The organism is uncultured Erythrobacter sp., from assembly GCF_947499705.1.
In the GTDB taxonomy this organism is placed as follows: Bacteria; Pseudomonadota; Alphaproteobacteria; order Sphingomonadales; family Sphingomonadaceae; genus Erythrobacter.
This window is the reverse complement of the sequence record NZ_CANMPJ010000002.1, coordinates 895,481-951,779: the sequence shown is the minus strand read 5'-3', so window position 1 is coordinate 951,779 and position 56,299 is coordinate 895,481. Positions and strand designations below refer to the sequence as shown.

48 protein-coding genes and 1 tRNA gene (1 of these 49 only partly in view) are annotated in these 56,299 nt (G+C 59.8%); 21 read left to right on the top strand and 28 right to left on the bottom strand.

What is annotated here, in order from left to right; translation table 11 throughout:
- The 6 genes from Q0837_RS17550 to Q0837_RS17525 form a co-directional block, all read right to left on the bottom strand.
- Nucleotides 1–2,189: filamentous hemagglutinin N-terminal domain-containing protein (locus tag Q0837_RS17550; protein ID WP_298471743.1), on the bottom strand; the 2,189-nt coding region annotated here is incomplete at its 3' end.
- 26 nt (nucleotides 2,190–2,215) lie between these two features.
- Nucleotides 2,216–3,967, bottom strand: coding sequence for a ShlB/FhaC/HecB family hemolysin secretion/activation protein (locus tag Q0837_RS17545; protein ID WP_298471740.1), 1,752 nt, complete (start codon nucleotides 3,965–3,967; stop codon nucleotides 2,216–2,218).
- 183 nt (nucleotides 3,968–4,150) lie between these two features.
- Nucleotides 4,151–4,717, bottom strand: coding sequence for a VOC family protein (locus Q0837_RS17540; RefSeq protein WP_298471737.1), 567 nt, complete (start codon nucleotides 4,715–4,717; stop codon nucleotides 4,151–4,153).
- Nucleotides 4,714–5,829: a 4-hydroxyphenylpyruvate dioxygenase gene (gene hppD / locus Q0837_RS17535; protein ID WP_298471735.1), complete on the bottom strand. Its 1,116-nt coding sequence runs from the start codon at nucleotides 5,827–5,829 to the stop codon at nucleotides 4,714–4,716. Before hppD ends, Q0837_RS17540 begins: the two co-directional genes overlap by 4 nt.
- A gap of 270 nt (nucleotides 5,830–6,099) precedes the next feature.
- Nucleotides 6,100–7,632 carry an acetyl-CoA acetyltransferase gene (locus Q0837_RS17530; protein WP_298471732.1) on the bottom strand — a complete coding sequence of 511 codons (1,533 nt, stop codon included), beginning with the start codon at nucleotides 7,630–7,632 and terminating at the stop codon, nucleotides 6,100–6,102.
- Nucleotides 7,625–8,893 (bottom strand): acetyl-CoA C-acetyltransferase, encoded by a 1,269-nt coding sequence (locus Q0837_RS17525; protein WP_298471729.1) that lies wholly within the window; start codon nucleotides 8,891–8,893, stop codon nucleotides 7,625–7,627. Before Q0837_RS17525 ends, Q0837_RS17530 begins: the two co-directional genes overlap by 8 nt.
- Before the next feature lie 115 nt (nucleotides 8,894–9,008).
- Here Q0837_RS17525 and Q0837_RS17520 point away from each other — a divergent pair, with 115 nt between their 5' ends.
- Nucleotides 9,009–9,785, top strand: coding sequence for a crotonase/enoyl-CoA hydratase family protein (locus tag Q0837_RS17520; protein WP_298471727.1), 777 nt, complete (start codon nucleotides 9,009–9,011; stop codon nucleotides 9,783–9,785).
- Nucleotide 9,786: 1 nt separating this feature from the next.
- Nucleotides 9,787–10,950, top strand: coding sequence for an acyl-CoA dehydrogenase family protein (locus tag Q0837_RS17515; RefSeq protein ID WP_298471725.1), 1,164 nt, complete (start codon nucleotides 9,787–9,789; stop codon nucleotides 10,948–10,950).
- A 321-nt stretch (nucleotides 10,951–11,271) separates the two neighbouring features.
- On the opposite strand, the gene Q0837_RS17510 is transcribed toward Q0837_RS17515, so the two are convergent.
- Both Q0837_RS17510 and Q0837_RS17505 read right to left on the bottom strand, forming a co-directional pair.
- Nucleotides 11,272–13,845: a TonB-dependent receptor gene (locus Q0837_RS17510; RefSeq protein WP_298471720.1), complete on the bottom strand. Its 2,574-nt coding sequence runs from the start codon at nucleotides 13,843–13,845 to the stop codon at nucleotides 11,272–11,274.
- Between the two features lie 194 nt (nucleotides 13,846–14,039).
- On the bottom strand, nucleotides 14,040–16,061 hold the full coding sequence (locus tag Q0837_RS17505; protein WP_298471718.1) for a TonB-dependent receptor: 2,022 nt from the start codon (nucleotides 16,059–16,061) through the stop codon (nucleotides 14,040–14,042).
- Nucleotides 16,062–16,176: 115 nt separating this feature from the next.
- On the opposite strand from Q0837_RS17505, the gene Q0837_RS17500 reads away from it, so the two are divergent.
- The 5 genes from Q0837_RS17500 to Q0837_RS17480 all read left to right on the top strand — a co-directional run bounded on the left by Q0837_RS17500 (nucleotide 16,177) and on the right by Q0837_RS17480 (nucleotide 22,695).
- Nucleotides 16,177–17,685 (top strand): NAD(P)/FAD-dependent oxidoreductase, encoded by a 1,509-nt coding sequence (locus Q0837_RS17500; protein ID WP_298471716.1) that lies wholly within the window; start codon nucleotides 16,177–16,179, stop codon nucleotides 17,683–17,685.
- A gap of 53 nt (nucleotides 17,686–17,738) precedes the next feature.
- On the top strand, nucleotides 17,739–18,500 hold the full coding sequence (locus Q0837_RS17495; protein WP_298471713.1) for a molybdopterin-binding protein: 762 nt from the start codon (nucleotides 17,739–17,741) through the stop codon (nucleotides 18,498–18,500).
- Between the two features lie 124 nt (nucleotides 18,501–18,624).
- Nucleotides 18,625–20,739 carry a GMC family oxidoreductase N-terminal domain-containing protein gene (locus Q0837_RS17490; RefSeq protein ID WP_298471710.1) on the top strand — a complete coding sequence of 705 codons (2,115 nt, stop codon included), beginning with the start codon at nucleotides 18,625–18,627 and terminating at the stop codon, nucleotides 20,737–20,739.
- Nucleotides 20,740–20,786: 47 nt separating this feature from the next.
- The gene (locus Q0837_RS17485; protein ID WP_298471708.1) at nucleotides 20,787–21,770 is read left to right on the top strand and encodes a hypothetical protein; all 984 of its coding nucleotides are present in this window, start codon (nucleotides 20,787–20,789) and stop codon (nucleotides 21,768–21,770) included.
- A gap of 10 nt (nucleotides 21,771–21,780) precedes the next feature.
- Nucleotides 21,781–22,695 (top strand): GNAT family N-acetyltransferase, encoded by a 915-nt coding sequence (locus Q0837_RS17480; RefSeq protein ID WP_298471706.1) that lies wholly within the window; start codon nucleotides 21,781–21,783, stop codon nucleotides 22,693–22,695.
- Here the strand turns inward: Q0837_RS17480 and Q0837_RS17475 are convergent.
- From Q0837_RS17475 to rplK, 4 genes are all read right to left on the bottom strand, one after another.
- Nucleotides 22,663–22,935 carry a hypothetical protein gene (locus Q0837_RS17475; protein ID WP_298471704.1) on the bottom strand — a complete coding sequence of 91 codons (273 nt, stop codon included), beginning with the start codon at nucleotides 22,933–22,935 and terminating at the stop codon, nucleotides 22,663–22,665. The two genes, Q0837_RS17480 and Q0837_RS17475, sit on opposite strands and share 33 nt — an antisense overlap.
- Before the next feature lie 188 nt (nucleotides 22,936–23,123).
- A complete protein-coding gene (locus Q0837_RS17470) occupies nucleotides 23,124–23,960 on the bottom strand; it encodes a hypothetical protein (RefSeq protein WP_298471702.1) in 837 nt (278 codons plus the stop codon).
- Between the two features lie 277 nt (nucleotides 23,961–24,237).
- Nucleotides 24,238–24,930, bottom strand: coding sequence for a 50S ribosomal protein L1 (gene rplA / locus Q0837_RS17465; RefSeq protein WP_298471699.1), 693 nt, complete (start codon nucleotides 24,928–24,930; stop codon nucleotides 24,238–24,240).
- A gap of 4 nt (nucleotides 24,931–24,934) precedes the next feature.
- Nucleotides 24,935–25,366: a 50S ribosomal protein L11 gene (gene rplK / locus Q0837_RS17460; RefSeq protein WP_298471697.1), complete on the bottom strand. Its 432-nt coding sequence runs from the start codon at nucleotides 25,364–25,366 to the stop codon at nucleotides 24,935–24,937.
- 217 nt (nucleotides 25,367–25,583) lie between these two features.
- Here rplK and Q0837_RS17455 point away from each other — a divergent pair, with 217 nt between their 5' ends.
- The 4 genes from Q0837_RS17455 (at nucleotide 25,584) to Q0837_RS17440 (ending at nucleotide 27,860) form a co-directional block, all read left to right on the top strand.
- Nucleotides 25,584–25,718 carry a hypothetical protein gene (locus tag Q0837_RS17455; protein ID WP_298471695.1) on the top strand — a complete coding sequence of 45 codons (135 nt, stop codon included), beginning with the start codon at nucleotides 25,584–25,586 and terminating at the stop codon, nucleotides 25,716–25,718.
- Between the two features lie 93 nt (nucleotides 25,719–25,811).
- Entirely contained in the window at nucleotides 25,812–26,276 is a 465-nt protein-coding gene (locus tag Q0837_RS17450) for an ABA4-like family protein (protein WP_298471692.1), read from the top strand.
- Nucleotides 26,273–27,103: a hypothetical protein gene (locus Q0837_RS17445; RefSeq protein ID WP_298471690.1), complete on the top strand. Its 831-nt coding sequence runs from the start codon at nucleotides 26,273–26,275 to the stop codon at nucleotides 27,101–27,103. The genes Q0837_RS17450 and Q0837_RS17445 overlap by 4 nt, the downstream gene beginning before the upstream one ends.
- Nucleotides 27,104–27,197: 94 nt before the next feature.
- Entirely contained in the window at nucleotides 27,198–27,860 is a 663-nt protein-coding gene (locus Q0837_RS17440) for a hypothetical protein (RefSeq protein ID WP_298471688.1), read from the top strand.
- Nucleotides 27,861–28,101: 241 nt separating this feature from the next.
- Here the strand turns inward: Q0837_RS17440 and nusG are convergent, their stop codons facing one another.
- Both nusG and secE read right to left on the bottom strand, forming a co-directional pair.
- Nucleotides 28,102–28,638 carry a transcription termination/antitermination protein NusG gene (gene nusG / locus Q0837_RS17430; protein ID WP_298471683.1) on the bottom strand — a complete coding sequence of 179 codons (537 nt, stop codon included), beginning with the start codon at nucleotides 28,636–28,638 and terminating at the stop codon, nucleotides 28,102–28,104.
- A gap of 40 nt (nucleotides 28,639–28,678) precedes the next feature.
- A complete protein-coding gene (gene secE / locus Q0837_RS17425; protein ID WP_298471680.1) occupies nucleotides 28,679–28,900 on the bottom strand; it encodes a preprotein translocase subunit SecE in 222 nt (73 codons plus the stop codon).
- A 295-nt stretch (nucleotides 28,901–29,195) separates the two neighbouring features.
- On the opposite strand from secE, the gene Q0837_RS17420 reads away from it, so the two are divergent.
- Complete coding sequence (locus Q0837_RS17420) at nucleotides 29,196–30,734, top strand: sodium:alanine symporter family protein (RefSeq protein ID WP_298471676.1); 1,539 nt, start codon at nucleotides 29,196–29,198, stop codon at nucleotides 30,732–30,734.
- Between the two features lie 52 nt (nucleotides 30,735–30,786).
- Here Q0837_RS17420 and Q0837_RS17415 read toward each other — a convergent pair whose 3' ends face one another.
- Nucleotides 30,787–30,936, bottom strand: a complete 150-nt coding sequence (locus Q0837_RS17415; protein ID WP_298471673.1) for a hypothetical protein — start codon at nucleotides 30,934–30,936, stop codon at nucleotides 30,787–30,789.
- 130 nt (nucleotides 30,937–31,066) lie between these two features.
- Nucleotides 31,067–31,216, bottom strand: coding sequence for a hypothetical protein (locus Q0837_RS17410; RefSeq protein WP_298471672.1), 150 nt, complete (start codon nucleotides 31,214–31,216; stop codon nucleotides 31,067–31,069).
- Between the two features lie 322 nt (nucleotides 31,217–31,538).
- Between Q0837_RS17410 and Q0837_RS17405 the strand changes: the two genes are divergently transcribed.
- On the top strand, nucleotides 31,539–32,012 hold the full coding sequence (locus Q0837_RS17405; protein ID WP_298471669.1) for a hypothetical protein: 474 nt from the start codon (nucleotides 31,539–31,541) through the stop codon (nucleotides 32,010–32,012).
- Nucleotides 32,013–32,039: 27 nt separating this feature from the next.
- Here the strand turns inward: Q0837_RS17405 and Q0837_RS17400 are convergent.
- Nucleotides 32,040–32,115: transfer RNA gene (locus Q0837_RS17400), tRNA-Trp, on the bottom strand.
- Between the two features lie 109 nt (nucleotides 32,116–32,224).
- Here Q0837_RS17400 and aat point away from each other — a divergent pair.
- Nucleotides 32,225–32,947 carry a leucyl/phenylalanyl-tRNA--protein transferase gene (aat, locus tag Q0837_RS17395; RefSeq protein WP_298471667.1) on the top strand — a complete coding sequence of 241 codons (723 nt, stop codon included), beginning with the start codon at nucleotides 32,225–32,227 and terminating at the stop codon, nucleotides 32,945–32,947.
- Here aat and Q0837_RS17390 read toward each other — a convergent pair.
- From Q0837_RS17390 to Q0837_RS17375, 4 genes are all read right to left on the bottom strand, one after another.
- On the bottom strand, nucleotides 32,896–33,399 hold the full coding sequence (locus Q0837_RS17390; protein WP_298471665.1) for a DUF2155 domain-containing protein: 504 nt from the start codon (nucleotides 33,397–33,399) through the stop codon (nucleotides 32,896–32,898). The genes aat and Q0837_RS17390 overlap by 52 nt on opposite strands.
- Nucleotides 33,400–33,407: 8 nt before the next feature.
- On the bottom strand, nucleotides 33,408–33,827 hold the full coding sequence (locus Q0837_RS17385; RefSeq protein WP_298471844.1) for an NADH:ubiquinone oxidoreductase subunit NDUFA12: 420 nt from the start codon (nucleotides 33,825–33,827) through the stop codon (nucleotides 33,408–33,410).
- Nucleotides 33,828–34,121: 294 nt separating this feature from the next.
- Nucleotides 34,122–34,634: a DUF192 domain-containing protein gene (locus Q0837_RS17380; RefSeq protein ID WP_298471663.1), complete on the bottom strand. Its 513-nt coding sequence runs from the start codon at nucleotides 34,632–34,634 to the stop codon at nucleotides 34,122–34,124.
- Entirely contained in the window at nucleotides 34,628–35,206 is a 579-nt protein-coding gene (locus Q0837_RS17375) for a RecX family transcriptional regulator (RefSeq protein ID WP_298471662.1), read from the bottom strand. The genes Q0837_RS17380 and Q0837_RS17375 overlap by 7 nt, the downstream gene beginning before the upstream one ends.
- A gap of 220 nt (nucleotides 35,207–35,426) precedes the next feature.
- On the opposite strand from Q0837_RS17375, the gene Q0837_RS17370 reads away from it, so the two are divergent.
- A complete protein-coding gene (locus tag Q0837_RS17370; protein ID WP_298471661.1) occupies nucleotides 35,427–37,160 on the top strand; it encodes a fatty acyl-AMP ligase in 1,734 nt (577 codons plus the stop codon).
- 7 nt (nucleotides 37,161–37,167) lie between these two features.
- Here the strand turns inward: Q0837_RS17370 and Q0837_RS17365 are convergent, their stop codons facing one another.
- Nucleotides 37,168–38,631 carry a TIGR00341 family protein gene (locus Q0837_RS17365; RefSeq protein WP_298471659.1) on the bottom strand — a complete coding sequence of 488 codons (1,464 nt, stop codon included), beginning with the start codon at nucleotides 38,629–38,631 and terminating at the stop codon, nucleotides 37,168–37,170.
- Nucleotides 38,632–38,921: 290 nt separating this feature from the next.
- On the opposite strand from Q0837_RS17365, the gene Q0837_RS17360 reads away from it, so the two are divergent.
- From Q0837_RS17360 to Q0837_RS17340, 5 genes are all read left to right on the top strand, one after another.
- Nucleotides 38,922–40,154 (top strand): toxic anion resistance protein, encoded by a 1,233-nt coding sequence (locus tag Q0837_RS17360; RefSeq protein WP_298471656.1) that lies wholly within the window; start codon nucleotides 38,922–38,924, stop codon nucleotides 40,152–40,154.
- A gap of 11 nt (nucleotides 40,155–40,165) precedes the next feature.
- Nucleotides 40,166–40,930 (top strand): hypothetical protein, encoded by a 765-nt coding sequence (locus tag Q0837_RS17355; protein ID WP_298471654.1) that lies wholly within the window; start codon nucleotides 40,166–40,168, stop codon nucleotides 40,928–40,930.
- An 11-nt stretch (nucleotides 40,931–40,941) separates the two neighbouring features.
- Complete coding sequence (locus Q0837_RS17350; RefSeq protein ID WP_298471651.1) at nucleotides 40,942–41,244, top strand: polyhydroxyalkanoic acid system family protein; 303 nt, start codon at nucleotides 40,942–40,944, stop codon at nucleotides 41,242–41,244.
- 173 nt (nucleotides 41,245–41,417) lie between these two features.
- On the top strand, nucleotides 41,418–42,017 hold the full coding sequence (locus Q0837_RS17345) for a biliverdin-producing heme oxygenase (RefSeq protein ID WP_298471649.1): 600 nt from the start codon (nucleotides 41,418–41,420) through the stop codon (nucleotides 42,015–42,017).
- Entirely contained in the window at nucleotides 42,017–44,572 is a 2,556-nt protein-coding gene (locus Q0837_RS17340; RefSeq protein WP_298471647.1) for an HWE histidine kinase domain-containing protein, read from the top strand. The genes Q0837_RS17345 and Q0837_RS17340 overlap by 1 nt, the downstream gene beginning before the upstream one ends.
- Nucleotides 44,573–44,590: 18 nt before the next feature.
- Here Q0837_RS17340 and Q0837_RS17335 read toward each other — a convergent pair whose 3' ends face one another.
- From Q0837_RS17335 to Q0837_RS17325, 3 genes are read right to left on the bottom strand one after another with little or no spacing between them, the layout of a single operon-like run.
- Nucleotides 44,591–45,397: a class I mannose-6-phosphate isomerase gene (locus Q0837_RS17335; protein WP_298471644.1), complete on the bottom strand. Its 807-nt coding sequence runs from the start codon at nucleotides 45,395–45,397 to the stop codon at nucleotides 44,591–44,593.
- A complete protein-coding gene (locus Q0837_RS17330) occupies nucleotides 45,394–46,437 on the bottom strand; it encodes a mannose-1-phosphate guanylyltransferase (protein WP_298471640.1) in 1,044 nt (347 codons plus the stop codon). Before Q0837_RS17330 ends, Q0837_RS17335 begins: the two co-directional genes overlap by 4 nt.
- Nucleotides 46,438–46,497: 60 nt before the next feature.
- Nucleotides 46,498–47,226 carry an energy transducer TonB gene (locus tag Q0837_RS17325; protein WP_298471637.1) on the bottom strand — a complete coding sequence of 243 codons (729 nt, stop codon included), beginning with the start codon at nucleotides 47,224–47,226 and terminating at the stop codon, nucleotides 46,498–46,500.
- A gap of 100 nt (nucleotides 47,227–47,326) precedes the next feature.
- Here Q0837_RS17325 and Q0837_RS17320 point away from each other — a divergent pair, with 100 nt between their 5' ends.
- The gene (locus Q0837_RS17320; protein ID WP_298471634.1) at nucleotides 47,327–50,284 is read left to right on the top strand and encodes an ATP-binding protein; all 2,958 of its coding nucleotides are present in this window, start codon (nucleotides 47,327–47,329) and stop codon (nucleotides 50,282–50,284) included.
- A gap of 98 nt (nucleotides 50,285–50,382) precedes the next feature.
- On the opposite strand, the gene Q0837_RS17315 is transcribed toward Q0837_RS17320, so the two are convergent.
- The 3 genes from Q0837_RS17315 to Q0837_RS17305 all read right to left on the bottom strand — a co-directional run.
- The gene (locus Q0837_RS17315; RefSeq protein ID WP_298471631.1) at nucleotides 50,383–53,814 is read right to left on the bottom strand and encodes a TonB-dependent receptor; all 3,432 of its coding nucleotides are present in this window, start codon (nucleotides 53,812–53,814) and stop codon (nucleotides 50,383–50,385) included.
- 242 nt (nucleotides 53,815–54,056) lie between these two features.
- Entirely contained in the window at nucleotides 54,057–54,998 is a 942-nt protein-coding gene (locus Q0837_RS17310) for a 2-oxoglutarate and iron-dependent oxygenase domain-containing protein (protein WP_298471628.1), read from the bottom strand.
- A gap of 38 nt (nucleotides 54,999–55,036) precedes the next feature.
- A protein-coding gene (locus Q0837_RS17305; protein WP_298471841.1) for a nucleoside transporter C-terminal domain-containing protein crosses the window boundary here: on the bottom strand, nucleotides 55,037–56,299 show its 3' portion. The gene runs 201 nt beyond the window's last position; only the last 1,263 of its 1,464 coding nucleotides appear in the window; its start codon lies off the right edge, out of view; its stop codon occupies nucleotides 55,037–55,039.

Below are 56,299 nucleotides of genomic sequence, written 5' to 3'. Positions count from 1 at the left end.
ATATCGAGCGCCGTCACCACTCCGGTCGTATCGATGTCGATCGCATCTGCACTGACATTGCCAGTGAAGGTTACCGCGCCTGGATCGGTCGTCCCGCCAATGGTCAGGTCACCCAGCGAGTTAATCGTGCTGGTCGTAACCAGACCGCTCGTGTCCAGATCGATATTGCCGTCGCTCGACAGCGCACCAAGATCAAGCGTCCCGCCGCCCGTGCTCTCAACATCGATAAACCCGTTCACCACACCAGGCTCGTTCGATGTGATCGACGTCGTCGTGATATTGCCGGTCGCGGTCAGGATCACTCCGCCGCCATTGTCCGCTTCCAGATTACCCGTCGTGATCGAGGCTGCATCGATGTTCAGATCACCATCGGTCGTGGTGATGTCCTGCGACACGAACGGGTTGGCCGAAGTAAACGTGAAGCTGCCAGCGGTGATGTCGTCATTGAGGTTCAGCGTGGTCGGCTGATTGGCCGCACCGATCACCAGCGCACCGCCGATATTGACCAGACCCAGCGTCAGCGTCCCGGTCGTATCAAGGTTGGCAGCGCCGTCGCCGGACACCGCGCCCAGATCAAGCGTGCCCCCGCCGGTGCTGTCCACATCGATCGCGCCGCCGGTTCCGAGGTTCTCGTTCGAGCTGATCGAAGTGGTCGTGATGTTGTTCGTCGCCGACAGGATCACATCGCCTTCGGTCGCAGTCACACCGCCTGCGCTGATCGAGTCCCCCGCCAGAATGTTGAGATCGCCATCGGTCGACTCGATATCGAGCGCCGTCACCACTCCGGTCGTATCGATGTCGATCGCATCTGCACTGACATTGCCAGTGAAGGTTACCGCGCCTGGATCGGTCGTCCCGCCAATGGTCAGGTCACCCAGCGAGTTAATCGTGCTGGTCGTAACCAGACCGCTCGTGTCCAGATCGATATTGCCGTCGCTCGACAGCGCACCAAGATCAAGCGTCCCGCCGCCCGTGCTCTCAGCATCGATAAACCCATTGACCAGGCCAGGCTCGTTCGATGTGATCGACGTCGTCGTGATGTTGCCAGCGGCTGTGAGTGTAGCTCCACCAGCACCGCTGGTCTCAAGAACGCCCGCCATTATGGTCGTCCCGGCATTGAGGTTCAGATCGCCGTCAGACGAAGTCAGATCGACGGAGCTGATTGCGCCGGTAGCGTCAATATCGAGGTCGCTGCCGGAGATGTTGGCAGTTGCAGTCAGATCTCCGTTGGAATTGAGAACGACTTCCCCAGTGCTCGAAAACTCTCCGCCAATCTCCACAGTCACAGACGAAGGTCCGGAAGCGAGCAAGGCGATCCCGGTATCGGTCGCCAGCGCCGTTGTGGCCGTTACGGTCGCGTCGATGTCGAGCAAGGCTCCGACCACACCGGCCGCCGTAAACATGGCGAATTCCGCTGAGGCGCCCTGGATCGATCCGTCGATGTTCTGGGCGGCTATCGTGGTGCCTGCATTGACGGTGTAGGTCAGCGGGCTTCCTGCCGTGAAGCTGACATCTACATCGCTTGCGGTGACGAAAATCGCACGGCCTGTGCCAGCATCGAAAGAACCCGTCAGGTCGAGCTGTTGACCAACGAACGCCAGCGAGCCATCGGTCACGAAGCTGGCATTGCCGAGAGCCTGAACCGCTGCGGTAGAAACGCCCGCAAAGTTCAGCGTGTCGGTGCCGTTCCCGAACAAGTCGGTGCCTTCGTAGAAATCGAAGACATCTTGGTTCGCGACGTCGACGGTTGACGCAAAGAACGACTGGGCGTTTATCGCGGTATCGTTGCCGAACAGAATGCCGTTCTGGTTTACGAGCCAGAAATTGATGCCAGCCGCATTCAGCGTGCCATCAATGTTGGATGGATTCGCGCCGATCACGCGGTTGAACAAGGTCGCTTCGGCAATCCCCAAGCCGCCGTCTATCGTGACGTTGACGGTATCGCCGGTGCCGATGTTGAAATCGGTCCATTCGGCGACGACGACGGCAGCTTCAATTTCGATATCGGTTTGGGTCGCGCTGGTATCGGTGACCGTAAGCTGGCCGGGATTGCCTGCGCTGTCGACTGCGGAGCTCAGATCACCGCTGGTGACCAACTGCGCATGCGCCACCCCGGGCATCGCAGCGACTGCCACCAGAGCGGTGGTCATCAGCATCCGGCTGCGAATTTTCCTGCTTGCGACTGCCATCTCGAAATCTCCTGCCGCGGGCCGGCTCAACGGAACAATGCTGGGAATTTGGTGGTAAGAGAGAACAGCACCCGGTCAGGTGGCCTCTCCGTGTCGGAGAACAACGCCCGATCGAGCGGCGATGCATATGTCACCTCGACGTTGATGCCGGACCCGAACGAATACCGCAGGCCAGCACCTGCGGACTTGAGCGTGCGCTTCGGATCGGGCGTACCGCGATCGAGGTTCTCAACCTGAACTATGTCGAAAAAGCCGAACAATTGCAGACGGTGGCGAGCCTGATCGAGTACCGTGGCACCGACCTCTGCCGATCCGCCCAATGCACGGTCGCCGCTGTTTGCACCGGGATCGTAGCCGCGACCAATACTGAGGTTACCGATCGCGTATTCATCAAAGTTGAGCAGCGGCTCATCAGTCCATTGCGCTTCGAAACGGCCGCGCAGATCGAAAATCGAACCTGGGAACCAGGTCGCGTCCACACCGCCGCGCAGCACAAACGCATCGGCATTGCCAAAGGGCCGAGAAGCCGTAATGCCGTCCGTCACAGCGGCGCCGAAACCATTCAGTGACGTCGCGCTGAATACATCGAGGCCCTGCCGCGCCTCGGCAAATGCACTGTAAAGAAATGACGTCGACCGATCGAGCCTGCGCTTCTGTCCGTCCACCTGCGCACGCAGAAATACTGTGCGGATCGAATCCTTGCTGAGCGTGACCGGAGTAACCTTGGTCTCTTGCTCGATATAGTCGAAGCCGAGCGTGATATCCGCTGCGGTCGAAGGCGTCCGGAGCAGTGGATAGGCGACTGAAAGGTTCGCCACCAAAGTATCGGTTTCAAGGTCAAGATTCTGAATCGTCGGGCGCGCGGATGCGAACACAACATCGACACCGACGCGGATATTGTCTGGCCCGATGCCGAATTCGTGGCCGCCTTGAACAATCCATTGTTCATCGAAGTCGGCGGTTGTCTGGCCAGCGACATAGGTGATGTCGGACAGGCCTGTAAGGCCATATGCCTCAAACCGGGCGAACCCTGTCTCGCGCCCAATGCTTTGAGCGTTGTAGTTGCGGACGTTAAAGAACGCGGCGTAACGCTCAAAATCGACCGAGAGATTGCCGATAACCTCGCCCGGTGCTTCGCCCGATGGCGCGAGCGCCAGCCTGACTTCAAGGCCGGGAATATCGTTGGCGTTGAGCAGAATTCGTTCGGCTTCGCGCTCGTTCAGCGGGTCAAGCTCACGCAGGGGCTCAATCGCTCTAGTCAGTGCATCGCGATAGGGACCAGGGTCACCTGAAATCCGAATTTCCGAAATATTGGCCGAAACCACGTCGAGGCGCAGAGCACCTGCCAGCTCTTGTTGGGGCACCTGAACCGTGGCGATCCAGCCATCCTGTCGCAGCGCCGTATTTGCCGCATCGCGAATGTCACAGATTACGGAAAGCGGGCGTTCGCCTGCCGGTGTTTCAACTCGTGCCAGCGATTGCGCGAGCTCAGGAGCGAGCACCCCGCCGCCAACATCCACAAACTCAACCGCGTTGAGCGTTGTGGTCAGATCGCTCTCATCGAATGGGCAATTGGCCCGCAGTCCAGCATCACGCTCAATCCGGACATTCGCCCGATCACTCGGGCGCTCCTCGGTATCGGGCAGCTCCAGCTCCTGACTGGTTTGGCCAGTCGATTGTGCAGCGGCTTGCGTACCACCTGCCAAAGCCATGGCTACCGCCAGGCTTGAAGCGCATACAGAAATATAGACACGCGGATTGGTCGCGACAGACGTCATCCAGCTCCCCCCGGAAACCTGTTGAACCTGCGGACTTGCTTAGCGACCTTGTCTCTTCAGGCAGGCGAAAGGGTTATGGAGGACCCCGGATAGAGTCAACCAAACATTAATCCTTGGAGCAAAAGGGCTTTTGTAGGTTTTCGACACTCCGCGAAGCAGGTGTCAGATAAGCCTAGGAATTGGCTAAGGAGCCTTTTCGTGCTCTTCGCGCGCAATTTCGTGCAGCCAATCGGCATGACGAGGTGCTTTCTTGGTCTGAGACCACTCCTCAAGCATCAAGGGCGCGACTCGGGCCAGTTCGGCATATTGTTCGTCAGTGCCGATGTCCGCCGCCAGCTCAACCCGGTGGCCGTTCGGATCGAAAAAGTAGATCGATTTGAATATGCCGTGATGTGTCGGTCCGAGCACGTCGATGCCCTGCGCCTCGACATGCGCCTTGGCCGCAAGCAGTGCTGCTTCGTTCGGCACGCGGAACGCGAGGTGCTGCACCCAAGCTGGTGTGTTCTCATCACGGCCCATATCAGGCTGATTGGGCAGCTCGAAAAATGCCAGAATGTTGCCGTTACCCGCATCCAGAAAGATGTGCATGTACGGGTCGTATTCGCCGGTTGATGGAACGTGATCCTCGGCAAAGGCGGTGGTGTAATCCATGCCCATCACGCGGCCATACCATTCGACCGTCTCTTTGGCGTCGCGGCAGCGATAGGCGACGTGATGGACGCCGCCCAATTTGACGGGATGCGCGCTCATTCGGCGGGCTCTTCGGCGACGTTCAGCACACCGCGCGCGACCTGATCGCGCTCGATGCTTTCGAACAGCGCCTTGAAGTTGCCTTCACCAAAGCCATCGTCGCCTTTGCGCTGAATGAATTCGAAGAACACCGGGCCGACCTGCGCTTCTGCGAAGATCTGCAACAGCAGGCGCGGTTCGCCGCCCTCGGTCGTGCCATCGAGCAGGATGCCACGCGTCTGGAGCGCGTTTGCATCTTCGCCGTGCTCCGGCAGGCGCTCGTCGAGCATCGAATAGTAGGTTTCAGGCGGTGCAGTCATAAACGGCACGCCGAATTCTTTCAGGCGATCCCAGCACGCAACCAGATCTTCGCAGATTAACGCGATGTGCTGAATGCCTTCACCGTTGAATTCGCGCAGGAACTCTTCGATCTGGCCTTTCCCGCCTTCGCCTTCTTCGTTGAGCGGTATGCGGATCTTTCCATCGGGCGCGGTCAGCGCTTTCGAGGTAAGGCCAGTATACTCGCCCTTGATGTCGAAGAACCGGATTTCCTGAAAGTTGAACAGGCTCTCATAATAGTCCGCCCAATACTTCATCCGCCCGGTATAGACGTTGTGCGTCAGGTGATCGATCGTGTGGAAGCCTGCGCCTTCGGGATAGGGATCAACGCCCGGCAGGTAGTCGAAATCGATGTCGTAGATGGTGAGGCTCTTATCCTCGGCCCCAGCATAGCGATCGACCAGATACAGGATTGCCCCGCCGATCCCGCGGATCGCGGGGATGCGCAGTTCCATCGGGCCAGGCTCATTGGCGACCGGCTCCGCGCCCTGCGCCATCAGATGATCATACGCCTTGGCTGCATCGCGGACGCGGAAAGCCATGCCGCATGCGCTCGGTCCGTGCTCGCGCGCAAAATACCAGGCCGCGCTGCGTGGTTCGTAATTGGCGATCAGGTTGATGCCGCCTTGCCGCCAAAGATGAACATCCTTGCTGCGATGTTTGGCGACGCGGGTGAAGCCCATCGCTTCGAACACGGGTTCGAGAATGCCCTTTTCCGGTGAGCAGAACTCGACAAATTCAAAGCCGTCCAGGCCTGCTGGATTTTCGAACAGATCGCCGGGATGCATCGTCATGGGATGGGGTCTCGCAGTGTTTCAATTTAGTTACGTTTGAAACTAAATACGCTTCTCATGCCGATTTGTCAAAGCTCGTTAGCGAGGGGCGGCAAAGTTGACACAATTGACACCGTGTCAGGCAGCGCTTCACCTCCTAAATGTCTGGTTCTTGGTAAAAAGCACACGCCACACCGAAGTTGACACTTGTCCAACATTACCCGCCCATACCGCGAAATATCAGCTCCGCTATGACACCGCCGGCGCCCTGTAGGAAAGCGCTCCGCAAGCTCAGCTTAGACGTCCAATGTTTCGACCGTTCTCGTCCTGGGTGATATTGAGCTGCACGCCGAAGGGGTCTCCGTTCTCGAATGCCCTCCGCGTAGCTTCGTGCGTAAGGTCGGCATTGCCGCACACCCGCTCACCGGCATCATTGCGCCCGAGGAACACCGCGACACTGCCTGTCTTGGCATTGTTGATCGTGTAGGTTTCGACCTTGGCGTGATCGAACGGGCCAATGGCTGCGGGCACGGCGTCGGTTGCATCCGGCAGCTTTTCGAACCGGTCATTCGCGGACCAATCCGCTGGCTCGGTCGAATAGATGCCGGTGGCGTATTTGCTCATCCAGCCGCCATTCGCGCCGACCAAGGCAAAGGCCCCGCGATCACCGCGAGCGCGCTGCACCGCTTCGCAGATTGCATGCGCCGAATAGTTGTTTCCCGCGCCACCAAAAAACGGCAGCCCGCCAGTCAATGTCAGTCCACGCGGGTCGTCGGCGGTTAGACCGAAATGGTCGATCTGGTTGAAAACGGGGACCGCAAAGCACGAATAGAAATCGATGTAGCGCATGTCTGCCATCGACTTGCCAGAACGCTCCAGCGCAGCCTCGACGCTGGCGATGGACGCGGGGTTCGCCGAGAGGTCGGGGCGCTGTGATAGCATCAGTTCTGTCGCGGCGGAGACAGCGTGGATATGCACCCACTTGTCCTCCGACACACCCAGATCGCGAGCCAAGCCAGCGCTGGCGACAATGATCGCGGCGGCCTGGTTCACCTGATCTCGCGCCACGGTCATGCGCGGATAGGGTTCGGCGACGATCCGATTGCGCTCAGTGACAGTGGCCAGTTGCTCCGCGCTGCGTTCGACTGGCGCGGCGGCATGCGGGTTGGCGGCAGCGACTTTGGTGAACGGTGCGAATAGCTCGCCGATGTAGCGGCGATATTCGTCCAGACCCTTGCCCAGCTTTGCTCGCCGCGCGTTTTCGGCCAGCGCATAGAGCGGGATCGCGCCGGTCGCGCCGTGGGCAAACAGAGCAGGCTCCATGAGTCCTTCGACCCCAAAGCCCTGATCTTCGAAGTCACCTTCGACCTCTTCCGACCAATCCGGTTTCTCGCCCTTGGCCGACAATGCCAGCACGGTCGAGATCGCCTCCGACCCGACAATCACCGCGCATTGGCTCTCACCCGCAGCGATGTTGCTGGCGAACTCGCCGACGAGTTGCTGGTTGGTCTGCCCACCTGTCGTCGTGAGGATCGCGCGCTCGGGGTTCGCTGCAACCCGCTTGGCAATCGCACGCGGGACATTGTTCGCTGCTCCGAAGGGCGGCTTGCGATCCGGACGCGACATTTCGAACGCGCGGATCGCTGCGAGCGTGTCTATCGCATCGGCGACATTCCCTTCGGCGGCGCTATCGGCGATGGCCTCTGACAACGCCCGGCCCGCGAGGTCCATATAGGACAACGCTTCATAGCCCGTCTGCCCGACCTTTTCCGAATACTGTCCTACGCCAATTATGACTGGCGTGTTGTCGGCTATCTCAGTCAACGAAACCGTCCACGCGCTCAACGATGATCGCCGGAGCCATGCCGCCCGCTGCGCACATCGTCACAAGCCCGGTTTTGAGGTCGCGGCGTTCAAGCTCATCTATGATCGTGCCGATCAGAATCGAGCCGGTCGCACCAATCGGGTGGCCAAGCGCGATCGAGCCGCCATTCACATTGACCTTGTCCCAATCAAGCTCGAGGTCGCGAACGAACTTGGCGGCGACCACGGCGAAGGCTTCGTTGATTTCGAACAGGTCGATATCGTCGAGGCTCATGTCGGCCTTTTCGAGCACCTTCTTCGCTGCCGGAACCGGCGCGTTGAGCATCAGCGTGGGATCATCGCCCATATTCGCTGTCGCGACGATCCGCGCGCGCGGCTTAAGGCCGTGCTTCTCTGCGTACGCCTTGCTGGTGACGAGCACCGCCGCCGCACCATCGACTACGCCGGAGCTGTTGCCCGCGTGGTGGAAGTGCTGAATATCGACATCAGGATATTTCTGATTGATCAAGCCGCGAAACGTCGTGCCATTCGCATCGAGCGGAACATCGGCGATCTTGGTGAAGGCAGGCTCCAGCTGAGCCAGACCTTCCAGCGTGGTTTGCGGACGCGGATATTCATCCTTGTCGAGGATCACATTGCCTTCGTCATCGACCACCGGGACAACCGACTTGTCAAAGCGCCCCTCGCCAATCGCCTCGGCAGCGCGCTGCTGCGAGCGATAGCCGACCTCGTCCAGCTCTTCCCGAGTGAACCCTTCGATGGTCGCAATCGCATCGCCGCAAATGCCCTGGTGCGATTGCGGGTGCACCTTTTGCAAGCGCTCATTGTAGCTGCCCATCATGGGCGGCTTGAGGCCTGCCTGCATCTTCTCTTTCGACATCGCGGCTGTCAGGCTCATCATCTCGGTTCCGCCCGCGACGATGCAGTCTTCCATGCCGCTCATCACCTGTGCCGCTGCGAGGTTCACCGAAGTGATTCCGCCGCCGCAGAATCGGTCGAGCGTCGTGCCGGATGAAGTAGTGTCATAGCCCGCGTCCAGAGCCGCCATCCGGCCAAGATCGCCCGCCTGCATTCCATCCTGAGTCGATACCGACCAGATCACATCGTCGACGGTTGCTGTGTCGATCCCGTTGCGCTCGGCAATGGTGCGGAGCACGGTCGCGGCCAGATGCTGCGGATGTTCGGCAGCCAGCGCGCCCTTGCCCTGCTTGCCAATGCCGCGCGGGGTGCGGACTGCGTCGATGATGTAGGCTTCGCCCATGGTGTTCTCTCCGGGTTGTTATCGCTCACTGGCGAAATTGCGGTTGACGTGTCCGTAAGCCGCCTTCACCACTCGCACAAGATTCAGTTGCTATTGAAAATGGGAGTGAGAGCCTGTGAGTGAAGAAGTCCAGACCCCTGAAGTCTTGACGAGTGTCGAGGACGGCGTGTTGATTGTGACCATCAACCGTCCCGAAGCCAAGAACGCCATGACGAAGGCAGCGTCCGAAGCCATCGCCGCCGCGATGGACCGCTTGGACGCGGAAGATGACCTGCGCGTTGGCATCCTTACCGGGGCAGGCGGGACGTTTTGCTCGGGCATGGACCTTAAAGGTTTCCTCCGCGGCGAAAGCCCCAGCGTCCCCGGACGCGGTTTTGGCGGCGTCGTACAGGCTCCTCCAGCCAAGCCGTTAATTGCGGCGGTTGAAGGCTACGCCCTCGCGGGCGGGCTTGAACTGATGATTGCCTGTGACCTGGTGGTCGCCAATGCCGGCTCGAAGTTCGGCATCCCGGAAGCGAAGCGCGGCCTTGTCGCCGCAGCCGGTGGCGTGATGATGCTGCCTGATCAGATCCCAGAGCGGATCGCGATGGAGCTGGCATTGACCGGTGAGTTCATTGGCGCAGAGCGTGCCTATGAGCTTGGAATGATCAATCAGGTGGTCGAAGGGCCCGCACTCGAAGGGGCTATGGCGCTTGCAGCCAAGATTGCTGCCAATGGCCCGCTCGCGGTCAAGGTTTCGAAGCAAGTGATGAAGGAATCCCGCGGCTGGGCGATGGAAGATCGCTACGACAACCAAGCCAAGCTGATCGCGCCGGTCTTCGTTTCCGAAGATGCCCGCGAAGGCGCTGCCGCTTTCGCAGAGAAGCGCGCACCCAATTGGAAGGGGAAGTAAGATGCCCGCCATCGACGTCCCGCAGCCCGAATTCATGGACGACGAGGAAATCTCGATCTTCGCGGATGCCGTGGGCAAGTTCTATCAGCAGCAGGCCCCCGAAAAGCGCGTCCAGAAATGGCGCGACGAGGGCCAGGTTGAGCGCGAGTTCTGGAACGAGGCGGGAGCAGCCGGTCTGCTCGGCGTATCCGTGCCAGAAGAATATGGCGGGCATGGCGGCGATTTCCGCCATGACATCGTGGTGATCGACCAACAGGCCAAGCATAATGTCGATGGCTTCGCCGCGAGCCTGCACAATACGATCATCCTGCCCTACCTCGTGCGTCACGGCACAGAAGAGCAAAAGAAGAAGTATCTGCCCAAGCTCGTCACCGGCGAGTTGGTCAGCGCGATTGCGATGACCGAGCCGGGTGTCGGCAGCGACCTCCAGTCGATCACCACGACGGCGCTCAAGGACGGCAACGGCTACCGCATCAACGGGGCGAAGACCTATATCTCCAACGGGCAGACCGCCGACTTCATCGTGGTGGTCGCCAAGACCGACCCGAATGAGCGCGCCAAAGGCATCTCGCTGATGCTGCTCGAAACCGAAGGCGCCGAAGGTTTTGAGCGCGGCAAGAAGCTCGACAAGATCGGACTAGATGCTGCCGACACCTCGGAGCTGTTCTTCGACAACGTGTTTGTGCCTGCAGAAAACGTACTCGGCGGTGTCGAGGGCAAAGGTTTCTACCAGCTGATGGGAGAGTTGGCACAGGAACGGCTCGTCATCGCCATGGGCGCAGCGACAGGCATCGAAAAGGCGCTGGAGACCACGATCGAATATGTGAAGAGCCGTAAGGCCTTCGGCCAGACGATCTGGGACTTCCAGAACACGCAGTTTGTGCTGGCCGACCTGAAAGCGCGCGGCACTGCAGCGCGTGTCTTCGTGAACGACTGCATCGGCAAGCTGCTCAAAGGCGAGCTCGATGTCGCTACAGCCGCGATGGCGAAATACTGGGTCACGGAGCTGCAAGGCGAAGTTGTCGACAAGTGCCTGCAGCTGCATGGCGGCGCAGGCTACATCAACGAATACCCGATCGCGAAAATGTACCGCGACAGCCGCATCACTCGAATATTCGGCGGCTCGAACGAAGTCATGAAGATGCTGATCGCGCGCTCGATGTAAAACATCGAGCGCTTCTCTTGCTTTGCGCAGCCCCATCCGGGGCTGCGTCCTCGGTGCTGTTGTTCGCTTCGCTCACGCACCTGCGGGCGCGAGGTCACGCTTGCGACCTTGGGGCCGTGCTGCCGCGATAAGTGAGCCAGCTAGCGCTGGATCGACGCCGCAAGCGTCGCAAGGCCACGCGGCCGCCCCGCAGCGGACGCAGCTCTGCTGCGTTTCTAGCGAGGACGCGCCCGCGGATGCGGGGGCGAAAAGCAGAAATGCGCAAACAAAAAGGCGGCCCTGTTTCCCGAGCCGCCCTTTTTTGTGTCTGAACTCTTCTGATCAGAACTTCGTACGAAGCGTTACACCATAGGTCGCTGGCTCCTGCGGGAAGGCTGAGCGAGACGAACCACGCAGCACGGTGTTGAATGTCACACCGCGGGTTACCTGGTCGGTGACATTCACGCCCCAGACTTCCAGCGTCCAGCTTTCGTCCTGAGCGCCGACACCGAAGCGCAGATTTACCTTGGTGTTGCTGTCCTGCACATCGAACGGCACCAGCGGCGCTGCATCGACGGCTGCCTGAATGCTGCCAGCGGCAGCAATCTGTGCCGCGCTCGGCACGGTCGTGGCCTGTGTCGAAGTACGACGATCGCTTTCGGCTCGAACCTGTCCCGAGAAGAACGCGCGGAGATAGTTTCCGAAGTCCTTGTCGTAGTTCACTCCGGCAATGGCCACAACGTCGGGCGCATTGGTCAGCGTGTTCCCGCAAAGCGATGTTACGTTCGCGTTGGCTATGCCTCCATCACAATCCTCTGGATAGCGAGCATCGGTGTAGGTCAGGCCCAGGTTAAAGGTCCAATCTGGCGAAGGCCGGATGACCGACTCAATCTCGACACCGGATGAAATCGCCTTGTTCACGTTAAACGTCGTGAACTGAGCGCCGGTAAATTCGAGCACCTGGAAGTTGCTGAATTCTTCAACGAAGCCAGCAACGTTTAGCGTCACTGCATCATCAAGGAATTGCGCTTTCACACCAACTTCGTACGCGTCCACTTCTTCCGACAGGAAGGTTGGATCAGCACCACCAGCATTCGCAGTAATGTCGAGGTTGATGCCGCCCGACTTATAGCCATGCGTAAAGCTGGCATAGGCGGTAACCGGTGCATTGAACTCATATGCGATCTTACCAGTGTAGATCAGTTCGCTATCGCTGAACGGCACGTTGAATTCACGTGGAAGCGGGAATGCGATCGCATCCGATCCGATTGCCGGTGCGGTGAATGCAAAGCACCCGGTTCCAAGCACGTTCCCAACGAGACCCGCGCCGACCGTGCCGGCAATCGTAGCCGTGTCGGACAGCAAAGTCAGGCATGTCGGATTGTTGCTGGCAAGCTGTTCAAACCCACCGGTTTTGCTCTCATCCGAATAGCGCAGCCCCAATGTGACACTAAGGCTGTCGGTAATGTCGAGCGTGTTGTGGGTGAAGATCGACCAGCTTTCGCTGCTTTGCGCATAACGATTGGTCGATGTCGTACCGTTCGGGCTGACACCGTTTCCGGGTGTGAGCGGATCATTGATCAGATCTGTGAGCAAAGTGAGCGGCGCTGGCCCAAGCAGTCCGCCGAAAAGCCCGCCAATCTGCAGATCATAATCTGCACCAAGCGAGAAATCTTGCTCTGAAGTGATCGATTCATCGGAATAGTAACCGCCGATGAGCCAGCTCAATGCGCCATCAAAGGCATCGCCCTGCAAGCGCAATTCGGCAGTGAATGTCTCGATATCCGTATCGAGCCGATCAACATCGAACACATCCAGGCCAGAGAAGCTGGAATCGTAATTCTCACTCGAGGAGAAGTCACGATAGGAACCGATGAAAATCAGATCGGCGTTATCGCTGATCGGAAATTCAAATTCACCGGTAACGCCCCATTGTTCTGCTTCCGCAAGCGGCAAGCGGCTCGCGGTTGCGACGCGGTTGTCAATTGCCCGCTGAGCAGACGTCACATCGAAAGGTGTGGTTGCGGGCAGCGGTGTTGCCATCCCAGCTCGAGCACCGCCACCCAAGGCAGCGACTGTACCTTCAAACCCTGTGTTGGCCAGAACTTCAATTGCGGCGCAGCACTGGTTTTCACTTTCAGAATAATCAAAGATCAAACGAGCCCGGACGCCGCCTTCGCTTTCATAGCCAAGCTGACCGCGAACAAGGAACTGATCGGTCGTGTTCGATTCGCCGATTAGAGTTCCGGTTCCATCAATCACGTCGACGGTGCCGTCGCGCTGACGATAGGCACCGGTGAGGCGCACAGCGAGCGTGTCTTCGACCAGCGGAGCGTTGATCGCACCCTGGACGTTGAACAGGTCAAAATTGCCGTATGTCGCGTTGGCGAAGCCGCCGAACTCGTTGAGGTCAGGGCGATTGGTGGTGATGTTCAGCGCACCAGCCGAGGTGTTGCGGCCAAACAGCGTCCCTTGTGGACCGCGCAGAACTTCAACCCGCTCAATATCGACGAACTCGCTCAGCGCGACGCCCGGACGTGATTGATAGGCCCCGTCAACAAAGATGCCGACCGCGCTTTCAAAGCCGATATTGTTCGATGTCGTACCGACACCACGGATCCGCAACACAACCGAGCCAGACGCGATCTGCGCGTTCGATGTCGAGAAGCTGGGAGACACTTGCGTAATATTCTGAACGTTGACCACGCCCTGCTTATCAAGCTGTTCTGGCGTCACAGCGGTAACTGCGATTGGAATGTCTTGGATGTTCTCCGCCCGGCGGGTTGCGGTAACAATAATCGTATTGTCATTGGCCTCAGGAGCTGCGCCCTCTTCGGTGTCCTGTGCCAATACCGGTGCCGTGAAAGAACTGCAGGCCATTAGGCCAGCAGCGTAAGCTGCAAGCTTGCGTGTCATAGATTTCCTCTCCACATGGTCGCCTGACCGTTTTCGGCCTTTTCAGCGACGATTGACCAAACCTATCAGGGCGCTCTGCCCTAACAAGAGTCACAGGCGGGTTCTTCCCGGAGAGTAGCAAAAATGCAACATGTTGTTGCATTGGGTAGTTTCAGTACGCGCAGGCTGGCTCCGCTCTAATTTTATTGCAGAATTCAGTATCCAAACCGCAGACCAACCCACACCGTTCGCGGAACACCGAGATCGGTTGCACCGCCCGAGTTGCGCGTCACAATGGCCTCGTCCAGCAGGTTTTCGCCGCGTACAATAAGCGACAGATCCTTTAGCAATGGCGCCTGCGCAAACAGATCGAGTGTTGTCGCAGCAGCAAGTCGGTCGGTTTCCTGATCGTCTTCGAACTGACCACCAACATGCCGAAGCGTCCCTGCCAGCCGCCAACCATCGGACGGCTGCCATGCCAGTGTCGCGGAGGCGGCAAATTCGGGCGTTTGCGGTGGACGGTTGCCATCAAGAGCGATTGAGGCACTCTCTCCCGCAATTGTCGCATCGGTATATGCCAGTGACGCATCCAGGCTGACTTTGCCGAACACCGCCGCGAGCGTGGCCTCGATCCCCTTGGCGTCTATCGCAGGCAGGTTCTGACGTTGGCGCAAGTTCGGTTGAAGCGTCACGTTGGCGATAGCGCTTTCGACCTCATTGTCGAAGGCTGTGACTGATAGCACGATCTCATTGATCGGCTGCCAATCAAGGCCGACTTCGAACCCCTTTAGCCGCTCATTCTCAAGCGCAGCATTGGCCTGCGTCACCACCGGGAACACCACGAACGGACGGTAGAGTTCATTCAGCGTCGGCAGCCGCAGTCCGGTGTAGGCCGATGCGCGCAGCTCCAGCCGCCGGGTCGCATAGAACAGCGCGCCCGCCCGCCAGCTTAGCGCCCAATCTGAGCGGTCGGGTGCGATTGTCTCGCTCACCAACAGTCCGTTTGCATCGACCGCGCGGAAGAAACCGTCTTCGATGCTTGTGTAGTCCGCGCGCAGACCTCCAGTCAGGAGGAGCGGACCGATTTGCCAATCATCTTCGATAAAGAGACCGAGATTGCTGTTGGTCCCGCCGGCTCGGCGACGCTCGCGCAGATTGCCAGTGAACGCGCTGAACGCTTCTTCCTGCAATTCGCCATCGGCCCGGCGATAATCGACGCCGATCCGCACTTCATGTGCTTCGGACAAGGGCGGACGGATCTCGATCTTGCCGCCGAGCCCGGTCGATGGCGTATTCCGCTGATCGAGGACCTGCACGAAGCGGGTCGAGCTGATCACGATGTTCGAGAAATTACGCGCCTGAACATAAGCGAGCGCTTCGAACTGCCAATCGCCGCGCCCGACGATCCGCAAGCTCGCATCCTGCCCTTCGCTGGTCGAATCCGCGCCATCGAAACGCAACGTGCGTGCATCTTCGAATACCTGCCCGCGCGCTTGCAGCTCGACCGTCTCGGTCAGGGGCGCAACCGCACGCAGGCCAACGGACCAGCTGTCGAATGCCGCGCGAGCGGTAGCAGGAACGCGCTGATCATCGGGCGTGGTGAAGAAGCCCTGCCCCCGGTCCCAGCGACCATTGACCACGGCAAATCCCGCTCCAAGACTGGTGGCGAGGCTGGCGCTGGCTTCGGTTTCTTCGCGATCATTGACCAGCAGGCTGGCCGATACCGGGCCAAGCGTGCGCGCGTCGGCGCTTTCCAGTTCGATAGTACCAGCCAGTGCACCTGACCCGAACGGTCCGGAGCCACCGCCGCGTGTTACGCGGATGTTTGAAAGTGTTTCAGGCGCGATCGATGAAAGCGGGATGTACCCAAAGAACGGATCACTGATTGGAACCCCATCCAGCAACACCAGCGCGCGGCTCGTTGCGTTGCCGCCCAGCGCGCGAAGCGTCACACCTTGTGCGCTAGGGTTCGAAGAACGACTGTCCGAGCGGCGAAATTGCTGAAAGCCAGCGACGTTTTCCAGAACGTCTTCGATCCTGCCGGACCCACTCGAGACAATCTGCTCGCGGTCAATCTCTGTAACCGCGTAAGCTCCGATCGAAAGCGCCTGCTCCAGACCTTCGCCTGTGACGACGATCTCGTCTTCTAGATCCTCCTCATTCTCATCCTGAGCGAGAAGCGGAAGCGGGGCAGTCAGAGCAAGGACGGAGCACGCGAAGCGGAGGCAAACTTTCATGGCCGCGCGCCTAACCGTTTCCACGCCAGAAGTCAGTTGCAAATTGCCATCAAGACTCGCTTTTGCGGCGCGCGTGTGTTTACATTGATGTCAACACGGGAAGAGAGAGACCCTGATGCTAGCGACCCCACCTGATTTTGACGTGCTGATAGTAGGCGCCGGTATCTCTGGCATCGGCATGGCCGCGCACATGGAAATGAAAGCGCCGCATCACTCCTACACCATCGTCGAGCGGCGCGAGAATATCGGCGGCACATGGGACCTGTTCCGCTATCCCGGCATCCGATCCGACAGCGACATGCACACGCTGGGCTTCGATTTCGAGCCGTGGAAGCATGAGAAGTCGATCGCCGATGGCCCCTCAATCCTCGAATATCTCGACCGCATCGCCGATGAGCGCGGCATTCGCGAACACATCCGGTTCGGCCAAAAGGTTCTGTCCGCTGACTTTCGCGAGGACGAAGCGCGCTGGCATGTCGAAATGGAGAGCGAAGATGGTTCACGCACGCGGTTGACTGCAAACTTCGTCTATCTCGGCTCAGGCTACTACGATTACGACGATCCCTACGATGCCGGGTTCGATTTTTCGGAGTTTGAAGGTCAGGTGGTGCACCCGCAATTCTGGCCCGAGGACATGGACTATACCGGCAAGAAGGTCGTGGTCATCGGATCAGGCGCGACAGCTGTAACGATCGTTCCGGCGATGTCGGAAAAGGTCGCGAAGATCACGATGCTCCAGCGCACGCCGACCTGGATGATCTCGCGCCCGGCGAAAGACAGGTTAGCCAATTTCCTGCGCAAGATCATGCCTGAAACGTGGGCTTATGCGATCACCCGGTTCAAAAATATCCGGATGCAGGACTTCACCTTCAAGGTGGCACGCGAGAAGCCGGAGAAGGCGAAAGAAAGCCTCTACAAGGGGCTCGAAAAAGCCCTTGGCCCTGACTTCGACAAGGCCGATTTCACGCCGCCCTACAATCCGTGGGAACAGCGGTTGTGCCTCGTCCCGGATTCGGATTTCTTCGAAGCCTTGAATGCAGGAAAAGCCGACGTTGTGACCGGCAATATCGATCGTTTTGAAGCTGGAGGAGTGCGTCTCAAATCGGGCGAGTTGCTCGAAGCCGACATCATCGTCACTGCCACCGGCCTGAAAATGTGCGTCGCCGGCAAGATTGCCGTCAGCATTGGCGGCGAACCGGTCGATTTCAGCCAGCGCTTCTATTACAAAGGCTGCATGTTCTCGAACCTGCCGAATTTTGCGGTGGTGTTTGGATATCTCAACGCCAGCTGGACGCTGCGCGCGGATATCAATTCGGACTATGTCTGCCGTGTACTCAACCATATGCGCGCGACCGGCACCGAGATTGCAACACCGGTGCTGACTGCTGACGCCGAAGCGGCGATCGAAGAGGATGATATCTACGATTTCTCGTCGGGCTATATCGAGCGGGCCAAAGCGATTCAGCCGAAGAATGCAGCTCAATTCCCGTGGCGGCTCAATCAGGAATACGTGGTCGATCGCAAGCAGATGAAGGCCGACCCGGTCAACGATGGCCTGCTGACCTTTACCCGCGCAGGAGCCAATGCCACACAAAGTGAGGAACAGCTCGAAGCGGCTGAGTAAATCGGCGCGGTTCGTTATGGTGTTCGCGGCGGGCTTGTTTTAAACCGCTCGCCATGACTTCTTCCGACAAAATCTGGACCGCAGGGCTCGTCATTATCGGCGATGAAATCCTGTCTGGCCGCACTCACGACAAGAACATCGCGCAAGTCGCGAGTTGGCTTCAGGTGCAGGGCATTCGCCTTGCCGAAGTGCGCGTGGTGCCTGACGTCGAGGAACGTATCGTCGAAGCGGTCAACGCTCTGCGCGCAGCGAATGACTACCTGTTCACCACAGGCGGGATTGGCCCAACGCATGACGACATCACTGTCGACGCGGTAGCTGCGGCGCTCGGTGTGCCGGTCATCATCCATCCCGAAGCGCGCGCGCTGCTTGAACGCTATTACGCCGACAAAGGCGGTCTGAACGAAGGCCGACTGCGGATGGCCCGCGTGCCTGAAGGCTCCGAATTGATCCCCAATCGTATGTCCGGCGCACCAGGCATTCGGCGCGGCAATGTGATCCTGATGGCGGGCGTCCCGCACATCACTGCTGGGATGCTGGATGCACTAACCGGCGAACTCGAAGGCGGCGTTCCGCTGCTGTCGGAAACCGTTGGCAGTTGGGTGCCGGAAAGCGAAGTGGCGAGCCTCCTGCGCGAAGTCGAAGAAGCCCATGACGATTGCCAGATAGGGTCGTATCCGTTCTTCCGCGAAGGGAAAGTTGGCGCCAACTTTGTAATCAGGTCAACCAAACAGGAAATCATCCAAAGCGCGGTCGACTCCCTGACCGATGGATTGGCCACCAGCGGCTATGATTTCACCCCTGGAGGCATCTGATTTCCGGGAGTTAACGCAACTAAACTGAAGATTGTCGTATCCTTACAAGATCAGGCACTAGTTTTCGTTTGCGAATATTTCAAACTGCGGCATCCTCTCCTGAATTGACTGGGGGAGTTGAGCTATGCCGACCACATCGTCTTCCACGCTCGCCGCACTTGCGCCGAGCAGCGTGCGCGCTCTGGGCGTCACAGCCGATGGCAACCCTGTAGTCCGAACAGAATTCGGCACTGACGGCGACCGAGCTGACTACATCATCACCGGCAGCGGAGCCGTCGCGCTCGAAGGCGAAGGTGTTGACCGCAGCCGCGCCAGCACTGTCACCGTCGATGAAGCCATGATCACCGTGATCGCCCAGCGCCGCGTCTCTTTCGAGCATGCCTATATCGAGGCTCTGTTCGGCGGTGCTCCTCCGGAAGGCACCGTTCAAGATGTCCTCGAACGCGCGATGCACTGGATATCGATCCTGCCGGATATCGCGCGGCGCGATGTGAAAACGGGATTGTTCTTCCTCGAGATATGGCTCGGCCGGAGCTTTTCAGAGCTTTCGATACCAGAGCGGCAGGCGCGCCTTACCGCGCGGATTGCGGAGGCTGACTTTGGCATCATTCGCGCCCTCAGTCGCCTGCGCACGATCTTCTACTCCGCCTATTACCAAGCCCCCACCAGCTGGAATAGCATCGGTTTCGTCCCGCCAGAATCGCGTGCCGGTAGCCCCACTCCTGTCGATGACGACGTGCTGAGGCCAGTCATCCTGAATGAAAACGAAGAGTGCGACTGGCTGGTGATCGGGTCGGGCGCTGGCGGGGCGGCTGCCGCCGCTGCCTTGGCGGCAAAGGGCGATGACGTCATCATTATCGAAAAGGGCGATTATTGGTCCACCGGTGAGATCCGTCACCGCGATGCAGAACAATATGCCGGAATGTATGTCGGCGGCGGGCTGATGACATCCAGCAACCGCGAAATCGCAATCCTTCAGGCAGAATGCGTCGGCGGATCGTCGTTGGTCAATAACGGCATCTGCTTCCGCCCCGATGGCGCGAACATCCATCCCGATGCCGAGGACGTGATCGAGCATTGGCGTGACAAATTCGGCGTGCAGATCGACCGGGCGAAACTTTCCGCCGCTTTCGACTTCCTTTGGGACAAGCTGGAAATCGCGGAGATTACCGAAGAGCAGGCTGGCCCCAACGCTGCGCATCTCGAAACAGCATGGAACGCTTTTCGCGCTGCCGGTCATGGGAAGGCTGGAGACGAACATGCGGTTTATCGGCGGTTCGAGAAGAACTATGGCACTGGGACACGGAAATGCTGGGGCTGCGGCTATTGCAATTCCGGCTGTCCGTACGGTCGCAAGAACACGGTTGTCGAAACCCTCCTAAAGCAGGCGCAGGAGGATGGCGCCCGGATCGCCGAGAACACCGCCGCGCGGCGGATCAATATCGGCGTCCATTTGCGGACAAAGCCGGTCAAATCGGTTCAGGCTCGCCAGAACGGCAACCCCATTCGCATTCGGCCGAAAAAGGGTGCGATCGTCGCCGCTGGAACAGGGGCTTCGTCGGCACTGCTCGAACGGCTCAACTTCGCGCATATCGGCGAACAGATTGCCTGCAATCTCGCTTGTCCGGTGATCGCCAAAATGCCGCACAAGGTCGACAGCTGGAATGCGGTGCAAATGGGTGCGTATGTCGATCGCGGCGATCACCTGATTGAAACATGGTTCCATCCACCATCCAGCTTTTCGGCATCGGTCGGGGGCTGGTTCGATGAATATGTCCGGCGGATGCAGTCCTATTCGAACCTCGTCTGCCTGGGCATCCTTTTGCCCGTCAGCGATATCGGCGAAGTGAAGCGCGGCGCGTTCAAGGTCGGGCTGAAGAACAAGCACTGCGAGCAATTGCGCCGCCATGTGGTCGATGTGGTGCGGATGCATTTCGCGGGCGGAGCGGAAGAGGTTTATTTGCCCACCTCGGACAACGTCACGGTCCGCCCCGGCGACGACATCGAAGCGTTGGTGGAGGAGCACTTAGACAAACCAAGCGATTTCATCGTCAGCACGTCGCACCCGCAGGGCGGCAATGTGATGGGCTCCCGGGTCGACCGCTCGGTCGTCGGCAGTGATTTGAAAGTGCACGGGACAGGCAATCTCTACGTCGCCGATGCCAGCATTTTCCCCTCGTCGATCCGCATCAACGCGCAGATGTTCACCATGGCAATGGCGCACGCGCGCTTCGCATAGACGTCCCAACCCGGCCTTAACCCTTCGCTGCTAACCATGCGGGCGCAATGACACGCGTCTACATCACCATCGACACCGAGTATTCTTCGGGTTTGGTTACCGGCCTCGGACCAGCGGACCGGGCGGAGAACTACGCCCGCTCGATCGCATGCCTGACACCCGATGGGCCGGCAGGCATCACGCACAAGTTGAACATGCTGAATGAGAGCGGCCAGAAGGCGGTGTTTTTCGTCGATCCGATGCCCGCGCTTGTATGGGGAGTGGCAGCGATCGAAGACGTGGTCGCACCCATTCTCGACGCCGGGCAGGATGTGCAACTGCACTGCCACACCGAATGGCTCGAAATCGCTGGGCGCGCCAACCCGTTGGAATCAGGCCGGACCGGGCGAAACATCGCCGATTTCCCGTTCGAAGAGCAATGCGAGCTGCTTGCGCTCGCCCGAAACTTCCTTGTCGCTGCCGGTGCGCCTCCTCCGGTTGCATTCCGGGCGGGTAACTATGGTGCCAATGACGATACTTTGCAGGCACTCGCGGCAATCGGGCTGCGCTACGACACCAGCCATTGCCCGGCAGTGCCCGAAGGCGCGAGCCAGATCAGCCTCGGTCCGGATGATCGCGATCCGATGCTGTATCAGGGCATGATCGAAGTTCCGGTCGGCACTATCGGCACGCTTGGCGGCGGCCAGCGCCACGCGCAAATCACTGCGCTCACACTCGCAGAAATGCAGGCTGCAATCCGCCATGCCCGTGACAATGATCGCCTGGCTTTCACGCTGGTCAGCCACTCTTTCGAGCTGATCAACCGGCGTAAGCTGGCGGTGAACAAGATTGTCCGCAGCCGCTTCGATGGTCTGTGCAAGAGCCTGCGTGACATGCCGGGCGTTGAGACGGCCAATTATCGCGACAACCCTCCACTGTTCGGTGGAACGCCCGGGCCGGGGACCAGCGAGCCGCTGCCCGCCTCCGCGTTCCGCACCGGAATGCGATATGCCGAACAGTTCGTGTCCAACACCCTTTACGGCGCGCTGTAGGATCGCTGGCGTGACCACCGCATCCTCCATCCCGATCGATTTCACGATCGGATCGCGCCGGTTGTTTTCCGTCCAGCGGCTGCTGAGTTCCTGGGCGTTCTCGCTCGAAGATGTGCTCGCGGATGAAGCGCGGCTCGCACCGCCAGAGCCAGGATCCGATGGCCTCCGCATTCTGTCGGCACCGAACCATGCCATCGCTGCAATCGCGTCCAAATTCCCCGACCATCTCATCGGGGGACGACAGGACTATCGCCGACACTATATCGATATGGCGGGAAGCTACGATGATTACCTCACGCAGTTCTCAGGCAAGACCCGTTCAACCCTGCGGCGCAAAGCCCGCAAACTCGCCAAGGAAGTGGGCGATGCATACCGTCTGACCGAGCACCGCACGCCTGCCGAGGTTGAAAGTTTCCTCGACGCCGCAATCCCACTGTCAGAGAAGACCTATCAGGCGCGCCTACTGGACGCTGGCCTGCCAGACACTCCTAAGGCTCGCACGGCAATGCTCGAAGCGGCTGAGGACGACCGGATGCGCGGATTTCTGTTGCACGCCTCCGATGGCCCGATCGCTTACTTGTCGCTGCCAATATCGGGCAACACACTGATCTATGCCCATCTCGGCTACGATCCCGCATGGTCACGGCTTTCGCCAGGCACCGTGCTGCAGATGGAAGCGCTCGAGCGGCTGTTTGCTGAGCAACGCTATCGCTATTTCGACTTCACCGAAGGCGAGGGAGCGCACAAGACCATGTTCGGCACCGATAGCGTCCTGTGCTCCAGCTTCGTCCTGCTCGAGCCAACCCTGGCCAATCGCGCATTGCTTGGAGCGCGTGCGGGTTTTGATACCATCGTCGGTCAGGCCAAAAACCTAGCCGAACGCTCAGGCGCACTAGCCCGCGTTCGGTCCGCCTTGCGCGCTTAGTTCCTTCACCCGCGCCTTGCGCCGATTGCGCGCCAGCCGTCCTAACCGATTGAACATGGCATCACGCTCGGATCGGGGAGCATCCGTATCCGACGCCAGCCACATACTGATCCAGAGATAGATCCCACCTGCCGCGAGCACTAACACGCTGGCAGCCAGGCCGAAACGCAGGTCATAATTGGCAATGAGAGCGACAACGCTGAGCGCAAAACCGATCACGAACCACTTGGGGTCGAACATGTGTTCTCCATCTGGATTTATCACGTGGGACAAGGGGTTATCCCGAAGGGGTGATAGGGCAAACATGAGAACTCCCGGCTGGATGACAAGGTTCCGAACAATCATGTGTCCGGCCACGTCATCTGTTCGTCGAGAGCAATGCGAAGGTTACCGCGGCGCGCTTTCACCTGCGCGGAAAACGGCAATTCTCACCCGCAACGGCGATAATCTTCGACCTTGCCGGAGCTTTGCTGAAGGCTCATCCGGTCTGAACTCAGACTCTTCACGGTGAGCACGACCGGTTGCGGATCGCGGACCTGCCGGGTGCTGCCTGCATCGCCCAGGACATAGGTCTCGCGCACCATGATTGCGATCCGATTTCCCAGCAGCCGCCAATCGCCATTCTGTTCGTATCCGGCGTAGCTGCCATCGGCGCCCAGCATCAGGACGGCATCCGTCGCGCAGCCATCCGCCGCTCCGACCCAGTTGCCCGCCACATTGGCTTTCGTCACTTCCAGTGTAACGATGATCGGTGGCGGGCCAGTTTCATCACCGGCACCAAGATCGCGGCTGACAAATTTCGACCCGTCCCAGCGCCATTCGCGCCGACACACTTTCGCAAATTCACAGCTGCCGCCTTGATAGGATATGCGGACAAGGGCGCGAGGCTGTACCGAGAGGATCTGCAGGGAGGCCTCGCGGTGGTTGAGGATCGGTTTGGGCCAATCGCCCGGATTGTATTGCGACGAGAGATAAATATCGACGCTGCAATTATGCATCCCGCAAAAGCCAGCACCGCCCGCGGCACCGACAGGTTTGGCGCAAGTCACTCTGGCCCAGTTGAACAGGACATCGGCCTGCCCATCGCCATCAAGATCGGCGACCCTTATCGCACCGGACGCCAGCGTCGCCTTGCTGCGACATGCCTCGTCCGCCTTGGTCTGAAGCGCCGCATCGCTGATCGGTCTGGGCTGCACCGATTGAGCAGAAGCGTGAGCGGAGATCATGACCGCGAATGAAGCGACTAGAGCTGTGATTGTGCGCACGGACTTCACCCCACATACTGACCGTTCGATGCCGCCAATCTAACAGCCCAGAATTGCAGCGTGCTGAACCGGCCTGAATCGCAAGAAGTAGACGCTGTACAAACAAAAGGGCCGGACGATTGCTCGTCCAGCCCCTCTTATGTGTTGTAGCTTGAAGTAGGAAAACGCTATTTCGGCCCGCAGGGCCGCAAGCCCGACTGGGAGTCCGCAGCGACGCGACCTTTAGGTCGTATGAGCGAGGAAGCGAGCACGCGGATGCGTGCTCGCCCCAAACAAATTACGCGCCTTCAACCTCTGCAGTGTCGATCTTCAGGCCTGGGCCCATGGTCGACGTGAGCGAGATCTTCTTCACATACTTGCCCTTGGCACCCGAAGGCTTGGCCTTCACGATCGCCTGGGTCAGCGCTTCAAAGTTCGCTTTGATGTCCTCGTCCTTGAACGACATCTTGCCGATACCGGTGTGGATGATGCCCATCTTCTCGACGCGGAATTCGACCTGGCCGCCTTTGGCGTCCTTTACGGCCTGCTCCACGTTCGGGGTGACGGTGCCCAGCTTCGGGTTCGGCATCAGGCCCTTCGGACCAAGCACTTTACCGAGACGGCCGACAACACCCATCATGTCCGGCGTGGCAATCACGCGGTCATAATCGAGGTTGCCTGCCTGCATGTCTTCCATCAGGTCTTCAGCGCCAACCTTGTCGGCTCCGGCTGCGGTCGCCTTCTCTGCATTGTCGCCCTTGGCGAACACAGCGACCTTCACGTTCTTGCCGGTGCCCGAAGGCAGCGAGACCATGCCGCGAACCATCTGGTCGGCGTGGCGCGGATCGACACCCAGGTTGATCGCAATTTCGACAGTCTCGTCGAACTTGCTCTTGTGCTCGCGCAGGGTCGCGATTGCTTCGTCCACGGAGTAGAACTTTTCGCGGTCGAGTTCAGCGACGGCTTTTTGCTTTTTCGTCAATTTTGCCATGGGTTCAGCCCTCCACCACTTCGAGGCCCATCGAACGGCAAGAGCCTTCGATGATTTTCATGGCCTGATCGATATCGTTCGCGTTGAGATCAGCCATCTTGGCTTCCGCGATTTCCTTCACCTGACTCTTCTTGATCGAGCCAGCGACAACCTTGCCCGGCTCTTTCGAACCCGACTTCAGCTTGGCAGCCTTCTTGATCATGTAAGAGGCCGGCGGGCTCTTGTAGGTGAAGGTGAACGACCGGTCGGCATAGACGGTGATCGTGGTTGGGATCGGGGCGTTCTTTTCAAGGTCCTGCGTCGCGGCGTTGAACGCCTTGCAGAATTCCATGATGTTGACGCCGCGCTGACCCAGCGCCGGGCCGATTGGCGGCGACGGGTTTGCAGTGCCCGCAGGCACCTGCAATTTGATATAGCCTTCGATTTTCTTGGCCATGTGGCCTTTCCTTTCGCACTGTCTCCTTCGCCTGCTCATCCACGAGTTGGTCGAAGGATCATGTTAAGCGGTCGAGCAGCTCGATTTCTCGCGCCTCCCGCATGGATTTCCCGTCGATGTGAAGGGAGCGGCGCAAATAGTCGCAAGTGAAACGAAGATCAACAGAAAGGTGTGACTACAGCGAAGTTGACACACCTGACACGGTGTCAGGCAGCGAATGGGGCCTGACACCCGCAGAAACAGGTCGATTTTCGCCGAAAAGGCGAAGTTGACACTTCTCCAACCCGAAACGCTCTTCAAACAGGGTGTGCAAGTCGCCATCGGGCCGCACTGGCAGATGATGGCCGAGTAGGAAAACCGTCTCCTCCCAGCAGGTGTGTTAGCTGCACTAGACACCCCCAGACGAGAGCCCTAAACCCTTGCAAGAGCTATCGAAGGGGCGAGAATGCCAACACCCGAGCAATATTTCGGCTGGGCAGGCCAGGCAGCGATGCTGGGCTGGCTGATCCTGATCTTTCTGCCCCGGCGCTGGCCGCTGCTGGTCGCGGTGCCGCGCTATGTCATCCCGTTCGGGCTCTCGTTGCTCTATTCGGGCCTCGCGATGTCGCACATACTGACAGTTGAAGGTGGCGGCTTCGGATCGTTTGCGGAGGTCAAGACGCTGCTGTCGAACGACTGGGCGCTGCTGGCCGGATGGATCCACTACCTCGCCTTCGACCTGTTCATCGGCGGCTGGATCGCGGTCCAGGCCGACAAGGTCGGCATCTCGCGTCTGGTGCAGGCCCCGATTCTGCTCGCGACTTTCATGGCCGGACCGCTTGGCCTCGCGCTGTTTCTGGCGATGCGGGTAGGCTACATCCGGATTGCCGCCAGCGCCGACGATCTACCAAGAATGGGAGCACCGGCATGAGCGTGTCTACCCAGCCGCAAAGGGTCTGGATGCCGTTCGCGGCGCAACTCGACAATGACCGCCTGACGCGCCTGTTGCTGACCTATGCGCTGTTCATGGGGGCGGCCTTCATTGTCTTCATTCCGGCATGGGTCATGGACACGCGGCTGCTCGACAGCGCCGCAATCTGGACCAAGCCGCAAAAGTTCAATCTGTCCTTTGTGGTACACTTCATCACGCTCGCGATCCTCGCTCAGCAAATCCCGCGCGAATCCCGCCGTGGTCCGGGTCTGATGACCTTCGCCTATCTCGCCGGGGTCGGGCTGGTGTTCGAGTTTGTCTATCTCAACACTCAGGCAGCGCGCGGCGTACGCTCGCATTTCAACAATGATGGCGTGTTCGAACAGGTCATGTATGCGCTCATGGGCCTCGGCGCGGTGCTGCTGATGACGATCGCGGTCGCGATTGCGGTGCAGGTATGGCGCAAGGCAGACCGGTCGCAGCGCGGATTGTGGCTGGGCACCATCGTCGGCTGCATCGGGGCCTTCATCACCACCGTCGTCTTCGGCTTCTACATGTCGGGCGAAGGACGCTATGTCGGCGCGCCGCTGACCGGTGGCGGCGAGGTCATCCCGTTCTTCGGCTGGAGCCGAGAATATGGCGACCTGCGCCCCGCCCACTTCGTCAGCATGCATATGTTGCAGACCATTCCGTTTGCGGGATGGATAGCCGACCGACTGCGCTGGAACGGGACAATTTTGGTAATTGTCACGGCACTCGCGCAGATCGCTCTGGCGACGCTCCTATTCATGCAGGCGAATGCCGGGCAGCCAATGTGGCCAGCCTAAGGGCGAAACCGATGCCTCGTTGTCTCCGTGCAGAGTCTTTTATTGTTAAGCAAATCAGCCTAATGGACATCAAAACGCCATCAGGGGGCAATCCATGATCCATATCGCCGTCCGCGTCCGCGAACTGGTTTCCAGCAATGTCGATACTCTGGTCAACAAGGCCGGAGAGCAGCACAAGATGCTGCGCCTGTTGCAAACGGAAATCGAAGAAGCGCTGATCGGCCTGCATGGGGATGTCGCAAAGAGCCGTCGCGAGCACGACCGCCAATCGCATGCCGAGCAACAGCTTTCAGTGACTGCGGAAGAGTGGACCGCCAAGGCCAAGATCGCCGTCGACCATGGCCGCGAAGACCTGGCCCGTGCAGCACTGCTGGCCCGCGAAAGCGAGCGCAAAAAGGTCTCTGCAATGCAAGGCCAGATCGGCGAGCTCGCCGATCAGATCGCAGAAATGGAATCGGCCATTGCCGAACTTGAGGAAAAGCGCACGCATGTCGGCGCGCGGATAGCGGACTTGCCGAAGCCGGAGGAGAAGTCCGGCAAAGCGGGCGATAGCCGCACGGCTCGCAAGATGGACCGCATCGATGCGCTTGATCGCCGCGCCGGTTTTGCAGGCACCGACACAGAAGACCTCGCCCCGGAAAGCATCGAAGCGGAAATCGCAGCGCTGCAACAAGGCAGCGCGATCGATGCAGAACTGGAAGCGATGAAAGCGCCTGCTCCAGCGCCCGCCAAACGGACGCGCAAGAAAGCGAAGTGAGGCTAGCCCAAGCGGCGACCCATCATTCGGAGTCGCTTTGGGTGAGCTCGTGGCGCGGGGTTTTCATCCCCTTGGTTCGGCTCGTCAGGTGGAACTGCCTGCACAACTCGCAGCGATAAGCGCGCAATTTGAACGGTGCCGCTTGAGCGGAAAGCTCCGCATCTTCACGGGTCGCAAAACGCTTCTTTTTTCGGCAAGTTCCGAGGCGTGTCTTCATTGACGCGCCGCCAGCCCGGCAGGCTTACTTGACCAGCTCGACCTGTTCGAATTCGAGCTCGACCGGTGTTGCGCGGCCAAAGATCGAAACGCTGACCTTGACCTTTGCCTTGTCGAAATCGAGTTCCTCGACCACGCCGTTGAAGCTTGCGAATGGACCGTCGAGCACTTTGACCTGATCGCCGATTTCGTAATCGACGCTGACCTGCTGCTTCGGTGCTGCCTTGGCTTCTTCGACTCCGCCGAAATAGCGCGCCGCTTCTTTTTCGCTGATCGGCTGCGGCTTGTTGCCTGAGCCGAGAAAGCCGGTGACCTTCGGGGTGTTCTTCACAAGGTGATACACGTCGTCGGTCATGTTGAGCTTGGCGAGAACATAGCCGGGCATGAACTTACGTTCGACCTGAACCTTTTTGCCGCGTTTGACCTCGGTCACGGTCTCGGTCGGAACTTCGACTTCTTCGACGCCTTCGGACAGGCCCAGACGCTCAGCCTCTGAGAGGATGGCTTCCTTGACCTTGTTTTCGAAGCCCGAATAGGCGTGGATGATGTACCAGCGAGCCATGGATTATCCCTGAAGAATCAATTGGGTGAAATGCTGCGGATCAGATCAGCGACAGCAGGAAATTGACGATCGCATTGAATGCGCTGTCGATCCCGAGAAAGAACAGCGACATCACAACCATCATGATGAAAACGAAAATCGCGGTGCGGATCGTCTCTTCACGTGTGGGCCAAACGACCTTGCTGGTCTCCGCGCGAACCTGGTTCACGAACTCGGGCAAAGATGTCTTGCGCTTCTTTTCTTCGGCCATGAGAGCAGCCATTTCCTTCAATGCGTAATTGCCTTCGCTTTCAGGTAGGGCTCTGCGCCGCCCCGGACAAGGTCCGGGAGGGGCTAAGATTGCTACCGATGTCGGAAGACGCGTGTGCCAATACGCTCGGTCCCGCGCGAATGCAAGCGTGGTTGGCGGTGTTTCTTGGCCGCTTGGGTTGCCGGGATGCATCACATGCGAGGCGCTTTCCCCAAAGGGGCTAGCCTTTGCAACGCTGCGCCATTAGCGTGCAGCCCTTGATTTGAGCCTAGACGGTAACAGGCAGCATTCAGGGGATTTCTCACACATGGCAGCCAATGAAGCGGGCGCGGTCAGCCTGATCGATCGCGTAACCAACATCTCGGATTTCATCTGGGGCGGAACCTGGAACGGCGAATTGGTGTCGTGGCTCTCGGTCGGCGGACAGCCGATTCCCCCGATGGTCATCATCCTGCTAGGCGCTGGCCTGTACATCATGTTCGGGCTGAAATTTTACCCGATCCGTCAGCTTGGCAGCGCTTTCAAAGGCCTGTTCGCCGGCCGCAAGGGCGAAGGCGACGGCGAGATTTCACCCTTTGCAGCGCTCTCAACCGCGCTTTCCGGTCAAGTCGGCACGGGTAATCTGGCCGGTGTCGCAACAGCGATCGCGCTGGGCGGACCGGGCGCGATTTTCTGGATGTGGATCACCGCCTTGATCGGCATGGCATTGGCCTTTGCCGAGGGTTCGCTGGCTATCCGATACCGCGAAAAGACTTCCGACGGCGTCTATCGTGGCGGTCCGATGAGCTACATCATGATGGGTCTTGGCCCGAAATGGACGTGGCTCGCGATCCTGTTCTGCATCGGCACCTTGTTCTCAGCGATGGTCACGGGCAATTCGATCCAGGCCAACGCGGTGGCGGACGGGCTCAACGAACTGTTCGGTATCGAGGAATGGCTCGGCGGGGCAATCGTAGCGGTTGCGGTGTTCGTAGTGATCATCGGCGGGATCAAGTCGATCGGTAGCGTGGCCGAGAAAGTCATTCCGTTCATGGCCGCCGCGTACATCGTCATGGCGGTCATCGCGCTGGCGCTGAACATTCAGGATATTCCGGCCACATTCGGCCTGATTTTCCATGGCGCGTTCAACCCGCAAGCAGCAACCGGTGGATTTGTCGGCGCAGCGATTGCCCTTGCAATCCGTGCCGGTGTGGCGCGCGGTCTGTTCTCCAACGAGAGCGGTCAGGGTTCGACACCGATCGCTCACGCGGTCGCGCAGACCAACGATCCGCAGCAGCAGGGCCGCATGGCGATGCTCGGCTGTTTCATCGACACGATCATTATCTGCACCATGACGGCGCTGGTGATCCTGACCGTACAAGGCGATTTCACCGGCAATGGTGAAGCGGTCGCCCATGCGTGGAATTCTGATCTTCAAGGGTTCGCGATGACCAGCGGCGCCTTTGCTGCAGCCTTCCCGTTCGAGATCGCTTCGATCCCGCTCGGTACGCTGATCGCCTCGACTGCGCTGATCCTGTTCGTGTTCACCACATTGCTGACATGGAGCTATTACGGCGAACGTGCGATCACCTTCATCTACGACCGCATCCCGGGTTCGACCCGCGGTGGTGAGAAGATCCTGCACTTCATCTGGCGCGTCCTATGGTGCGTGGTGATCTATGTCGGGTCGACGCAGGACCTGACACTGGTTTGGCGTCTAGGCGACATCTCCAACGCGGCGATGGCGCTGCCCAACCTTATCGCGTTGCTGCTGCTGTCGGGAGTGGTGTTCAAGCTGGCCCAGGGCGACAAGACCGCTGGCAAGACCTACGGCGCGGAAACGCCTGAAGAGCCGGTCGAATATTGATGGGAATGGGGCGCTCAAAAGACCAATAAAGAGCGCCCCTGCCCCCAAGAACTCAGAACCGCCCGAGAAGTTTCTCAAGCCAACTCGGCTCGTTCATCGAACGCACCGGGCCATAGGCAATCGCACGCAGATAGGGATCGCGAAACGGGCGTGGGCTGCTCCAGGCATCGGGTCCCGAAGTGCGGAAACTGTACTGGGTCATGATCATCCTCCTGCTTTGCGTCGATTGCTCGACTGAACGATGATGTGACACGGTCGGTCTGGCGCAAAGCTGACCGCAATCGTTAGGCTGCGTTCAGTTAAGGAGCTCGCAACCTGAACAATACCCTTTGCTATGTACGCCGGAACAGTCGTTGCATCAGGCTCGGCTCCTCCATCGGGCGGATCGGGCCATGCTTGTGCCGCCGCAAAATACCATCCTTGTAAGGCGTCTGGGATACGCCGATAATTTCGGCATTGGATCGACGAAACTGTCCGCTCATTCTTGGGATCTCCGGCAATACGCCGCGCGATTGGCGCTACGCTTCAGGCCTTGCGCTGATGCACCTGAGTTAATCGAGAATGTGCGACCCAGCGATTAGGTTTTTGTGCGGATGGACAATCCGATCACAAGGGAATTTGCCACATCCACCCGTGATCCGCGCTATCGCCAAGCCTTATTCGGTGACACAATCGAACTCGGCAGAAAGCTTAACGCCGACCAACCTGAACATTCAGTTTGGATGCGCATTTCCTGAACTACCCAGGAGAGCAAGGTCGCGCTGGTTGAAGCACTAAAGGGGGAATGGAACCATGCGAATTCCAATGATCAGATTTGCGGCAATTGCGTCCGCGTCACTCGCACTCGCGCTTGGATCGGCGGCGCCGAGGGCGCAAACATTCAGTGACAATGAAGGGAGCCTCAAATCGTGCAAAGCGGCGAATGTCGGCTTGCGCGATCTCGCGATAAACGCACAGGGCAGCGGCGTTCGCAGCTTTTACGAAGGCGCCGCGCTTGTGCTTCAGGTCGATCAGATCGAGCCCGCAGCAGCCTCCGCCGGGATCGTCGTGCTGCTGATCGACCCGCAAAGCGAGCTAGGCGACCGCAATTGCTATGCCGCGACCGGCTTCAATGGCCTTAATCTGGACAACGCAAAATCGTCCTACGCCCCTTCAACGGGAGTGACGCTGCGCATTCCCGCGATGAACTATGATGCCGAAACTGGCACCAGCAAACCCGGACGCGCATTGGTGCTGACGATCAACGCTGCCACCGGAACCGTCACGGCGACACGCTAGGCATTCGTAACCGGGTTTTGAGAGAAATGGCAGGGGCACAGAGACTCGAACTCTGGACCTTCGGTTTTGGAGACCGACGCTCTACCAACTGAGCTACGCCCCTGCAGGAGCCGCGCCCTTTATCCGAGCGTTGGCTGATAGGCAACACAGGATATCGCATCCGGTTTATGTCGTGGCTGGCGCGGCTATCTGGCGCTGCTATTGAGAAGGCCATGCATTCGCCGATCCGCGCCCCTATTCCGGTTGAGACATTGCTGCTCGCTTATCGCAGCGGGATATTCCCGATGGCCGATGCGCGCGAGGATACCGAGGTCTTCTGGGTCGAGCCGCGCGACCGTGCGATCATTCCGCTCGAAGGGCTGCATATCTCGAAGAGCCTGCGCAAAGCGATCAGGCAGGATCGGTTCATCGTCACCATCGATCAGGCGTTCGAACGGGTCATCCGCGCATGCTCTGAGCCGCGACCGGGGCATGAAGAAAGCTGGATCAGCGAACGGATCGTGGCGAGCTATCTGCAGTTGCACCAGAGCGGGCATGCGCATTCGGTGGAATGCTGGTTGGCGCCAGAGGACGGCACTGATGCGACGCCCAGCCTGGTGGGGGGGCTTTACGGCGTGTCCTTCGATCAGGTGTTCTGCGGCGAAAGCATGTTCAGCCAGGCCGACAACGCCAGCAAGGTCGCGCTTGCCTGGCTGGTGGCGATGATGCGGCAGGCTGATTTCAAGCTGCTCGACTGCCAGTTCATGACCGATCATCTGGCGTCGATGGGAGCGGTTGAGATGCCGCAAAAGGATTATCTCAAACTGGTGCGGCAGGCACGCGGAATGCCGCGCTCAACTTTGCGAGACGCCTTCGCTCACTTCTCCGATAACGAAGGCGAACCTCACTCGTCGCCAGGGAAGCTCATCGCGCAGTCTTTGACCCAAACGTCGTAGACGGGGTGCTCCACCACGTTGAGGCTGGGCGATTCCTTGAACAGCCAGCCGGAAAAGACGCGGGTGTGGTTGTTGTTGCCGCGCTCGCGGACATCGACCTGCACGAAGGCACCGGTTTCCTGCGGCATTTCCCACGGCGCAGTCCGCTCGCAAGCTGACAGGCGCACGATGACCGGGCCGACTTCGCGGGTTTCACCTGGGCTCATTTCGAGGTCTTCGCTGAGATTGTTGCGCTTGTTGAGCAGGCCGATCGTTGCGACGCGCTCTGCCATGGGCGTGGCTTCGCCAACTACGCCTTCGTCTGCGGCAGCCTCTTCGGGCGCATCCGTTTCTTCAGCCTCATTGGCAGCGGCCTCGGTCAGCGGAACTTCAACCGTTTGGGCTTCGTCCGGTTCGCTTTCGCAAGCTACCAGAGTTAGCAGCGCAGCGGCAGGCAAGATCAAGCGCAGCATATTCGCGCTCAGCCCTCGGGGGACCATGCCTCGTAATCGCCATCGGCGCGCGCACGTTGGCCGCCGCGCTCGATTGCGCCTTGCGGGCGGTACGCAGCCGCCGTGCCGGTCGCATTCGGCGTGTAGTCCGCTTCCCAGATCTTCGGCGGCGGCAAATGGCTTTCAGGAACATCATCACCCGAACCGTGCAGCCAGCCATGCCATTCGGCAGGCACGCGGCTCGAATCGTTGGCACCGGCATAGATCACCCAGCGCTTTTCATTCTGGATGTTGGAACCGGTGTTCACGCCGTCTTTTGCTTTGCGACGATAATATTTGTTGCCCTCGGCATCGGTGCCGACATGCTCACCGCCGGCGCGCGCGGCCCACCAATGCGTGCCAAGCGTCGCGCCATCCCACCAAGTGAAGATTTTTCCGAAGATTCCCATACGGACGCCGTTAGCCGAATTGGATGGGTGCGTGAAGATAGAGTCTTTGTTTTCCGCACGCCCATCCGGGCGCGCGATTTCCTCGCTCATGCGACCTGACGGTCGCGTCGCTGCGGGCGGGCAGTCGCCCTTGCGAGGCCTGAAGGCCTCGGACCATTCCAAGTGACAGCTCTGATCTCATCTGGGGTCGATGGCTTGGTGGCGGAGTACGGTTCGCGTAGCAAACCGCAAGGCCGACCGGCCGCCCGCAGGCCCGCTAAGGGCTGAGGAAATTGCGCGCCGGATGGCGCGCGATCATTCAGGCAAAACGTATTCCACCCGATCACCCGGAACGACACCCAGCTCTTCCATCAAGCCGCGCCGCACTTCGAACACAGCCGATGCCTGCCCGGCCGACGGCACGGATTCGAGCGAATAGGGCACGCCCTCTTCGATATTGCTGATCCGCCCGTCCACGCCGATGAAAACGATATCGAGCGCGACCGGGGTGTTTTTCATCCAGAAACTGCGCGCTTGCGGGGTAGATGATGGAAACAGCATCGCTTCATCGTCCCGCAACTCAGTGCGGAACATCAGGCCGCGGGCTTGCGCCTCAGGCGTGTTGGCAAGCTCGGTATTGAACACAATGCGCTTGTCGCCGCGCACGACCGCGACTTCGATGATCTGAAGCCCGGACGTCGGATGACGCTCAATCGCAGCCTCGCTAGCCGGAACACTTTCGGGAGCCTGCGCGAGCGCCGTATCCGTTTCTGTCGGCGAACACGCTGCCAACAGCGCCGCGCCCAACAATGCAAAAAGTCTCACCATGACCCGTCCCGTTTGTCCTCAGCTTCGTCTTCTTCGGCTTCAGCGAGCCATTCTTCAATGTCGCTTACTCTGTTTGCACCGAGAATGAACCGTGCATGCTCGAAATCATGGCCTGCGCGCAGCATTGCGGCAATCTGTTTCTCTTTTGCGGCGCGTTGGATCTCGGCGGCGGCGGCGGGATCGATCCTGTTACCAAACACTCCGAAACCGCGCTTTCTTGCCAGCAAGATCGCTGCGCGGCGGCTATCCGCTTCACCAGGAGCGTGGGCGCCGCGCACCTCCTCATCGACCCCGGCGGCCCAAAGCGCTTGTTCGACACGGCGTTTGCCATATCCGCGCGCTGTCAGATCGCGGCTGCGCGCTCTGGCGTAAGCATCGTCATCGACATAGCCGAGCTCGATCAACCGCGTGACCATCCCCGTCACATCCAGCTCGACCGCGCGGCCATCTTCGTTTTCCGCCACGCCGCGTTCGCGGATCTTTCGCGCCAGATAGCCTTCCAGCTTGGCGCCGGTCGTTGCGTACCGCGCAGCATAAGACAGGGCGAGATCACGCAATGCGGTCTCGTCCAACGGACGCCTTTTGCGAGCCTTGCGCCCGCGATCATCGCCGCCTTTTTTGCGTCGGGACGATGACAAATTGGTATCTCGTGAAACCATTTCGCCTTATTCGTGCCACAGTCCTTATCAAATGGGAAAAAATTCGGAGCGCAGCGGAATTGACTTCTGCTGTGTCGGGGACACGTTAGGGCGCGTAAGGCCGCGCCGCAAACTACGGGTATCGCGAAGAAATATGACCGACGCCGCAATGACGCCGACGCCGAACGATTGCGACCTACCTCGCATTCGTGCGCAATTTGCAACCTTCAATGAAGCGATCGACTACGCTGCTCGCAGCAAAAAAGGTCTCAATTTTCACGATATGCGTGGACAACTTTCGCGCGTCTATCCGTTCTCGGAGATGCGTGAAGATGCGTTGGTCACGGCTCGCCGCCTGATCGCGGCTGGGATCGGCAAAGAAGATCGCGTTGCCTTGATCGCCGAAACTGGCCCAGATTTCGCGGCCCTGTTTTGCGCCTGCGTCTATGTCGGTGCCTGGCCGGTGCCCTTGCCTTTGCCGACCACATTCGGCGGCAAGGAAAGTTTCATTGATCAGCTCGCCGTGCAATTGCAAAGCTCAGACCCGGCGATGCTGATCTATCCCGAAGAGATCGCCGAAATGGCCAGCGCCGCCGCCGCCAAGCAAGGCTGCAAGAGCGAAAGCTGGCAGGATTTCGAGCAGCGTGAGGCACCCGAATGCGAGCTGCCTGAGGCCGATCCGGAAGACATTTGCTACCTGCAGTATTCCAGCGGTTCGACCCGCTTCCCAACCGGGGTCGCCGTCACGCATAAGGCTTTGCTGCACAATCTCTATGGCCATTCCACCAGCATGCAGCTGGGTGAGAATGAGCGCTGCGTCAGCTGGCTGCCATGGTATCACGATATGGGTCTGGTCGGCTGTTTCCTGTCGCTCATCGCCAACCAGGTATCAGGCGACTATTTGAAACCCGATGCGTTTGCACGCCGACCGCTCGCATGGCTGGACATGATCAGCCGCAACGAGGGATCGACGCTCTCCTATTCACCGACCTTTGGCTACGACATCTGCGCACGCCGCATTTCCAGCCAGAGCAACGTCGCTGAGCGCTTCGACCTGTCGCGCTGGCGCGTCGCGGGCAACGGTGCAGACATGATCCGCCCGGACGTGATGCAAAGCTTCGTCAATGCATTCTCTGAAGCTGGCTTTCAGGCGAGCGCCTTCACGCCGTCCTATGGCCTCGCCGAAGCGGTGCTGGCCGTGACAGTCATGCCGCCAGGCGAAGGCATCCGCGTAGAATTGGTCGAGGAAGAGCGCTTGTCGGGGACACCCCGCGACCTATCGCGGCCCGCTCGCTATCGCGCCATCGTGAATTGCGGCAAGACGCTGCCGGATATGGAAGTCCAAATACGCGGTGAGGAAGGCCATTCGCGCGGAGATCATCAAATCGGCAAGGTCTGGTGCCGCGGGCCGAGCGTGATGCATTCTTATTTCCGCAACGAAGAAGCGACCAATGACTGTCTCGTTGATGGCTGGCTGGACACCGGAGACATGGGCTACACCGCCGATGGCTATCTGTTCATCGTAGGCCGGGCGAAGGACATGATCATCATCAACGGCAAGAACCATTGGCCGCAGGATATCGAATGGGCGGTTGAGCAGCTACCAGGCTTCAACCACGGCGATATCGCCGCCTTCGCGGTTGAAACCGACAATGGCGAAGAAGCGCCAGCAGTGCTCGTTCATTGCCGTGTCTCAGACCCGGTCGAGCGGGTGAAGCTGCGCGAGCAAATCTCGGACAAGGTCCGCTCGGTCACCGGGATGAGCTGCGTCGTCGAACTGGTCCCGCCGCGCACTCTTCCGCGCACCAGTTCGGGCAAGCTCAGCCGCGCCAAGGCGAAGAAGCTGTACCTGTCAGGCGAGATCGTTCCGCTAAAGCTGGCGGCCTAAGCCGGAATTATTCCGCTGGGGATGCCCATTCGGCGCGCATAGTCCCGGTACCCGGTTGAACGGTCACACTGACTCCGCGCATTCCCAGTATCTCGGCGGCCTGCGCGCATTCATCCGGATCGCCGATCAGTACGATTGGCAGGTCGATACGCTTCGATGCCCATTCGATAGTGCTCAGCGCGCGGGCGCCCGCGATGGTCGGGCCGTCTTCCTGAAACGGGATAGCTTGGGGCAGTTCGCCCACCGGCGGCAGCAGTTCGACGGTCCAATCCGGCTCGGTTGCTGCGATCCTTTGCTCAAGCCCGCGATAGGCCGCCAGACTGGCCCCTTCGAGCCGCTGCGCTCGAACCATTGCGCGGCGGCGCGTCCGATCGACAACAACGTCGGCTTCGGGCACGCCAGCGGCCAGCGCTAGACGTTGCGCCAGATCTTCGACCCGCGCATTCTCGGCCGCTTCCTCACTGGCACGAGCGGCGGATAGCTGAGCCTGCTGCGCTGCGCTCGCGCTGGTCCCGACCTGGAACTGCGTCAGCGTCAGTTCGATGTCCTGGCCCAGTCGCGATTCCAAAGCCCGCTCGATTTCCGCCTCCACTTCGGGGCGCGGTGTCGGCGTGTAAATCGACGCCGAGACGATGATCGGGTCGGACCGGAAATCCACGTCGAGCCGCGATATCTCCGAACCGTCGGTAAACGGTTCCTCAATTTCGGCCCGGATCACGCGCTGCGAGTTAGTCTGAAAAGCGATCTGCTGGAGCGAGAATGCCAACGGCACCGCGAGACCGATAAAGACTACGACCACGGCAAAGTTCTGCGCCTGCGTCTGGCGCGTGCTCAGCGTGGTCTTGAAGCCATATAGCCGCGCCATCGCCCACGCGGTCAGCGCGATGGTGATGAGGTTGGTGACATACAGCAGCAGCGCGCCGGAAAAGACCGTCCAATTCCACGTCGCGAGACCAAAGCCGACAACCGCGAGCGGCGGCATCAAGGCGGTCGCAATCGCCACGCCGACAATTGTGCCCTCGCGCCCCTTGATCATTGCGTAGGCACCGGCAAGCGCGGAGAACAAGGCCACAAACAAGTCGAACAGGTTGGGCTGAGTCCGCGCCGCGATCTCTGGCGTTATCGTCTGGATCGGCGACATGAAGACAAGCAGCGCCGTCAGCCCGACCGCCATCACCGTACCCCAGGCCAGACTGCGGGCGGATTGCTTGAGCCATTGGTAGTCGCCAATCGCCAGCGCGAATCCGAGCCCCATGATCGGGTCCATCAGCGGCGACAGGAGCATTGCGCCGATCACAACCGCTGGTGAAGACAGCAGCAGGCCGAGCACGGCAATGCCGCCGCTCATCGCGGTCATGAACAGATAGCGTTCCGACATCGCGCATTCGGCACGGCGTTTTTCGATCACCTGAGCTTGATCGACCGTCCCGACGACGTCTTGCCGCCACCATCTCTGAAGACTGAACAACACTCGGCGGAACGAAGATTGCGACCGCAAAACCTGCCCAGCTGACGCCTCTATGCCATCGCTATTGGGCGCGCCCTCATTGGACGCTGATGTATCGGACTGTTCGCTCACATCGGCGATCTACGCGGAATCGCGGGCAAAAAAAAGCGCATACGCAAATGATTGGACTGCCGGGCGTGAAACGGGCAATCTTGAATCTCGTGTTTTAGATCACTAATACAGTTAGAGCCAGTCAGGACCGCGAAGCGAGGCACGAGGCCAGTCGAGCGCGGATGAGGGAGCAGACGAACCGCATGAGCACCGAAACCACGCCCGAAACGAAAATCGCAACCGCCACCAAAACCGCGACCGATTTCGAGCTGACACCGCCCGATCCGGTGCCGGTTGTTGCGCCGGAAAAGGCTGCTGGTCTTGTTCCTGTCTCCACCGAAGAGAAAACCAAGCTCGATACCAAGGTCGATAGCTTTGTTGACGAGCTCGTAGCGCAAGATGCCAATTCGCCCGCCTTTGGCGAGAAAGTCGATCAGATTACCCGCATGGGTCAGGAGCAAATCCGCGCCGCTGCAGCGATGTCGAACCGCTTCCTTGATCGCCCGGTCCGCGCCATGGACAGCGACAGCAGCGTCGGCACCGATCTCGCAGAGCTTCGCCGCACGGTCGAGGACCTCGATCCGGGCCGCAAGAGCAAGCTGCTGACCCCGCGCAAGCTGTTCGGTATCATCCCGTTTGGCAACAAGCTGAAGAACTACTTCGACAGCTACACCTCCTCGCAGGGCCACATTCAGGCGATCCTCGAACGACTCGATTCCGGTAAGAAAGAGCTGCACCTCGATAACGCTGCGATCGACACCGAACGGCAGAAGCTGTGGGAGGCGATGGGCGAGCTGGAGCAGATGATCCACATCGCCAAGACGCTGGACGAGCGGCTTGAGCAGAAGGCGCTCGAACTCGACAGCTCCGATCCTGAGAAAGCCAAGGCGCTGCGCGAGAGCGCGCTGTTCTATGTCCGCCAGCGCACGCAGGACTTGCTGACCCAGATGGCAGTCAGCGTACAGGGCTATCTCGCGCTCGATCTGGTCAAGAAAAACAATGTCGAGCTGGTAAAAGGGGTCGACCGCGCCAGCACGACCACGGTTGGCGCGCTGCGCACCGCTGTGACGGTGGCACAGGCGATGACCAATCAGCGGTTGGTGCTGCAGCAGATCACTTCGCTCAATCAGACCACCAGCGACATCATCGATTCGACCAGTACGCTGCTGCGCGAGCAGACCGGCCAGATCCACGAACAGGCGGCCGCCTCCACGATCCCGCTGGAGACGCTGCAACGCGCATTCCAGAACATCTATGACACGATGGACGAGGTGGACGAGTTCAAGGTCCGCGCGCTCGACAGCATGAAGCAAACCGTCACAGTGCTCTCCAGCGAAGTCGAGAAGTCGAAAGGCTACATAGCCCGCGCGGAAGGTCAGGCCCAGGCGCAAGCGAAAGTCGCCTCCGAACCATCGCTTTTGGCGCTGGATAGGTGAGCCAAAAACAGATGACCGACACGACCAACCAATCCGATCAGATCCTGAGCGCGGCGGGCCAGTCGCTGCAGGTGCAGCGCAGTGGCGGTAGGCATCGTCCAGGTGAAAGCATCGGGCAGGGTTCAGCCGGCATCAAGACGAAAAACCTGCTCAAGAAGGTTCGCAACGTCGTGCTAGCGGTGTTCGCGATTTGGCTGGGCGCTGGCATTGCCGGAGCAATGTTCAGCGGGATCGGGTTTTGGGGCGTCATGGGTGTGGTTGTCGCCACGGCAATCGCAATCGCGGTGTTTTCGAGCTTCCCCAAGGTCAAGGTGCCCAAGCGCGCCGAGCTTACCCAAGGCAAGCCGCAGCAGATGGTTGCCCGCACCGAACTCTGGCTCGAAGCGCAGCGCCCGGCCCTGCCGCCGCCCGCAGCAAAGATCGTCGACGATCTGGGCGTGCAGCTTGATGCACTCGGGCTGCAATTGGAAACGGTCGACGCAAACCACCCGAGCGTGCGCGAAGTGCGCGAGCTAGTCGGCGAATATATCCCTGAGACGATCGAGAATTACCGCAAGATCCCCGAGCACCTTCGCAAGGAAGCGCATGCGGGCAAGAATGCCGATGAGCGCCTGACCGACAGCCTCGGCAAGCTGTCGGGCGAAATCGACCGCGTCACCCGCCGCATGGCCGAAGGCGCATTGGACGATCTGGCGATCAAGGACCGCTATCTCGAATACCGCTATGGCGGCGACGAACTGCTCGAAGAACTGAACCAGTCCGGGCGCAAGGACTGAGCGCCCGCCCGATGCGCGTTACCCTCCCTCACAAGCTTGGACGCGAAGAAGTGCGCCGCCGTATGCACGCACATGGTCACGAAATTGGCAGCTACTTCCCGCCCGGAATGGCGACAGTCGAAACCGATTGGCCCAATGAGGATCAGATGGACCTGCTGATCACCGCTGCAGGCCAGCGAATCGATGGCCGGATCGAAGTGTATGACGAGCAAGTCATCATCGATATGGACTTGCCTGCGATCCTCGGCTTCCTGCGTGGCACGCTGGAGCGGGCGGTACGCCGCCATGGCGGGAAATTGCTAGAAAAAGGCTAATACCAAGCAACATCAGGCCCCTCGCTGGAACGGGTGTAAATTCCTGCAAACTGGAGCAAACTTACGTGCCAATATCGAATTGTCCGTAAACCACGCGGTTTGCATAAGCGGTCCACATCTGTCATTTTAGTTGGACAGTCGATGTGTATAACACGGCTTACACTTGATGAGGAGTGCGGGCCATCGGCTATTCCGGCAAGACTGAAAATTTGCGCACCTCGCTTCGCGGGGCAACGGCTAGCGCGCATGACCTGCTCGACAGTTCAATGCGCGCGGCAAGCGGCTGGACCTCGCTGGACGATTACGCGCAGTTCCTGACACTGCAATACGCCGCCCGTGCTCCGGTCGAAAAATGGCTTGCCGACAACGCCCCGACCGACAGCGCCCCACCCCCGCAATGTCCCGCGATTGCCCGCGATCTCGCTGTGCTGGACCGGCCCCTTCCCGCCTCCTCCACCCCCTTCGAATTGCCCGACATCGCGCAAAGCGAAAGCCATACGCTCGGCGCCGCGTGGGTGCTCGCAGGCTCTTCGCTCGGTAATCTCTCGATTCTGAAAGAACTGCGCCGCGCTGGCCATGATGACTGGCCGCACGCCTTTCTCGGCGATGATGCGATGTTGAGCTATTGGCAGAGCCTGCGCCGCCGGATCGAGCGCCCGGCCGATATCGCCGAAGTCGAGGCAGCCAGCGAGGCAGCCACCGCAGTCTTCGACCACTTCCTGCGCTTTGCTCGGGGCACAGCCGAAAACAAGAATACCCCGGAATTGGCCTGATGAACGTACAATCGCGTAAACCCGACCTGAGCGAATGTGATCGCGAAGCGGTTCACCTGATCTCGGCCGTGCAGCCGATTGGCGCGCTGATCGCCGTCAATGGCGATTGGGCAATCGCACATCGGTCAGCGAACGTTGCGGAAATGCTCGGGCTAGAGAACAATCCGCCCACTGGAACGGCCTTGACCGATCTGTTTCAGCCTCGCGCGATCGACGATCTGCGTACGGCGCTGCAAAGGATCGACCGGGATGACGGTGTCGAGCGCCTATTCGGCCTTCGCCTGACGACCGGCGGCGAGCTGTTCGACTGCGCGATCCACCCCACAGGCGGCACGATCGTGATCGAATTCGAGCCACATGCTGAAAACGAATATGCCGATCATCTGAGCATGGTTGGTCCGGTCCTTTCCAAACTTGAGCCGATCCGCGAACTCCAGCCGCTTTGCGACACAGCTGCAACGCTAGTGCGCCAAATGCTCGGCTATGACCGGGTGATGGTCTACCGGTTCCATCCGGATGACAGCGGCGAAGTGGTCGCCGAGGATCGCCGCAAAGACCTCGAGCCCTATCTCGGCCTGCGGTATCCACGCGCCGACATTCCGCAACAAGCCCGCGAGCTGTTCCGCCGGAACAAGGTCCGTATCATCGGCGACATGTCGGCCGCATCTGTTCCAATCGAACCTGCGGTCTCATTAGATGGTGAGCCACTCGACCTGTCGATGAGCGTGCTGCGCGCGCATTCGGAAATGCACGTTCAATATATGAAAAACATGGGCGTCGACGCGTCGATGACGATTGCAATCGTGCGTCAGGACCGGCTGTGGGGCATGATCTCCTGTCACCATTATTCGCCTAAGGTTCCGCCATACTCACTGCGCACTGTGGCTGAGATGTTCAGCCAGTTGTTCTCGATGATGCTGGACCGTTTGCTGATCGACCGGTCGGAAAAACTCCGCAGCCGCGGACGGCACCTGCACGACCAATTGATGCAGCGCCTCGCCGGTGGCACTTCGCTGGTAGACGGTCTCCCGATGCTCGACGATCTGCTGCAGGACGTGATCCCGCACGACGGCGCAGGAGCCTTTATCAACGGCGACTATCGCTCGCGCGGGGATGGACCGACAAAAGAGCAGTTTCTGGAGTTGCTGCCGACATTGGGCGGCGCACCGATCAGCAACATCATCGCCAGCGACTCGTTGCAGGATCAACTCCCGGAAGCCGCAGTGTTCGCCACGACTGCACCGGGCGCGCTGATCATTCCCATTTCCCGGTCACCACGCGATTATCTGGTCCTGTGGCGCAAGCCGGTTGCGCAGATTGTGACATGGGCCGGAGACCCGACCAAGGCCGTGGCAGCGCCGGGCGAACGGCTTCAACCGCGTGGCAGCTTCGCCGCGTGGCAGGAAACCGTTCAGAATCGAAGCAAGGAATGGACCGAAGATGAGCTGCTGATCGCCGAAGGGTTGCGTGTAACCCTGCTAGAAGTGGTGCTGCGCATGACCGACGAGGTCGCGCGCGAACGACGGCGGGCGCAGGAACAGCAGGAACTGCTGATCGCTGAGCTCAACCACCGAGTTCGCAACATCCTTAACCTCATCCGCAGCCTTGTGGCGCAATCGCAGCACGGTGCGGTGAATGTAGAGGGCTTCGCCTCGATCATCGGCGGGCGGATCGCGGCTCTCGCTTCGGCGCATGACAATATCACGCGCGAGAACTGGGCACCGGCGCCGCTCAGTTCCTTGTTCGAAACTGAGCTGGCGGCCTATATCAGCGAGAAGAAGGACCGCTTTGAGCTCGATGGCGAAGAGGTCCTCGTCAAACCCGAAGCCTACACCGTTCTGGCGCTGGTGGTGCACGAGCTTGTCACCAATTCGGCCAAATATGGCAGTCTGTGCGATCGCCACGGATCGCTTTCGGTCGAACTTGAGCGCAATCGTGACGGCGACTTGCAGATCAAATGGCGCGAGCGCGGAGGTCCACCGGTAAAGCCGCCGCAGCGGCGCGGGTTTGGATCGACAATAATCGAACGCTCGATCCCCTACGAATTGAAAGGCGAGGCAGACCTGCGGTTCAAGCTGACCGGGCTTGAGGCCGATTTTGTTGTCCCGGATCGCTATATCGTGCCCGTCGCATCGAACGATGACCTGAAGAAGTTCGGCTCGAGAGCGGATTCCGAGAAGGGTGGTGCAGATGCCGCGAAAGAATCGCACTACATCCCGCCGCATGTGCTGGTCGTCGAAGACAGCATGATCATCGCGCTCGACACAGAAGAGAACCTGAAGCGGCTGGGTGTTCCAGCCGTCACAGTTGCGAGCAGCGTGGCATCGGCGCTCGACGCGATTGAAAAGCGGGTCCCTGACTTCGCTATTATCGACTTCAATCTCGGCGATGAATCCAGCGAACCCGTTGCCAAGAGGCTCCGCGATCATGGTGTCCCGTTTGTCCTGGCTACCGGATATGCGGAACTGGGCAATCAGGTCGAGGAACTGGGCGCGCAGAGCCTGCTGCGAAAACCCTACGGTCGCAGTGAAATCGAAGAATTGCTGGCCGGTTGAAGCGCCGCAACGCTCGCTTCAGTTGGACCGGGTCAGCAGGGTGACTTCAGCGGCCCCAAAATCGAGCGCATTGAGCGCGGCTGCATAGAGGCACTCGCCTGCTGCAGCCCTTGCCGATCCATCTTTGGCGTGCACTTCGCCTGCGAGCGGAAGGGCCAGCAATCCACCCGGATAGGCTGCGGCGATTGCCGCATCAGGAGCGCCTTCGATCCGGTCCAGCCGGAAATGCGAGCCGTCAATCAAAGTCTGGCCGCGCTCGGTAACAGTGCTGCGATGCTCGGAGGCGTAGGGCACACCCTGCACGACCTCCACCCCGCGTTCGAGATGCAATTCGCGCGGGCGCCCATAATCGTACAGCCGGAAAGTCGTGTCGCTGTTCTGCTGCACTTCGACCAATGACAGGCCCGGCCCGATCGCGTGCACGGTGCCTGCGGGGAGGTAATAGATGTCGCCCGCAGCAACATCGTGCCACGTCAGCAATTGTTCGATCGAGCCGTCGCGTGCAGCCGCTTCGATTGTCGCGGCGTCGACCTCTTCATTGAAACCAATCGCCAGCTGCGCACCCGGTTCGGCATCGAGCACCAGCCAGCACTCTTCTTTGCCGTCCTCTCCGGGACGCGCATTCGCACTGGAAGGGTGAACCTGCACCGACAGCTTCTCGCTGGTGAACAGGTACTTGACCAACAGGTCGGAATGCTCCGGCGGTGGCTCGAACCACAACTCGCCAATCCGCTTGCCCTCCGGCGCGGTGAACGGCTCAGGCAGCGTATCGCGGCCCCAGACCTTCTCAACCAGCTTGGTTGGCAGCTGGCGAACGGCATTCATTGATTGACCGCTCCTGGTAGCTTACCAACTATCTGCGCGCCGTCGCGGGTGGTCACCAGCACTTCGTCGCCCGACACGACGATGCAGACATCTTCCAGCCCGACGGCCGAGACGCGCGGGCCATCGCTGGATGCCATCACATTGCGGCAATCGACCAGATCGGCCGTCCCGCGCACGGAATTGCCATCTGCATCTTGCTCCATCGCGTCCTGCAAAGCGGCCCAATTGCCAATATCGGACCAGCCCATGTCAGCCGGGACCATCGCAGCGCGCCCGGTGTTCTCCATGACTGCGTAGTCGATCGAGTCCCCATCGATTGCCGCAAAGGGCTCTGAAGCTGGGTAGAAGCGCGAACCGTCGTCGCTTCCTTCTGCGACAGCCTTCGCGACCAGCTCTGCCATTTCGGGACGATGCGCTTTCAATTCATCGAGCAGCGCACCTGCCCGGAAAGCAAAAATGCCGCCATTCCAACTGTATTCACCGCTGGCGAGATAGGCCTTCGCGCGCTCAAGATCGGGCTTTTCAACGAAGCGCGCGATCTGGAAACCACCGGGCAGTTCCTCACCACGATGAAGGTAGCCATAGCCGGTTTCCGGATGCGTAGCTGCGATGCCGAATGAGACCATCCAGTTGTCCTGCGCCAGCGCTGCTGCTGCGACGGCGGCCGCTCGGAATTCCGCTTCATCGGCGATATGATGATCGCTCGGGCAGACTAGCATGATGTCGTCCGGCGGCAGCAGCGCCGCCGCCAGCGCGATGGCCGGAGCGGTATTTCGGCCCATCGGCTCGACGATCAAACGGTGTTCGCGCGCCGGTCCAATCTGCGCCTCGATCAGGTCGGTATGCTGAGCCCCAGCTACCACTATCGGCGCACCAAAACGGGCATCGCCCGCCACTCGTCCAACCGCTTGTTCGAACAAAGTCGTATCCCCGATCAGGGGCAGGAACGGCTTCGGCCTGGTCTTGCGACTGACCGGCCAGAGGCGGGTGCCGCTGCCTCCGCACAGGACAACCGGATGTATGGGGCGGGGATCATTCATGCCCAACGCCTTTAGCAGCGCGGGATGGCTTTGCCAGTGCCGACGCAGCAGGTCTGCACATCACCGCTGCCGGAAATCGACGCGATAGCCGTAACGCGCTTCGACGGGATTGCCGCTTCGGTCTGTGGCCGGGTTGAAGCGGATCTTCTCTGCGACCAGCCCGCACACCAATGCTGTGGTTTCAGCATCGACGCTCGATCTGGCGACCGAACAATTTCGCGCCCTGCCATCGGTTGTCACCGTGAAGGCCACCGTCACCGATTTGCCGAACCGCGTCTCGCGCCCACCGGGAGGAACCGGGAAGTCGGATGCGGTGTTCAGACTGCCCGAACGCACGCTCGGCTTGGTCACGGCAACACCGCCCTGCCCGCCGCCGCGATTCCCGCTGCCAGTGCCATCGCCGCTTCCCGCCGCACCGGTCCCGTCGCCCGCTTCACGCGCACCCGACCGGTTGGCTGTTCCCGTCGAAGAGGCGCGTGGTCGCGGTTCGGGCTTGCGCTCGATACGCGGTGACGGCGCAGTGACCGGCTGCGGCACCGCTTCTTCACCCGGTGCGCCCTGCGCGCCCTCATCCGGTTCGGGTTCGTTTTCGGGCGGAGGTGGATCGGGCGGCGCGGTGATCGTGACAGTAAAGGCGGACACCACTTCCCGCTCGACAGTTGACGTGAAATCCGGCGCAAACGCGCGGGCCAACCCATAGAACACCGCGATGTGAAACAGCACGATCGCCGCCAGCAAAGGCCAGCTCGGGCGTCTTCGCAATCTGGACGTGTAGCCCTTCGTCTTCACTGTCAGCTCCGCTCCATTTGATCGGATTCGGACCGATTTGGTCCCAGTTGCGCCCGAAATCGCGCCGATCTCTCTATACGAACTGTTGGAGCATTTTTCGATGGAGCGCACAATCGAGCGCACATTAGACAATTCGGATTTCGACGGATTCAGCTTGGTGACAGCTGGGCGGCTCGACACGCGTAGCCTGATTGCGGCGGCGCTGGGAGCGCTTGGTTTCTGGCTACTCGCGGTCGCGAGCCTTTCGCTTTCCCGCTTCGATTCAATCCTCGCAAGCGTCTGGCTGCCTAGCGCTTGTGCGGTCGCATTCCTGCTGCGAGCCCGGCTGAGCAATGAATTGCCGTTCTATGGCGCGATCTTGGTCGCCGGCACAGTGGCCAATATGGCTGTGGGCACGCCGCTGCAAGTGGCCCTGGTTTTTTCGGTCGCCAACATTCTCAACATTGTAACCGTGACCTTCCTGACACGCCGGTTCTGCGGACATCGGCCGGATATGACCAAACTGGAGCATCTTGCCCGGTTTGTTTGGGCAGGCGGGTTGGTTGGTCCCTGCCTTGCCGCGTCATTTGCGGCGATTGCGATGGGGCCCGACGATACAACCGTCTGGGTCGGGGCAACCGGCTGGTTTCTGACCGACAGTATGGGAATGGTGCTGATCGTACCAACCACCCTGCTGATCTTCGACGCTCTTCGGCAACGTGCCCGCAGCAGCAAAACCCAGTTGGTAGAGCAGGCCATGCTGCTTGTGTTTGGCGTGACCTGCGCCATTCTGGTTTTCCGCCAGAACGCATTTCCGCTGCTGTTCCTGATACCGCCGATCACGCTGCTCCACGCGTTCAGGCTGGGCAGCCTTGGTACCGCTCTGTTCGTCGCACTGCTCGCGGCGGTCGCTTCACTGATGACATGGGCAGGATTGGGGCCGATTTTTGAAGCGAGCGCTTCTGCGATTACCCGTTTGCATCTGATCCAGGCATTCGTCGCGGCAAATTTTCTGACCGGTCTGCCCGTCGCTGCCATCCTGGCCGGGCGCGATCGGATCATGACAGAAATGGAAGCGAGCAAGCGGGAACTCGCGCTTCTTGCGGAGAATGCCACCGACGCGTTGATGTGTTTCGACCTCAATGGTGTTTGCACCTATGCCTCCCCTTCAGTGGAAACCGTGTTGGCAGAGTCGGTTGAGACGTTTCTGGGTCAACGTCCATCGGACCGCATGCATGAGGACGCGCGAGAACGGATCATCCTTGCCCAAGAACGGCTGGTTTCGGGCGAGTCTGATAAGGAGCGCTTCACCTATCGCAGGGTTCACGACAGCGCAGACGGCACTCCGGTCTTCCTCGAGGCTGAGTGCGGAGTCGCTTTCAACCCTGAAACCGGGCGGCGCGAAGGTATCGTGGTATCGGCCCGCGATGTGACCGAGCGGGTCGAGCTGGAATTGCTGCTGACTCGCGCGCGGCGGCATGCCGAGAACGCGGCGCGCGCAAAGTCAGAATTCCTCGCCAATATGAGCCACGAAATCCGCACGCCCATGAACGGTGTTCTGGGCTTCTCGGAGCTCATGCTGCAGGGCGAGCTCGATGAAGAACAACGCCGCCATACGCAAATGATCGTCGAATCCGGTCGCTCGATGATGCTGTTGCTCAACGACATCCTCGATCTGTCCAAGATCGAAGCGGGGCAAATCTCGATCGATCAGGCACCGGCTGATCTTGATGCAACGATCGAGGATTGCGCAGCACTGCACCGACCAACAGCAGAAAAGAAAGGGCTGGAACTGCATGTGGAGCGCGACCGTCACAAGGGTCGCGATGGCGCCGAAAACCACGCATGGGTGATGACCGACGGATTGCGGCTGCGCCAGATCGTGCTCAACCTGATCGGCAACGCGGTCAAGTTTACCGAGCATGGCCATGTGCATGTCAGCTACACGATCGACGATGACCAGTTCTGCGTGCGCATCGCCGATACCGGCATCGGGATCAGCGCGTCGCGGCTGGAGACAATTTTCAAGCCCTTCACACAGGCAGAAAGCGACACATCGCGAAGGTTCGGCGGCACCGGGCTGGGGCTTTCAATCAGCCGGCAATTGGCCGAGCTGCTGGGCGGATTCATCGATGTGGAAAGCGAACCCGGCGTCGGGTCGTGCTTCACCCTGACGCTCCCTGCAACGCGCGCGCTGCCGAATTGCGCTCCGGCTCCTGATGCCGAAGTCTCTCCGTACTTGGAGGAGACCGACATCCTTCCGCAATCGGCGCGGATACTCTTGGCAGAGGATCACGACGTCAATCGTGAACTCGTTGTCGAGATGCTCGAACGGTGCGGGCAATCGGTTGAGATCGCGCATGACGGCAACGAGGCGATTTCGCTGGTGATCGACAGTGTCATGCGCGGAACGCCTTACGATCTGGTGCTTATGGATATCCAGATGCCGGGCTGCGACGGTTATGCCGCGACCCGTGCAATCCGTGGCGAGGGTATCCGCGCAGGTACGCTCCCTATCGTTGCGCTGACCGCGAACGCCTTTCCCGAGGATATTGCAGCCGCTCGCGACGCAGGCATGCAGGCGCATCTCGCCAAGCCGCTCGATTTCGCCGCATTGGCGCGGGTGCTGCAACGGTGGCTCCCAATCCGCATTGTAAGCGAAACCGGCGTCGAGGAAGCCTCAGAAAGTCTGGCAGCGGAAGCCTGCGACGTCGCCACCGAGGAGCTATCTACACGCCACCAGCAGGGATTGGTCCAGTCCCCATCGCTTGTCAGCCGCTGGCATGAAAGGCGGCGCGAAGCGATCGAGGCCGTCCGCACCGCTCTTGAGTACGAAGTGCTGGGCGTGGACGAGGTGAACGTCTCGCAGCGCGCCGAGCTGGCCAAACTGGTCCACAAGATCGCCGGGACGGCAGCCATGTTCGGCGAACCGGAATTGGGCGATCAGGCCGCAGCCTTCGAACGCGCGCTGCGAATGGAACTAAGCCAGGATGTGCAAGAAGCGCTTGCTAGGGAGCTGCTCGAACTCGCTGGCGACGCCGAAGAGAACTGGGAACCGCTGGGCACTACTGGCGAGTAGCCTCCCGGCATCAGTCTGAAGCGACGATCACCCGCCCCAAAAACAAACGGCGAGACCCGAAGGCCCCGCCGCTCGTGTTCGGTAGTCGGTTCTACGAATTAGAATTCGTAGCGCGCACCGATCTGGATCCGCCATGCCGAAGCATTGATCGCGATGTCGTTGTCATCGTCTGGATTGAAGCCGGAGATGATGTAGCGGCCCTGATCATCAACGCCGCCGTCAGCAACGTCGACCAAACCGTTGAAGCCACCACGCGAGCGCAGAATGTTCGCGCCGCTGTCCAGCAGGTTCAGGAAGTTGGCGAAGTCGGCGAAGACTTCGATCCGGTCTTCGGCAATGCCGGTCAGGCTACCAATGAACGGAATTTCCTGACTGATGCGCAGGTCGAGATCGACATGCCAGTCATTGCGGCAGGTGTTACGTGCAATCGAAGCACCCGATGTGAAGCCGCAGCCTGAGGCCGCTACGTAGTCGACCACTTGCTGCACGGCAGCTGGATCGGACAGAGGCGATACGTTCGGATCGGTCACACCGGTCGGGACATAGAGCAGCGCGTTGTCGTTGCCCGAAGCGCTGTCAGCGAACACGCCGCCACCATCAAAGGTCAAGCTGTAAGGCCGACCTTCACGAGCCCGGAAGAAAATACCGAGGCTGGTGTCATAGCCTTCGATAAACTCTTCGGTGAAGGCCATGGTTGCAGTGAAGTTGTGACGGGTTTCGGTCGTTGCCGTCGACACTGCCGGGTCTTGCCGGTCGAACGCTGCGGTAGCATCGAACGACGAAGTTGCCGTCGAAGACTGGTTGTTACGTGCGTTGTTCGAGTCGGTGAAGGCGTAACCGAAGTTCAGGCGAGTGCTGCCACCTTCGGTCAGAAGACCTCCATCAAACGTCTTTGCAAGGATGACCGAGAAGCTGTGGCTGTCCGAGCTGCGACCATTGGTCAGCTGGATGTTGTCGTCCCGGCGAGTGCCGAAGCAATCTGCTGTCAGTCCAGTGTAAACCGGAGGCGTGCCGCCGTTGTTCTCTAGGACGGCGTTACAGCCTGCCTGGGTCGCATCGACTGCGGCATAGATTGGACGGCCATCGACGGTGAAGCCGCCATTAGTCCGGATATCGGGTGCCTGCGACAGATCAACGAAGTTCAGCGCATCGTTGAACCGCGAATAGATGTAATCGAGGTTCAGACGCCAGTTGCTGAAGAAGCCGGTTTCGGTACCGAATTCGGTCGAGAAACCGAGGTTGGCACGCACCACAGTCGGCACGTCAAAATCTGGAGCAGTCGATTGAACGTCCGCGCCGCCTTGTTCGGCAGTCGCAACACCTGCGTTGATCGCACATGCTGGAATACCAGTGAAGGTACCGCCAGTGACCACGTCGATCTGGCCGGTTGCCGGGTCGATCGGCAGTTCGGCTGCGTTACAATCGAAGGTGTCCCCATTTGCGCTCGAGAAGCCGTTGTTCGAGAACGCGTTCGAGTAATATACCACCGGATCGCCGCCAGAGAAGACGCCGACACCACCAGTCAGACGGCTATTCGAGAAGAAGCCTTCATTTTCAAACTCGTAGCTCGCCGAAATACGCGGGAGAAGGACCGTGTCGAGACGACCGAACGAGTTGGCATTGGTGAAGCCATAACGCTCTAGGAACAGCGGGTTGGCCTGCGGTGCGTCGCCATCATAGAGCTGCACGCGAATACCGGCATTGACCGACAACTGGTCGGTCGCCTGCCATTCGTCCTGCGCGTAAACCGAATAAATCCGGCGGCTGAACAACGCTGCGGCGTTGTTGATGTCGCCGCCTTGAGCCGATGCGATGGTCGCACCGCCAAGCGCGCCACCGCCCACCAGATCGTCGACATCGCCGAAGACGCTTGAGAAGAAGCCGTCAGCAACAAGGCCCTGCTCGAAATCGTCGAGGCCATCGAAGAAGATCGTGCCAGTTGCGTTGATCGCGAACAGGTTGAACACTTCAAGGTCGTTGATCTCAGCACCGAACTTGAGGAAGTGACCGTTGCCAGCATCCACATTCATCTGGAAACGAGCCTGGTCGATTTTCGTGTCGAGCTGGTTAGCCGAACGGAAGATTCCCGGACCAGTTGAAAGCAAGCCGTTCTCGGTCGAGGTGCCGTCCGGCGCAACGCCAACAGCGAGGCGGACAGTCGGATTGTCCGACTGTGCTTCGCCGAAGCCAACCGGGCCCTGCACGTCGCCGACTTCGGCGCGGCTAACGCGCAGCTCCGTCGATATCGTGTCGCTCCACTCGGAATAAAGACGGACCGAATAGTAATCCGAGATCGTGCCTTCGTCCTCGAACGAGTTGAAGCCCGTCAGGTTCTGGCCACCGAAATCGGATTCGATGTTGGTTTCTTCAAGACGCTGATAGGTTGCTTCAAGGCGGTGATCGTCGGTGATCTGAGCATCGAGACGACCGAAGTAGCGCACGGCGCTTTCAGCGAGCTGGTTCGGGAAGCCGCCAATATCCTGGCCGTAAACGCGATTCGCGATTTCAGCGAAGCGATCGAACTGGGCCTGCGAAACGAACTCGGCTTCGTTGGTGAAGCCTGATCCTGCAGGGCCGAAGTTGTTGCCGTCACCCAGATCGGTTTCTTCGTAGCCTACCGAGAAAAACAGACGATCAGGAATGATCGGACCGGACAGTGTGGCACCCCAGCGGGTTTCCGAACCGGCGTTGAGATTGCGGCCGTCGATGTTGTCGGCGAAAAGACCTTCGTCGAAATAGGTGATGAAGGCGGAGCCGCTGAACTTGTTGCCACCGGCCTTGGTCACGACGTTGACGAGACAGCCCGTGAATTCCGAATACTCAACGTCGAACGGTGCGAACTCGACCGAAACCTGATCCACGACGTCGAACGGCAGCGGCAGTGAGTTACGCGCGGCGAAAGGCGTACCGTTCAGACCGAACACGTCGGCCTGAACAATGCCGTCAACCGTGAAGGTGTTCGAACGGTCGTTGCCGCCGAGGCAGGAGATACGATCGACGTCGTTGTTGCCTTCGAGACTGACGCGTGGATCGATCCGGATGATGTCGCGAACGTCGCGCGTGATCGACGGGAACGCTTCAAGTGTCTCGGTGCCGAATGCCGTACCCGGACCAACAGCTACCTGAGTAACCGAAGCGCGGGCGCCGGTAACGACGATCACGTTATCGGCCGCGCCAGCAGCAGTCGCGGTTAGCGCGAAGTCGAAACCGGTATTGCCTGAAATGTTGGTGAAGACGTTTTCAACCGTCTGACCTTCAAAGCCAGATGCTGTGACGGTTACGGTGTAGGGACCGCCCGGCTGCAGCGACTGGATACGGAAGTTGCCGTTGCTGCCTGCCGTCGAAGTGCGGGTGCTGCCCGTGCGTTCGTCGGTGACGGTTACGACTGCGCCGGGAAGGCTGTTGCCCTCCGCGTCGGTTACCTGGCCTTCAACACCCGAGGTGATTTGCTGGGCGGCGGCTGGAGTTGCGATAGTTGCTGCGGCAGAGAGGCTGACGACGCTCGCTGCCAGGAGATATTTCAATTTCATGGTTAGGCCCCTGGACACGGTGGAAATCTGTGATGCGGCACCCCCTTAGGTGCGTTCGGCGTCCGAAAAGCGACTGTTTTGTGACAGTTTGATGAATCCTGTGGAGAGCTCACAGGCGCTCTTCGCGATTGCAGCAAATCGGAGCCGCTCAAGCCCCGGATTCCCGTGCGTTTGGCGGCGTGTGTTGCACGCACGCAACGAGATTCCTGTATTTTCGGATCGTTCGCCGAAACGACCGATGATTACGCCAAATTGATCTCGCGCAGCCGCTGCTGCAGGAAATCGTGAGCCGTAATCGGCGGTTGGACCGAATCGGCATCGGCTTCGGACACACAGCTTTCGAGCGGCTCGATCAGGTAATCCGGTCGGAAATGGAGGAAAAACGGCATCGAATAGCGGGATCTTTGCGCAGCCGGTCCGCGCGGATTGACGACCCGGTGCGTGGTCGAGCGCAGCCGTCCATTGGTCAGCCGTTCCAGCATGTCACCTACATTGATGACCAGACCGCCCTCGGGAACGTCGACCGCCTGCCACTCGCCTGCCTTTGTCAGCAGCTCCAGACCAGCCTCTTCGGCACCGAGCAGCAGCGTGATCGTGTTGATGTCGCCGTGCGCTGCCGCGCGGATCGCGCCTTCGGGGGCATCTGGCCCAAGTGGCGGATAGTGGAGCAGGCGCATCACCGAATTGCCGTCTTCAACTGTCGGATCGAAAAACTTGCGTTCCAGTCCGAGATGTAAGGCAATCGCTTCCAGCGCACGCGACCCAGCAGTTTCGAATGCAGAGAACAATTCGCTGAACGTATCGCGAAATCCATCCACCTCGTCAGGCCAGACATTGGGCGCCATGAACTCAGCGAGCGAGTGTCCCGGCTCGAGCGAGCGGCCGACATGCCAGAATTCCTTGAGATCGAAGACGCTCGCGTCTTTCGCTTTCTCCGTACCGAACGGAGTGTATCCACGCGCGCCGCCGCCGCCTTCGATCTTGTATTCGCGCTTCACCGGATCGGGCAGCGCAAAGAATTCCTTCGACTTTGCCTCGGCGCGGTCGATAAGCACTTGCGGAATGCCATGGTCGCGCACCACGGCGAAACCGTATTCGGAGAAACTCCGCCCCAACTCGTCCGCGATATCTTCGAGCGGTTGGTTCAGCGAGACGCTGGCGATCTTGGCTTTGGTATCGGTCATAGGACCGTATTAGGCACGCCGCCCGCCCGCGACAATATTCAAAGCGGCAGAAACAGGCTCGCGAGGGCGGCGCTCATCAGGTTAGCGAGGCTGCCCGCGGCAAGCGCCTTCAACCCGAGACGTGCGATCACCGGACGTTGATTAGGGGCAAGACCGCCTGTCACCGCCATCTGGATCGCGATCGACGAGAAGTTAGCAAAACCGCACAGCGCAAAGGTCACGATGGCGCGGCTGCGATCGGTCAACTCGCCAGCGGTCATCGCGCCGAGATCGATGAATGCCACAAACTCGTTGAGCACGATCTTGGTGCCGAACAGCCCGCCTGCAATCTGCGCCTGCTCCCAATCCGAAATGCCGATCAGGAACATGACCGGTGCGAAGACATAGCCGAGCAGTTTCTGGAAACTGATCGTGCTGAGCCAAGTAGCGGTCTCTGGCGAAAACGGCACACCGGCACCTGCTGCAAGGGAAACGATGCCCGAACCGACACCCCCGAGCATGCCATTGGCGAGCGCAACCAAGGCGACAAACACCATCACCATCGCGCCGACCGCGACCGCCAACTTTACACCGGTTTGCGTGCCTTGGGCTGCGGCTTCGATAATGTTTGCCGGGCGCTGGCCTTCTTCGAAGGTCTCCGCCATTTCGACTTCACCTGGCTTGCCGCCTTCGACAATCGCCGCCGGACCGCCCGCGCTGATCCGCGACTGGGGCAGTTCGACCTCTTCGCCGTTTTCGGCGACCATCGTGACCCGCGTTGCGTCAGTAGAAAGGGTCGTGGACTTCTTCATCCGCGCGCCTGCCATCGTCGCGACACTGGGGCCTTCCGGCTCTTCTTCCCCATCATCCGGCATGATGATCTTCGCCATCAGGATACCGCCCGGCGCGGACATAAAGGCTGCGGCGAGTAGGAACGGCACGGCCTCCGCCCCGATAAAGCTGGCATAGGCCGCCAGAATCGTGCCCGCGACGCCTGCCATCCCCACGCTCATCAGTGTAAACAGCCGCGCAGGCGGCAATGCCGCGAGGTAAGGCCGAACGACCAGCGGGCTTTCGGATTGGCCGACAAAGATATTCGCGGCGCTGCCGAGCGCCTCAACCTTGCTGATCCCGGTGATCCAGCCGATTGCCCCGCCCACCCAGCGCACAAGCTTCTGCATGATGCCGAGGTGGTAGAGGATCGATACGATCGCCGCGAAGAACACAATCACGGGCAGAGCCGCGATCACAAATGTGTTGGCAAAGGGATTGCTCTCCATCGGGCCAAACACACTGGTGATTCCGACTTTGGAAAAGTCGAG

Excerpts from the sequence above, each read along its gene's own strand:
- Q0837_RS17410 (WP_298471672.1), bottom strand. The coding sequence starts at position 31,216 with ATGAGCGGACAGTTTCGTCGATCCAATGCCGAAATTATCGGCGTATCC.
- Q0837_RS17475 (WP_298471704.1), bottom strand. The coding sequence starts at position 22,935 with ATGTTCGACCCCAAGTGGTTCGTGATCGGTTTTGCGCTCAGCGTTGTC.
- hppD (WP_298471735.1), bottom strand. The coding sequence starts at position 5,829 with ATGACGATGCATCCCGGCGATCTGTTCGAAAATCCAGCAGGCCTGGAC.
- Q0837_RS17485 (WP_298471708.1), top strand. The coding sequence starts at position 20,787 with ATGACACGCGTCTACATCACCATCGACACCGAGTATTCTTCGGGTTTG.
- Q0837_RS17505 (WP_298471718.1), bottom strand. The coding sequence starts at position 16,061 with ATGAAAGTTTGCCTCCGCTTCGCGTGCTCCGTCCTTGCTCTGACTGCC.
- Q0837_RS17510 (WP_298471720.1), bottom strand. The coding sequence starts at position 13,845 with ATGACACGCAAGCTTGCAGCTTACGCTGCTGGCCTAATGGCCTGCAGT.
- Q0837_RS17420 (WP_298471676.1), top strand. The coding sequence starts at position 29,196 with ATGGCAGCCAATGAAGCGGGCGCGGTCAGCCTGATCGATCGCGTAACC.
- secE (WP_298471680.1), bottom strand. The coding sequence starts at position 28,900 with ATGGCTGCTCTCATGGCCGAAGAAAAGAAGCGCAAGACATCTTTGCCC.
- Q0837_RS17540 (WP_298471737.1), bottom strand. The coding sequence starts at position 4,717 with ATGAGCGCGCATCCCGTCAAATTGGGCGGCGTCCATCACGTCGCCTAT.
- Q0837_RS17450 (WP_298471692.1), top strand. The coding sequence starts at position 25,812 with ATGCCAACACCCGAGCAATATTTCGGCTGGGCAGGCCAGGCAGCGATG.
- Q0837_RS17315 (WP_298471631.1), bottom strand. The coding sequence starts at position 53,814 with ATGAAATTGAAATATCTCCTGGCAGCGAGCGTCGTCAGCCTCTCTGCC.
- Q0837_RS17490 (WP_298471710.1), top strand. The coding sequence starts at position 18,625 with ATGCCGACCACATCGTCTTCCACGCTCGCCGCACTTGCGCCGAGCAGC.
- aat (WP_298471667.1), top strand. The coding sequence starts at position 32,225 with ATGCATTCGCCGATCCGCGCCCCTATTCCGGTTGAGACATTGCTGCTC.
- Q0837_RS17455 (WP_298471695.1), top strand. The coding sequence starts at position 25,584 with ATGGGGCCTGACACCCGCAGAAACAGGTCGATTTTCGCCGAAAAGGCG.
- Q0837_RS17405 (WP_298471669.1), top strand. The coding sequence starts at position 31,539 with ATGATCAGATTTGCGGCAATTGCGTCCGCGTCACTCGCACTCGCGCTT.
- rplA (WP_298471699.1), bottom strand. The coding sequence starts at position 24,930 with ATGGCAAAATTGACGAAAAAGCAAAAAGCCGTCGCTGAACTCGACCGC.
- Q0837_RS17355 (WP_298471654.1), top strand. The coding sequence starts at position 40,166 with ATGACCGACACGACCAACCAATCCGATCAGATCCTGAGCGCGGCGGGC.
- Q0837_RS17335 (WP_298471644.1), bottom strand. The coding sequence starts at position 45,397 with ATGAATGCCGTTCGCCAGCTGCCAACCAAGCTGGTTGAGAAGGTCTGG.
- Q0837_RS17360 (WP_298471656.1), top strand. The coding sequence starts at position 38,922 with ATGAGCACCGAAACCACGCCCGAAACGAAAATCGCAACCGCCACCAAA.
- Q0837_RS17525 (WP_298471729.1), bottom strand. The coding sequence starts at position 8,893 with ATGGGCGAAGCCTACATCATCGACGCAGTCCGCACCCCGCGCGGCATT.
- Q0837_RS17385 (WP_298471844.1), bottom strand. The coding sequence starts at position 33,827 with ATGGGAATCTTCGGAAAAATCTTCACTTGGTGGGATGGCGCGACGCTT.
- Q0837_RS17380 (WP_298471663.1), bottom strand. The coding sequence starts at position 34,634 with ATGGTGAGACTTTTTGCATTGTTGGGCGCGGCGCTGTTGGCAGCGTGT.
- Q0837_RS17415 (WP_298471673.1), bottom strand. The coding sequence starts at position 30,936 with ATGACCCAGTACAGTTTCCGCACTTCGGGACCCGATGCCTGGAGCAGC.
- Q0837_RS17545 (WP_298471740.1), bottom strand. The coding sequence starts at position 3,967 with ATGACGTCTGTCGCGACCAATCCGCGTGTCTATATTTCTGTATGCGCT.
- Q0837_RS17515 (WP_298471725.1), top strand. The coding sequence starts at position 9,787 with ATGCCCGCCATCGACGTCCCGCAGCCCGAATTCATGGACGACGAGGAA.
- Q0837_RS17330 (WP_298471640.1), bottom strand. The coding sequence starts at position 46,437 with ATGAATGATCCCCGCCCCATACATCCGGTTGTCCTGTGCGGAGGCAGC.
- Q0837_RS17320 (WP_298471634.1), top strand. The coding sequence starts at position 47,327 with ATGGAGCGCACAATCGAGCGCACATTAGACAATTCGGATTTCGACGGA.
- Q0837_RS17445 (WP_298471690.1), top strand. The coding sequence starts at position 26,273 with ATGAGCGTGTCTACCCAGCCGCAAAGGGTCTGGATGCCGTTCGCGGCG.
- rplK (WP_298471697.1), bottom strand. The coding sequence starts at position 25,366 with ATGGCCAAGAAAATCGAAGGCTATATCAAATTGCAGGTGCCTGCGGGC.
- Q0837_RS17500 (WP_298471716.1), top strand. The coding sequence starts at position 16,177 with ATGCTAGCGACCCCACCTGATTTTGACGTGCTGATAGTAGGCGCCGGT.
- Q0837_RS17390 (WP_298471665.1), bottom strand. The coding sequence starts at position 33,399 with ATGCTGCGCTTGATCTTGCCTGCCGCTGCGCTGCTAACTCTGGTAGCT.
- Q0837_RS17350 (WP_298471651.1), top strand. The coding sequence starts at position 40,942 with ATGCGCGTTACCCTCCCTCACAAGCTTGGACGCGAAGAAGTGCGCCGC.
- Q0837_RS17440 (WP_298471688.1), top strand. The coding sequence starts at position 27,198 with ATGATCCATATCGCCGTCCGCGTCCGCGAACTGGTTTCCAGCAATGTC.
- nusG (WP_298471683.1), bottom strand. The coding sequence starts at position 28,638 with ATGGCTCGCTGGTACATCATCCACGCCTATTCGGGCTTCGAAAACAAG.
- Q0837_RS17340 (WP_298471647.1), top strand. The coding sequence starts at position 42,017 with ATGAACGTACAATCGCGTAAACCCGACCTGAGCGAATGTGATCGCGAA.
- Q0837_RS17310 (WP_298471628.1), bottom strand. The coding sequence starts at position 54,998 with ATGACCGATACCAAAGCCAAGATCGCCAGCGTCTCGCTGAACCAACCG.
- Q0837_RS17370 (WP_298471661.1), top strand. The coding sequence starts at position 35,427 with ATGACCGACGCCGCAATGACGCCGACGCCGAACGATTGCGACCTACCT.
- Q0837_RS17495 (WP_298471713.1), top strand. The coding sequence starts at position 17,739 with ATGACTTCTTCCGACAAAATCTGGACCGCAGGGCTCGTCATTATCGGC.